Below are 57,671 nucleotides of genomic sequence, written 5' to 3' on the forward strand. Positions count from 1 at the left end.
CATCCGGAGGAAGAAACAGATCACAAAATCGAATCTGATAATAATAAAGAAGACATGATAAAAATTAAAAAGGTTCGTAAGCTTCCACCTTTAAGCAGCAAATATAAACTATACTCGATTCTATTTGGGGTGTTGTTACTTGCAATGGTCTGGAAATTATATGAAACCTCCACAAATACCGCAATGCTTATTGTCTCCAGTATTTTGTCCGTTGCAGTAATTGCCGGAGTTTATGTATATTGGTTTGTTTGGCGTCCGGGAGTTGAACCAATTATTACTGAAAAAGAGGTAAAAGTGAAGAAGAAACCAATGAAACAGGCCCAGTCAAAACAAGTAAAAGAGGCTAATAGAAATGGGAAATCTGAGGCGGAAGAGCTTCAGCCGGTTGAGGCAATTCAGCCAGCAGTAAAGGAAAGTAATTATCAGATAGAAGAGGAACTTAGTTTCGCAAATGCTGAAAGTGCTGCTGCTGTAAACAATGATTATTCCGAAGTTAACAGTTCGGATAGTTATGGAAATCAGTTGAATGATCAAACAATGCTCCTTGATGAGAATGAAATGCTACCGCAAAATAGTGGAGAAAGGGTTAATAATTACCTTGTTATTGAGCGGGAGGGGATAGAAGAGAATATCGAGCTCGATACGGATAATTTTATTATCGGCCGTGCAGAAAAAGGAACAAACTTATGTGAAAAAGGTGTAGGGATATCCAGGTTGCATGTTGAATTTATTAAGCTGTCAGATACCTATGGAATAAAAGATTTAGGTGCTAAGAATGGGACATATATTAACAATGAAAAAATTATTCCATATAAAATCCTTGAACTATCCAATGAAGATACGATTCAGATTGGAAAAACTATCTACATATACAAGGTGTCGTAATGAGTAATATGATTAAAAATGAACATGTCCAGACAGGAAGTTTCAGTGTGAAACCTTCCTCTAAAAAGGCAAATGAGGATTCACTTGCATATTCTGCAAATATCCTGAAATCAGACCAAGGTGCTTATATTTTTATCATTGCTGACGGTATGGGTGGACATTCGATGGGTGATGCTGCAAGCTATTTTGCAGTGAATTATGTACTGAAATGGTGGAGAAGCACTGCATGGATGAACAAAAGATCAGAAGAATTCCTAAAAAACTGTCAGGAAGAGCTTATCGAAGTTTTTCATGAAATTAACCAAAAACTGATCGAAATTGGAAGACTTGAGAACAAAGAAATAGGAACAACCTTAAGTGTGCTTATTCTAATCGGTAATGAATATTTCATCTGTCATATCGGTGATTCAAGAATCTATCGTTATCGGGAAAAAGTACTCACGTTGGAAGAACCAAATGGAGATACGATAGATTTAAATGAAGAGAAATCATTCCTGCAGCTGACTGTTGATCACTCGTTTGCATCCATGCAGGTTGAAAATGGTGTGATGACTGCTGAAGAAGCACAATCTCATGATAAAGCTCATTACTTAACACAATGCATCGGTATAAAGGGAGAGATTGAACCATTTACTGCTTCAGGTAAATTTACAGCTGCAGACTATTTTTTATTATGTACAGATGGTTTTTATAAGCTGTTTACAGAAGAAGAATTGAAAGAACAGTGGAGCATGAAGCTGGAGGAAAAGGTGTCAATAAAGGAAGTAAGCGACCACTTTTATGACTTAGTAAAAAAAGATAGCTTTCACGATGATGTATCCATACTAACTATTAATGTCGCAGAAAGAATAGGGAAGTAGACATGTTTAACAAGCAAGAGGTTATTAATAATAAATATAAAATAATAGACTATCTCACAGAGGGCGGTACTTCATTACTATATGATGTTGAGGTGTCTAGTGGAAAACATGCTATTTTAAAAGTGGCTAAAAATACAAGTACATTATTTAATAACCAAATTGATAATGAGGCAAAGATTCTTGCAGCAGTTAATCATGATCGTCTTCCAAAGCTATTTGATAAATTAACAGTCAATAGACATTATAAAGCAATCGTTATTGAAAAAATAGAAGCAGTGAGCCTATCTGATTTAATAGAAAATGGAAATAAAGTGTTCAGTTGGCAGGAAATTTTGGATATAGCTAAACAGATAATGAATATTATTGATGTATTTCATAAAAACAATCCTTCCATAGTAATAAGGGATATAAAACCATCAAATATATTGATATCAAATAATAATCATGCGTACCTGATTGATTTTGGAGTATCAGCCTCAATAAAGGAAAAGGAGAAGATTTCAGCACTAGGAACAATTGGCTATGCAGCTCCGGAACAATTTGAAAATGGAAAAGTCGACCTTCGATCAGATTTTTTCTCTCTGGGTGCAGTACTATTTTATATGGCAAGCAATGGTGAAAATATTTATACGAGTAATCAAGCTGCAGTGCTTAAGGAGCAAACTCCAAAAGCCTTTGCGGAAATAATTATTAAATTGTCGCAAACAGATCCGGACAAAAGGTATGATAATTCCGATGAGATAGTACATGCTTTTTCTAAGGTAAAACCTAATTTCAAAGAACGATTCAAGGAATTAATATATTCCAATGATTAAGATTAACTTTTACACTGATAAGAGTATAACTTTTATAGGCAGTAAAGGAAATATATCCATATTCCTTTCTGGGGCTCCGATTACTCGCCCCACCGTAATGATTTGCATAAGTGCAACTAAGGCATCGCCCAAAGGCTGGCGAATGCCAAGTTTTCTAAGAAATCAGTATAAGTGCAGGCTTTGCGCTTTCGCCATTAAGGCTTGGCGATAAGCCAAGTTTTCTAAGGAGGTGGTTATGATGGAAGGTCATTATGCACTAAGGCATGGAACTATTAAAGAGAATGATGATGTAATTGTATACGAAATTCCTAAAGCACAAACAGATTTAGTAGAAACAGAACAGCTTGATGAATTGAGAAGAAAGGATTCCTTCTTCTTTGATTTCTGGCGTTATACTGTAGATGAGAAATATATACATATCTATTATAAAAGGGAGAAAAACTATAAATCCTTAAAAAGTATTCCAGTAAGTAATAATGGATTAAAACAAAAAATCGCTACTAATCTACTAATTGTTGAAAAATTAATCGGTACACAATATACAACAATTATTCATCCCGATAATATTTATGTTAATGAAAAAGGTGATGTAAAGTTTGCACATCGAGGCATTCGCTCTGTATTACCGACGGAGGAATTGACTTCACCTCAACTAGTTAAGGAATTGAAACCAATTCTTAAGTCTCTTTTTATGGCATCTAACTTTGCTGATGCAGAAAAAAATGATAAGAATAATAGTAGGGATATATTTATAAATGAAATAAATTCAGCCGCAACAATAAAACAATTACGGGAAATAGTTAATAATCCCAATTTGTTCCATCATAAAACAACAGTACCAACTCAAAAGCCGAAACAAAGTGAAAATCCCAAGAGGAAATATCTTCTTCCTGCGGGTTTCCTGATCGGGGTAGCACTTGGAATGATATTACTTTATATGATAAAGGTTGTTCCATTAACAGAAGCTTCAACTGAGGCAACAGGTCAGCAAAATGAAAAACAAGAGGTGCTGACAAATGAAAACAAAGAATTACAATCTATGCTTGATGATAACCGCAAAATGATGCATGCATACCGATCTGCAGTTATCGGAGACTCGGAAGAAGCTATTTCTATTTTTGAAGATGTAGAAAATCTGGATGAAAGTGCAAAGCGGACACTAATTGAACAATATATTAATTTGAATACTGTTGAAAGTTTAAAAAAAGCGGGTAAAATGAGTGAAGCCTATCATGTAAAAGTTGTCGAGGGCTTAAGAGGGATAAACAGTGAAGAAGCGGGGCAGGCAATTCTTCAAATTAGTTCTGATGATCCGGTGGTTAAGATTGAGCAGGCATGGATCAATGGAGAACATAAAAATGTAATAGAACTGTCTAAAGGGATAGCGGAAAATAATCGGGCGAAGTTTCTTGCAGCTAAGAGTTATATTGAATTGGATAATCATCAGGAAGCAATGAAGCTGGGAAAGGAACTTGAAAATAAAGACATTCAAGTGGCCAGCCTGGAAGTACAAAAAAATAAAATTAATGCGAATGATGATATGGAAGATGATGAAAAAGAAGAGGCTATTAAGAAATTGGATGAAGAGATAAAGAATATAAAAGGGTAGTTTTATCCACTCTTGTATCATTGAATGAAATATGTGTTGTAACCTATTATTACCATACAGCACATTTTTCTTTTAAATAGGTAAATCTAACATTTCAATCTTTCTACATTTTTATGAGCTTTATATCGTAAGCTGTTACTAATAAACAGCTTTTTTATTTTTCTTATTTAAATTATGTTGCTATAATAAGGTAATTGCAGGGAGGGATCACATTATGAGCGATTATGACAAACACTCACGCTTAAACAAATTTGAAAAACGCAGAAAAAACACAAAAGGTATTTCTATTTTGCTTATAATTGCTGGTATTCTAATCATCGTATTACTGGGAATCTGGTTATTTGGCGGGGGAAATGAAGAAGAAGAAAATGCAGAGCAGCCTGATAGCATCTCAGAAGATATCGTAATAAATGATGATAACGAAAATAATAATACAGAAGATGAGTCGTCATCAGATGAGGGGAATTCCGATTCCGAAAATACAGATGAGTCAGCAGATGAAACAGAAGAAGACTCAAATGATGATCAAAATTCGGATGAAGAAAGCAATCAGGATAATAATGAAGATATAGAAGCGGAAGAAGTGGAACCATCAGACGATAATGTGTCAAGAGCGTATACAGGCAACTGGGAACCAATAGGTACAGAACAGGAAGGCCCGCATACAACGACATACGAAGAGGGTACTGCAGATCGTAAAGAATTGAAGCAAGCAGCAAGTCTCGCAACTGGCTTAGCTGAGGATGACATGATTGAATGGTGGTATGAAAACGGTGGAGATCAAAAAGTGATTGCAACTGTTTCCAATAATGCACAAACAGAAACTTACCGCGTTTATTTATCCTGGATTGATGAAGAAGGCTGGAAGCCAACCAAAGTGGAAGAACTGATTGAAAATGATAGAAAAAATCAATAAATGGTGAATAATAATTGGAGGAATCAGTATGACAATCGGAATCATTGGGGCAATGGATGAAGAAGTAGCATTACTGCAGGAAAATATGACAGAAAAAGAAGAATCAACTGTTGCTAATTGCTTGTTTGTAAAAGGCAAACTTCATGGCAGGAATGTTGTATTATTGAAATCTGGCATCGGAAAAGTAAATGCAGCCATGGCTACTACCATTTTGCATGAAAGATTTTCTCCAACACATGTAATCAATACAGGATCTGCCGGAGGCTTTGCTCAAAACCTGGAAGTCGGGGATGTAGTTATATCAAACCAGGTGGTTCATCATGATGTAGATGTAACTGCATTTGACTATGAATATGGGCAAGTTCCCGGAATGCCGGCAATGTTCACTGCTGATTCAGAATTGGTTTTAAAAGCTGTATCAGCAGTGAATGAAATAAATTTACAATATGAAGAAGGAATAATAGCAACAGGAGATTCATTTATGGAAGATCCGGAGCGTGTGGCCTTTGTTAATGAAAAATTTCCAGCGATGATTGCTTCAGAAATGGAAGCAGCTGCTGTAGCACAGGTTTGTTATCAATATAATAAACCATTTGTTATTATTCGTGCTCTATCTGATATTGCCGGAAAACAATCTGCTGTTTCCTTCGATGATTTTTTGGAAAAAGCTGCGAAGAATGCTGCCCAATTAATCATGGCTATCATAAAAAAGATGTAAGCTATATACAATATTTACAGGTTGTTCGGTTACTGGAACCTACCTATCATAAGACAATAACAATATAAAAGTGGAAAATGAGCGCTAATGTCTAAAGCATTTGCGCTCATTTTTCTATATTCTTCGTTCTTTCCGGTAATATTCATGAAATACTTTCATTAAAGCTCTTTTTTCTATTCGGGATACATAACTCCTTGATATATTGAGCTTTTTTGCAATCTCCCGCTGCGTCATTTCCTTATAATTATTTAAGCCATAGCGGTAAACAATCACTTCACGTTCCCGGTTATCAAGAATTGTAAAATAATCCTGCATTTTTGCGATTTCCATATTCAATTGAATGTATTCAATTATATTATCATTCTCTGCTTCTAGAATGTCAATTAAACTGATCTCATTACCTTCTTTATCCTGACCAATCGGATCATGCAGGGAAACATCCTTTTTCACCTTTTTTAAAGCACGTAAATGCATGAGTATTTCATTTTCTATACAACGTGCTGCGTATGTCGCAAGCTTTGTTCCTTTATCAACAGAGAAGCTTTCAACTCCTTTAATTAATCCAATGGTGCCAATGGATATTAAATCCTCTACATCTTCCCCAGTATTTTCAAACTTTTTAACGATATGTGCCACTAATCGCAAGTTATGTTCAATCAGTTTATTTCTGGCCTCTTCATTTCCATTTTGCATTTCTTTAATGTATTTTGCTTCTTCATCCGGTGGCAGCGGCTGAGGGAAAGCGTGATTTTTAACATATGAAACAAAAAACAAAGCTTCTTTAATCAGAAGTCCGAGTACAGTTAATATGCCGGACAAGTAAATACACCTCCTCTGGATGTGCGGGTAGGCTTTTGCCTATATAACATCTTTATGAAGGCTTTGCCGGTTTTGTGTCTGTCCATTGTATTATAAAAAAGAAAAGGGTGTCCCAATTTTGATTGGAACACCCACCATTAATGAAAGACTTAAATTTTATTTTGATTGTTGTTTTTTAATTGCATTTTCATATTCGTCATTTCTATTTTTAAGGAATGGTTTAATACCATTGTTGTGAGCAGCTCTGGATATCATATGTGCCGATACCGGTGCCGTTAAAAGAATGAACACAATTGCTAAAAGCAGTTTTCCGCTTACAATGGAATGGGCTGAATATAGATATAAAAAAGCGCCAATCAGTATACAGGCAATACCAAGGGTAGATCCTTTAGTTGCTGCATGCAGTCTTGTATAGACGTCCGGAAAACGAACAATTCCGATAGATGCTGATAGAATAAAAAGTGTACCTACCAGTAAAAAGAGTATAATAATAATATTGATGATAATCTCAATCCAAGTCTCTATCAATTATAACACCCTTTTCCAGATATTTTGCAATTGCAAGTGTTCCAAGGAATCCTAATATCCCGATTAACAAAACGACGTCAGTCAATTTAGTAGTTGCCAGGAAAATAGATAAAATCCCGGCTATTCCCATTAAGTTGATACCTATAGTATCCAGTGCTACCGCTCGATCCGGCTGGGTTGGGCCTTTGATAATCTGATACAGCAACAATATAAGTGATACAGAAATACCGGTAAAGCAAATAATTATAGTGACATTTAGAATGTTCTCTGTAGCTGCAAGCACTTCCGTCATCTTGTCACCTCCATAATAGCTTTTTCAAACGTATTCTTAATAGAGCTAATGGATTCCTCAATATCGTCAATGTCCATTGCATGAATGAAGAGTTGTTTATTGTCATTGGAAACAGCGATAGATAAAGTACCGGGTGTTAAACTAATTAAGTTTGCCAGCAGTGTTATCTCCCAGTTGCTTTTTACTTCGATCGGCAATGCAAATATACCTGGTTCAACCTCAGGATTTGGGGTATAAACCAGTTTAACAATATCGATATTTGAAGATATCAGTTCTTTTATAAATAATAATATCAGACTTATTATCTTGAAGAACTTTTTCAGGTAAAAAGTGCCCGGAATAAATTTGCTTAGAAGGAATAACAAGAGAATCCCCAATAAGTATCCACCAATAAAACCGGGTGCAGAATAAGATTCATTCAAGAACATCCACATAAATGCAATGATTAAATTTATCACAATCTGAAAGGCCATCATTTATTACTCCTTTAATACAGAATCAATATAAATATCCGGATCCAGTAAGTATGCTGCAACAGAATCTACAATCGGATAAAAGTATTCTGCTCCTACCCCTAAAATTACAGAGAGCGCGAGTAAGAATACAATTGGTGTGTATAATCCTTTTGTAGATTTTTTCTTAAACTCACCCATCGTATCTTTATCTCCCCAGAAGCCATTAATGAAGATTTTCATAATGGAATATAAAATCAACAGGCTTGTAAGCAATCCAATAATGACGATTACTACTTCTCCATCTGCAAAAGCACCTTTTAGCAATAACAGTTTTCCAATGAATCCACTGAAGGGTGGGATACCGGCAAGTACAAATGCTGCCACGAACAGCATCCATCCAAGGAAAGGATAATAATGGATCAATCCACCCATCTTCCTGAGATCAGAGGTTCCAGCAACATAGGCAACTACTCCAACTAATAAAAATAACGCTGATTTAATAATCATATCGTGAACCAAATAATATATCGAACCACTTAACGCATCTTGATTTAGAACACCAATACCCAGAATGATAAAACCAATTGCAGGAATAATGTTGTATGCAATAATCAATTTTATATTATTCGTTGAGAGGGCACCAATAACACCAAAAATCATGGATAGACCAGCAATCCAGATAAATAATTCATGTGTTAATTCGATGTTATATACGAATATTAAAGAAAACACTCTTAGAATGGAGTAGATTCCAACCTTTGTTAATAAAGCTCCAAATAATGCAGAAACTACCGGATTTGGGACAACATATGATTTTGGCAGCCAATAATAGAGTGGAAATAATGCAGCCTTTGTAGCAAAGACGAAAAATAGCAGAATTCCAATAGCAGTTAAGATCCCCTGTTGTTCCACCTCTTGAACACGCTCAGCAATATGTGCCATGTTAACTGTTCCTACAACAGCATATAGAAATGCAATTGCTGTAACGAATAACATGGAAGAGAAAAGGTTGATCAATAAGTATTTAAGTGATTCCCTCAACTGAACTTTATCTCCGCCCAATACAATTAATCCATAAGAAGCCATCAAAAGTACCTCAAAGAATACAAACAGGTTAAATAAATCACCTGTAATGAAAGCTCCTGAAACCCCGGTTATTAGAAAGAGAAATAAAGGATAAAAATAAAAGTTTTCTCTTTTTTGTAACCCGGTATGTGGTGCATAAAAAGCACAGGCAACAGCAATTATATTTGTTGTTAACACAAGAATGGCAGCAAGTGAATCAACAACCAAAATGATTCCATATGGTGCAGCCCATCCTCCGGTTTCCAGGATGATTGTTCCATTTTCTAATACATACCAGAAAATGTATCCCGCTACACCTAAACTGATTAATGAAAATAGCTTTGTCAATCCACGGGAAATCGTAACTTTCGAATTAAAGAATATCAGAATGATAGCTGATATTAATGGGATGATAATCGGTAAAACTGCTAAATTACTCATTTTCGCCACCCCTTAATTGTTCCATATTATCTGTATTGTTTTCCTTTGTAGTTCGGTAAGCCAGTACCAGTAGAAGGCTGGTAACCCCAAAACTGATAACAATAGATGTTAGGATTAATGCCTGTGGTAAAGGATCAGTATAATCTGTAACTCCTTCTGTTAACACAGGAGGCTGACCTGTTTTAAGTTTACCCATCGTAAAAATAAATAGATGTGCACCGTGTGATAGTAATGCAGTTCCAATTACAATCCGCAGCAATTGTTTTTGTAAAATGTTGTATATTGCTGTCGCAAATAAAATCCCTGCTAATACAGATATAATTATTTCCATTTATTCCGCCCCCTTCTTCTTTTTGTGTTTAATGAGGCCGATAATGGCGAGTGCTGCAATTCCCAGCACGGCAATTTCAAATAATGTATCCAATCCACGCATGTCGACTAATATGACGTTGACCACATTGTCTCCGCCGCCAAGTGTATAAGATGTTTCCAGGAAGTATTCAGAAATCGAATCAAACCAATTACTGCTGTGTGCAGATATTCCGATAACTGTCATTAGTGCGCCAAAACCAACAGCAATCGTTGCATTCACAAGTTTGGTTCTGGCTGAATCTGTTGATTTCTTTAATTTAGGCAGGTGATAAAAACATAATAAGAATAAAGCAACTGAAATTGTCTCAACGACCAGCTGGGTGAGAGCAATATCAGGAGCTCTATAAATTACGAATAAAATGGCAACACCAAAGCCAACGACTCCCAGTACTAAAATTGCAGCAACATTATGATTCATAAAGACGGTTGCTATTGCTGCAATAATCATAATAAGCACAACCGATAATTCCAGTATTGTAATGTCAGCCAGATTATCGAATTTCATTGTGAATCCATCTGTCAACAGCATAAAACTAAATGTTACGACAAGTGTCGTTCCTAATATAAGTGACATATATGTCTTTAAAGAGCCATTCATATAGTAATTGGTAATATTTGCTGAGTAAGTATCTATTTTCTCCAGTAGTTTGTCATAAACTTTATTGAAGCTTAGTTTTCCAGGTAAAACAGTATATACAGAATTCCATTTTTTTCTTGTTAGAACTAGTAATGTACCAATACCTACTACAGCCAATGACATAAATAATGGCGTTTTAAACCCATGCCAAAAGCTAATCTGTTCAAATTCAACTGCACTATTTACAGCTTCGGCAGCGTGCAGAAGGAATGGCGCATTAACTAAACTCGGGAATAAACCGATTACTACCACGCCTATAACAAGTACGATAGGGGAGATAAGCATTCCAATTGGTGCTTCATGCGGTTTTTTCGGCAATAATTTAAATTGTTTCGGTCCTGTAAATACACCAAAAAAGAAATACATGGAATAAACGAATGTGAAAATGCTTCCTAATACTGCCAAATAAGGTATTGCCTGACTAAGTGCATTTGCTTCCAATCCGAGTGTAGAACCGAAAAATAATTCTTTACTGTAAAAGCCATTTAAAAACGGCAGGGGAACGCCAGCCATTGAAAATGTGCCAAATAAAGCAAGTGTTGCAGTCATCGGCATTAATGTTAGTAACCCGCCGAGCTTTCTTATATCCCTTGTCCCTGTTTCATGATCTATTATTCCTGCAACCATAAACAAACTGCCTTTGAACGTTGCATGGTTTAAAATATGAAAAACAGCAGCAAACACAGCAGCCTGTGTACCAAACCCAAGCATAGCCATAATCATACCTAATTGACTGATCGTTGAGAATGCTAAAATTGCCTTTAAATCCGTCTGTCTGACAGCCATATAGGATCCCCAGCAAAGTGTAATGATACCGACTAAACTTACAATAATAAAGAACCATTCATATGTAGAAAAGATCGGTGAGAATCTTGCAACTAAAAATATGCCCGCTTTAACCATTGTTGCTGAATGAAGGTATGCACTAACCGGTGTAGGTGCTTCCATTGCGTCAGGCAACCAAATATGGAATGGAAATTGAGCAGATTTTGTAAATGCTCCGAGTAAGATAAAGCCAAGGATCAGTGGTAAATAATCACTTGCCAAAATGACATCGGTTTGTGTGATCATTTCCTGAATACTGGTAGTTCCGGTGATGACTGACAGAAGAATAAATCCACCAAACATGCTAAGACCACCAAAGATAGTTATGATCATCGACTTTAATGCACCATATCTGGAGCGCTCTTTAAAATGCCAATACCCAATTAATAAGAAAGAGGAAATGGATGTTAATTCCCAGAATGTATATAAAACAAATATATTATCTGATAATACAACACCAAGCATTGCAGTCATAAACATTAATAAATAAACATAAAAATGACCTAATCTTTCTTGATTATCCAGGTAAAAAATAGAATAAAGAACAACTAGTGCCCCGATCCCGCTTATTAGTAAAACAAATAATAAACTTAATCCATCTAAGTAAAAATCAAAATTAATCCCCAATGAAGGAATCCAGTTAACAGTTTGTCTTATTGGGTTAAAGCCTTCCCCTATAAATTGGATAAAATAAAGAAATATTAAAAAAGGAACGAAGAAAACAAAATAACCAGTATGTATTTTATGTTTTATTTTACTTATGAAAGGAATAAAACAAGCAATAAGAAGTGGAATTAATACTGCGAATATCATCTAATGGGAGTCCTCCTTAAAACAAATATGGAACCTGAATAAATGGGGAAAAGAAAAAGTATACATTAATCCTTTTAGTACTGAGGGACTTGGATTTACGAGTTTTCTTAGCTCATTAAAAATTGAAGTTTCATATTATGTAAAAAAGTATTTTTGTAAATATATTACCATAAAATAGTTTAACATAATATTGAAAGAAGAAAAATAAATAGCCCCTATTATAAAATATATAATGGGGCTTCAGGAGAAAGATAGTAGAGCTATGTTTATAGTTTTTAACCTGACTTTGAACATTTAATTTTATGGGATAAAAATCGTTTATGAATTTCTTCTTCGATGAGTGAAAGAAAATCCGGGCTTAGATTTAATTCATTTGCTTTATAATAGGATTCCAACAATAATTCATCTGACAAATGCTCCATCAATGTGGCCCTCCTAAAAAATCTTTCCAGTTTGAAGTTATTATAAAAATAACATGATTGATAGTGCTGGACAAGACGCAAGTTATCTACAATGGCCTGTAGATAACTTGTGTATAAAACTTTAAAAAATAATGTTTTGACTACTATATCAACTTTGAAATTGTGAGTAAAGTTATCCACAATGAGAAAAATGTAACTATTTGTCGAACGATTTTTGCAAAAGTTATCGGATTTATGCATATTTTTTCTATACAAACTCATATAATTGTTATTTTATGTCATTTTTATTAGCTATTGTTAAAATTAGTACGTATAATTGTTGAATCTTCTTTCCATGGATTTACAATTGCTTTATAATTTAAGGAAGTTATTATAGGATAGGATTATAATGATGTTGTGTACTATGATTATTTGAAAGCAGTAAGTTATTTGAAGGATGGTAATGAGGTGTGATTGTTGTTGAAATTATTTTTACCAAATGAACATGTTAAAAGTGTATTTGATATTCAGCCTGCAATTTTAAAACAAAAAGGAATTAAGGGAATAATAACGGATTTGGATAACACGCTTGTAGCATGGGATGTAAAAGATGCTACACCTGAAGTAATTCAGTGGTTCAAGCTTATGAAGGATAATGATATTAAAGTAACGATTATTTCAAATAATAAACAGGAGCGCGTTAAAATTTTCTCCGAGCCATTGGATACCCCATTTGTATTTAGTGCAAGAAAACCGCTAAGCCGTGCTTTTAAAACAGTAGCTAAACAGATGGAGTTGAAAAAAGAAGAGGTTGTTGTAATTGGGGATCAGCTATTAACAGACGTTCTTGGTGGAAACTTTGCAGGGTTTTATACAATTTTAGTTGTTCCAATTGTACAGACTGATGGTAAAATAACGAAAATAAACCGGAAGATAGAAAGAAGAATTTTAAATTATATGCGCAGAAAAGGAAAGATAAGCTGGGAGGAATAAGATTGGAAAAAATATATTGCCAGGGCTGTGGTGTTCTTATTCAAACATCATCCCGCAAGGAACCTGGGTATACTCCAAAGTCATCACTCGAAAAAGAGGATATACTTTGTCAGAGATGCTTTAGATTGAAACATTATAATGAGATTCAGGATGTATCCATTAAGGATGATGATTTCCTGCAGATGGTAAGCTCGATAAGAAATGCAGATGGTTTAGTGGTGCATGTGATTGATATATTTGACGTAAATGGAAGTCTGATTAAGAGCCTTCCAAGAATAACGGGTAATAATCCAATTGTCCTCGTGGGCAACAAAGTAGATCTATTACCGAAATCAACGAATAAAAATCAACTGATTCAATGGCTGAGATCATCTGCCAAAGAAGCTGGTATAAAGGTGAAAGATGTGTTTTTAATATCCTCCATCAAAGGCCATGGAATGGAAGAACTAACCGAAAGCATGGAAGATTTGAGAAATGATAAGGATGTTTATATTGTCGGTACAACGAATGTCGGTAAGTCTACATTTATTAATCGCTTAATAAAACAGCAAACCGGGCACAGTGATGTAATTACTACATCCTATTTCCCTGGTACCACATTAGGGTTTATTGAAATTCCATTGGATGGTGGAGCTTCTTTAATTGATACACCAGGAATTGTGAATAAGCAGCAGATCGCTCATTATGTCAGTGAACAGGATTTGAAATTGATTTCACCGAACAAGGAGATTAAAGCACGAATTTATCAATTAAATAATCAACAAACATTATTCATTGGAGGTTTAGCACGACTTGATTTTATAAAAGGGGACAGGCAGTCATTTGTTTGTTATTTCTCCAATCAGCTTCCAATTCACCGGACAAAATTGGAGAAAGCGGATGAACTATATAAAAATCAAGTTGGTCAGCTTTTATCACCACCAAACGAAAAAACACTCGAAATTTTACCTGAATTAACAGAAAGTTCATTTCGTATTACGGAAGAAAAAACAGATATTTTATTTCCGGGACTCGGCTGGGTCAGTATTCCAGGGAAAGATATAACGGTCGTTGCACACAGTCCAAAGGAAGTCGCCGTATCTGTCAGGAAGTCATTGCTCTAGGGGGAGAATAAAATGGCCAATCACTTTGCACTTATCGGTTATCCGATTAAACATTCATTGTCACCATGGATACATGAACAATTTTTGAAAAAAACTAATTTAGAGGGGACATATACCATTCATGAGATCCCCCTTACTGATTCCTTTGAAGATCATGTAAAGAAGTTAAAAGAAACCCGAATAAATGGATTTAATGTAACCGTCCCTTATAAACAGGAAATCATTCCGTTTTTGGATGAAATTGATGGAATGGCAAGTAAAATGGGAGCAGTTAATACTGTAGCCAACAAAGACGGGAAATGGATCGGCTATAATACAGATGGAATCGGTTATTTACGGTCATTGGAAAGTAAATTCCCGGCATTGTTTTTAAATATGCAGAAACGTGTTTTAGTGATTGGTGCCGGCGGTGCTGCCAGAGGAATATTTTGTGCACTGGATTCCGCCGGTTTTAAGTATATCGATATTACAAATCGAACGGCCCGGAGTGCTCAGGAAATAGCGGAGCTTAGAAGTTCAGATACAAATACAGCTATTTTGACCTTGAAAGAAGCAGAAGATAATATAAAGGATTATGATGTTATCATCCAAACGACTTCTGTTGGAATGAAACCGACTGTAGATGCGTCGATCATTAACTTGGATCATGTCAGGCAGGACAGCATTGTAAGTGACATTATATACCAACCGATAAAAACAAAACTATTACAACAGGCTGAAACCTCTGGTGCATCGGTTCATTTTGGACATACAATGCTTATATATCAGGCACAATATGCATTTGAAATCTGGACAAACAAAAAATCACCAATCGATGACATGGATTTAAAATTACAACTTATTTTGGAAGGAAGATAATATGTTAACAGGTAAGCAAAAAAGGTTTTTACGCGCAGAAGCAAATAATTTAAAAGCTATATTCCAGGTGGGTAAAGACGGTGTGAACGATAATATGATCACTCAAATAAATGAAGCTTTGGAGAAACGCGAATTAATAAAAGTAAGCATCCTGCAAAATTGTATGGAAGATAAAGAAACAGTTGCAAAGCAGTTAGCTGAAGGGACAGGCGCAGAAATTGCTCAAATTATAGGCAATAACATTGTCCTGTACAAAGAATCAGAGAAGAATAAAACAATTCAATTACCATAAGTGTGGGTAAAAGTGCGTATTGAACATTCACTAAAAAGGAGTTTGTTATGAAACGTGTCGGAATTCTAGGAGGAACATTCGATCCGCCTCATTTAGGGCATTTGATCATTGCTGAAGAAGTTCGTCTGGCGCTAAATTTGGAAGAGGTATGGTTTATTCCCTCCTTTACACCTCCACATAAGGATGAAGCTAGGACAAGTGCAGCGCATCGAATGAATATGCTTCAGATGGCAATAAAGAATAATTCTTCATTTCAAATGAATACAATAGAAATAGAACGTTTAGGGAAATCATATACATTTGATACGATGAAAGCATTACGTAATGAATTTCCTGAAAACGATTTTCACTTTATTATTGGTGCAGATATGGTTGAATATTTGCCGCATTGGAATAAAATTGATGAACTCATAAAGCTTGTTCAGTTTGTTGGCGTTGGACGTCCCGGATATCAATTGAATACCCCTTATCCAATTACAAAGGTTGAAATACCCATGATTGAGATTTCTTCAACAAGTATTAGAAATCGATTAGCCAACAAAGAAACGGTGAACTATTTAATTCCTGAAGATGTGTATGCTTATATTAAGGAGAAACAGTTGTATGAAAATAAATGAAGCAATTGAACATGTAAAACCTCACTTAACCAAGGAACGATTTGAACATACATTAAGAGTTCAAGAAACTGCGGCAAATCTTGCAAAATTATATAATGAATCAAAGGAAAAGACTGAACTTGCGGCAATTTTTCACGATTATGCAAAATATCGTCCATTGGATGAAATGGAAAGATGGATAGTTGAGAGTCGTCTGCCAAAGGATCTGCTGCATTATCATCATGAATTATGGCATGGTCCTGTTGCAGCAATTTTAATTGAAAAAGAATATGGTATAAAAGATAATGACATTCAATGTGCTATTGCCTATCATACGACTGGAAGGGCACATATGGGAAAACTGGAACAGATTATATTTTTAGCTGATTATATTGAACCGGGAAGAAGTTTTCCAGGGGTGGAAGAAGTAAGAGAAATGGCTAAAAAGGATTTAATACATGCGTGCTTAATGGCATCTAGAAATACAATCCAGTTTTTAATGCATAAAAACGCAACAATCTACCCGGATACGTTTCATGCATATAATGATTTAACTCGTATGAATAGACAGTGATATTTTATTTTAAGGAATTTTACTTTATCAAGACAATTTTATGGAGGTAATTTATAGATGGAAAACAAGGAAATTATTCAATTCGTGGCAGAAGCATGTGACGATAAGAGGGCCGAAGATATTGTGGTTCTGGATATGAACGAAGTTTCTCTAGTTGCAGATTATTTTTTGATTTGTCATGGAAGTAATGAACGTCAGGTACAGGCAATCTCGCGAGGTATTAAACAAGCAATGGATGAAAAAGACTTACCTGTTAAGCGAATTGAAGGGTTTGACCAGGCACGATGGATATTGGTAGATCTAGGTGATATTGTTTGTCATATTTTCCATAGGGATGAACGGAGTTATTACAATCTGGAGCGCCTGTGGGGAGATGCAGTACATGTGTCCTTAGAGATAGGTCAGGAAGGGTAATACATGGCTTATAAGCAAATGGCATACCTATATGACAAATTAATGGAAGATGCCCCATACGACCAGTGGATCAATTTCACGTTGGATGTATTTCGAAATTCAGGTGAAAGAATAGAGCGGATTGCTGATCTGGGATGTGGCACCGGAGAAATAACATTAAAATTGGCTAAATCCGGCCATCAGGTAACTGGTGTCGACTACTCTACAGAGATGCTCGCATATGCAGCACATAAGGCTAATCAACAAAAAACAACTGTGCAATGGCTTCAACAGGATTTAAGGGAACTGCAGGGACTTGCTGATTTTGATGCGGTTGTTAGCTTCTGTGATGTCATTAATTATATTACTTCAGAAGACGAATTGAGAAATGTGTTTAAACGAATAGCCGATTCCTTAAAAACAGGCGGATTATTTCTTTTTGATGTTCATTCTATGTTTCATGTCCAGCATCATTTTATTAATCAGACATTTGCAGATGTTACTGAAGAAGCATCCTATATTTGGTTCTGTATTGAAGGAGAAAAGCCTGGGGAAATATTCCATGATTTAACATTTTTTTCCTTGGAAGGAAATAATTATAATAGATTTGACGAATATCATCATCAGCGAACTTATTCAATTGATTTTTATCAGCAGTTATTAATAGAGGCAGGATTTGAAAAACCAAAAGTAGTAGCAGATTTTTCGGCAAAAGAGGAAAGTCTGCATGATCAGGCAGAAAGAATTTTCTTTATAGCAAAAAAAAGGTCGGGATAATATAAAATTCCCGATCTTTATTTTTATTAAAGGAATTTAATGATTGATGTCGAAATATAAGTTAACCCCCTAATTTCTCCGTATTTCCTACTAATTTACGAGGATGTGATTCCCCATTGATTGATTTACTCAAAAAGAGTTCATTTTTTTTGGTGATTGGAGTTTGTATAGTTATTTTTTTGTATGTTACCAGAGATGAAGATATTGGAAAGGGCAATGCTGAGCTTAATTCTGTTGAAGTATCAGCGACGGATACAAGTGAACAAAATGAAACTTTGCAAAATGAGACGAAAGTCATTGTGGATGTGAAGGGAGAAGTAATTAAACCAGGTGTATTTGAAGTTGATCCGAACGTGAGGGTAAATGATGTGATCCAAATTGCTGGAGGGTTTACAGAAAATGCAGATCAATCGCAAGTAAATCTTGCTCAAAAAGTACAGGATGAAATGATTATTTTTATACCAAAAGCTGGCGCCGGAGAAGAAGTGCAGGGAGCAGTTGGCATCTCTAATAGCTCAGGAAAAGTAAGAATCAACTATGCAACTCAAGAGGAAATAGAAAGTATTACAGGTATAGGACCATCTAAAGCACAGGCGATTCTTCAATACAGGGAGGAGCATGGATTATTTAGAACTGTGGAAGATTTGCTTGAGGTATCCGGTATTGGGGAGAAGACACTTGAGGTGCTCAAAGGTGAGATACAGGTTCCATAGGTGCATTGACGAAGTATAAACAGGAAATGTAAACTAGGGATTATACAATTATAAAAGGGGATTAGAGGATGGAAAGAATATCTTGGGACCAATATTTTATGGCGCAAAGTCATTTACTGGCATTGAGAAGTACTTGCACGAGACTTATGGTTGGTGCAACAATCGTACGTGACAAACGAATTATAGCAGGTGGCTATAATGGGAGTGTTTCAGGCAGTGTTCATTGTATTGATGAAGGGTGTTATGTAATTGATGGGCATTGTGTCCGTACAGTTCACGCAGAAGCAAATGCTTTACTGCAGTGTGCCAAATTTGGAGTGCCGACAGAAAATGCTGACATTTATGTTACACATTTTCCCTGCCTGCAGTGCTGTAAGCAGCTTATACAAAGTGGGATAAATACAGTATATTATGCAGAGGATTATAAAAATCATGAATATGCTGTTCAATTATTTGAAGAAGCAGGTGTGAATACAAAGAAAGTGGAATTGAATTATTTAGCTATTGACGAGAATTATCAAGAAAAAACAGATTTTGTGAAAAATCTGCTGGATAAAATGGAATCAGTTTCAACTGATGAAAAGGAACTTGCCTTATTGAAAAATGAAGCAGAAGGGCTATTTAAAATAAAATAAATAGGTGAATGATACAGTGAAAGGATATTGGCATTTTACTGCAATTTCAGTAGCAATTGGATTTTTAAGCCTCTATTTTAATAGCTATTGGGCACTGGGTTCTTTGCTTATATGGTTATTTTATTTATATTACAGTGAACGGTTAGGGAAAGTAACTATCATACTATCCTTAGCCTTTACCCTCTTTTTTATTACTTATATTCCCATCATTGATGATGAAGCCGTTGAAAATTATCCACCGGAAGCTAACCAGCTGACCGGAAGAATTATTGGAAATATAAACGCCACAAGTGAAAAGATAGACTTCATACTACACGATAATTCTTCAGAAACCAAACTGCTTGTCTTTTACTTTCCTGATAAAGAAGAATATAACCCCATAGAAAATCATCCTGATATAAAACATGGTGCAACATGTGTCATTCATGGAAAAATAGAACTTCCCGATCGCAGTAGAAACCCCGGTCAATTTGATTATCGAAATTATTTATTAACAAAAGGAATTACCCACCAGATAATTGTTGACTCACTGGCAGAAGTCCAATGTGAGGGATCTTCATTTTTAAATAGAATTTTTATGACAAGAAAGTTTTTGCTGAAACATGTAGAGAAAAATGTTAGTAAGGAGACTGCTGCCTGGTTAAGTGCTTTGGTTCTCGGAAATGATTCTCTCTTAAATGAGGAGACCGTTGAATTATTTCAGAGATGGAGCTTATCACATATATTGGCAATTTCAGGCTTACATGTTGGTTTGGTAGTTGCTTTTATTTACTTTTTGCTTATAAAACTAAATTTATTTACAAAAGAAAAAGCTGAATGGATAATGATCTTATTTCTTCCGGTCTATGCACTAATTGCGGGAGGAGAACCATCTGTTTGGCGGGCAAGTACAATGGTATTAATTTTTATACTTTTAAGCAAAAGCAAATTAAACTTTAGTGGAACGGATATTTTAAGTATTGTATTCATCCTATTAATCTTTTTTGATAAATATATTGTATATCATGTCGGGTTCCAGTTATCTTTTATTGTTACGTTTGGAATAATTCTGTCAAAAAAGTGGATTTTTACATCAAGTTCTTCACTTCTCCAGGTTTTAAAAATCAGCTTTGTTGCGCAAATGATGATTTTGCCACTACAATTAGCTTATTTTTCTACGTTCCAGCCACTATCTATCCTATTGAATGTGATTATTGTTCCATATTTTTCATTTATTGTTATCCCGCTTATGTTTTTGTTATTGATTTTCTCTCCATTTTCTGTAGTAACATCAGTTTTTGATGCTGTGTTTATACAAGTCCATCAACAAGTTCTTTACTTTGTTGAATGGATTGACAGGGTACTCAATTTTCCTTGGATTATTGGTCCATTACCAGTCTTGCTTGCTCTATTGTATTATTTTTTGTTCTTTATATTTATGAACAAACTTCAAAAGGAACAATTAAAACAGGCCTTTAAATATGGTTTTGGAATAACTGTGTTAATCATGTGTTTTGCAATCCGCCCATACTTATCTCCAGTTGGGACTATAACCATGCTCGATATCGGGCAGGGAGATGCTTTTGTAATGGAACTGCCATATCGTAAAGCCGTAATATTTATTGATGCAGGGGCAAGGTTTACCTTTGAGGATATGGAGCCAACTGATAATGTGTACAAGCAGGTTATTAAACCATATCTCTATTCAAGAGGGATCAGTCATGTTGATGCATTGTTTTTAACACATGAGGATATTGATCATGTTGGCAGTGTATCTTATATGATAGAGGAATTGAACATTGAGAAAATAGTAACGAGTAATATCTATGAGCTGTCAGATGAAACGAAACTATTCTGGAAAAAGAATGATATAGAATTACTGCAAGTGGAAAGAAACGATAATTTAATGATTGGAGATCAATCTATTCATGTATTGGCACCATATAAAAATAACGGCTCTGCAAATGAAAATTCACTTGTACTACACACGAATTTAGGAGGAAAAGACTGGTTGTTTACTGGTGATATAGGAGTAGATGAAGAAAAGGAAATACTGAGGACGTATCCGAATTTAACTGTAGATATCCTCAAAGTTGCTCATCATGGAAGCAATACTTCTACTGACAGGAAATTTGTAAATCAACTTAAACCAGCCTATGGATTAATTTCGGTGGGAGAAACAAATTCATATGGTCATCCGAACCCTGTAGTGATTGAAACACTTCAATCAGGGGAGGTGCATGTATTGCGAACGGATTTGGATGGTGCGGTACAATTTCGATTTAAGAATGGTGATGGATCATTTTATAAATTTTTGCCGTAAGGTGGTGGTAGTTTAGTTTTTTACTTTTTATTTTGAGTTGGTTTAGAGAATAATGCTGTTAGTTGAGAGATAACTGCTTAAAGTTGAGACACAGCAGGTGATAGTTGAGAGATAAACCTAATTAGTTGTCTTATCTCTCAACTTTCTACCTAGTTCTCTCAACTTCCAGCTACATCTCTCAACCCAAGATCCCATGTCAGTCAACTTGAGCTAATTTAAGAGCTAAAAGTGATTGCGCAACACCTGACTACTAGATTACTAATTAATAAAGAATAATGGCACTGCTCATCTTAGCGGAAGAACCTTATTAAGGGGGATTCAGGACATCAGTAAGCTAAAAGGTGTAGACAGTGCCATTCGAATGGGAGTTGGAGATTTCAGAATAATTTATGAAGTCAACGAAAACTAACTGTACATATTTATTATAGACGCCGGTAGCAGAGGAGATATATACAAATAAACCTCATGTATATTATGTTTGAATAATACACATTTCCCCCCATAATAAAAAGAAAATATACTTATACGAGGAGAATGATTATGGAAAAAGTAGGAAGAAATGATCCTTGTCCATGTGGAAGTGGGAAAAAATATAAGAAATGCCATGGTGCATCAAATGTGGTTGAAATCAGTCCAGAACTGTATAATGCCGAATTAGAGCGTCTTCATTCCGGACTTTTCGCTTTTGCAATTGATGAATATCAGTTTGAAATGGAAAAAGTAACCGCTCAATATCTCCAGCCATCACTACAGAATGATGAGGAACGAATGAACTCCTATATGGCGGGATTAACTGCCTGGATTATCTTGTATGAACCAATCATGGATGGTGAAACGATATTTGACCTATTTTATAAAAAACAACAGAAAAAAATCAGACACGAAAGAGTAAGGAAAGCATTTGCAGCATGGTCAGTCCAGGCGCCTTCTGTTTATGAGATTCTTTCAATTACAAAAGAAAAGGCAATATGGTAATTGGGATAGTGATCCCATTTATACAGCAGCATGAATTTTTATTATCAATGATTGAAGTGTTTGATGTAAATGAAGAATTGATTCGGATGGTGGAAGACCTTGGTGATGATGAATTTATTCAGAAAAAGGAAGGAGGAGATAGAGTTGAATGGTCAAATGAAGAAAAACATGTTAAAGGTTCGAAAAATTAGACCAGAATTGGCATATGATCTCAGACATACTATTCTGCGTCCACACCAACCATTTGAAGCATGTATATACGATGCTGATCACGATCACGATGCATTTCATGTTGGCGCATTTTATCAGGATAAGCTGATAGGTATTGCATCCTTTTACCACGAAAATAATCCTGATTTTCCGTTTGAATTACAATATCGTTTAAGAGCGATGGCGACTATGAAGGAATATCGGAAGTTAGGTGCTGGAAGGACAGCGATAAACTTCGCTGAGAATGTCATAAAAGAACAGGGAGCAGTACTTTTATGGTGCAAAGGAAGAACTTCGGTACAAGAATATTATAAAAAATTAGGTTTCGAAACATATGGGGACGTTTTTGATTATCCGCCGATTGGCCCACATATCGTGATGTATAAAAAAATAAAATAAATAGTGGGTCACCATAACTATAGCTTTAAATTTTAAAAGAATTAAGAATCAAGGGAGAATCGGGTAAAACAGTGTGAGCGTGGCGCTGCCAAAGGTTGGCCTTAGGGGAGTTAGGATATCGGACATAACCATAACCTCCCTCACCCCTTATAATTCACCAAAGATTCCATGGATATTCGTTTGGTGGTTTTGATTGTAAATTTATTTCTTCTTTTGTCGTTGGATGCTCAAAAGCAAGCATGTTTGACCATAGCGCAATTTGTTGTCCTGGTTGATTGACTTCCATACCATACTTTTGATCACCATAAAGTGGAAAACCTCTGGAAGAAAGCTGGACACGTATCTGATGTGATCTACCGGTATGGAGGCGGATTGACAGCAGGCTTAAGCCTTTCTTACTTCCAATTACTTCATATTCTAATATTGCTTTCTTCGCATTTTTGTTATTTGGCTTAGCAGTATGAACGATATTGCGCTGACGATCCTTTACCAGATAATCTTCTAATTTATCGCTATTCTTCGATGGGTTGCCCCGTACAACGGCTAGGTATCTTTTTTTGATCGCATTTCTTCGGATAATATCTGAAAGCCGAGATGCTGCTTTTGATGTTTTCGCAAAAACCATAACACCTCCAACCGGCCGGTCCAATCGATGAACAAGTCCAAGATAAACATTGCCGGGTTTTTGATAGCGAATTTTCAAATCTTCTTTTAAGTAAGAGAGTAGATCCAGGTCATTCGTACGATCACCCTGAACGGGTACATTCACTGGCTTTTCTACAAAAAGCAAATGGTTGTCCTCATAAAGAATCGGAACATTCATATGTAAAAACTCCTTTCACAAATCTCGGATGGTTCTTCAATCCAGGGATTATGGGGTAATTCCCAACCTGGTCTCATGATACCTATCTTAGATAATCATAAATAAACATATTTTTCAACCGTAGCTATTACTAATTCACTTCAAACAATTTCTCTTTCTAGCATATCTTGATATTTTTGCTTAAACATTTTCTGCAGAAAAATGGAGTTGACTGCATGTCAATTGTTTTTTGTAGGCATAACGAAAAGGAACTATTTAGAAAAATGTAAAGTAATGAAAAAAAGAAGACGTGAGTGCTATTATCATGCTCACTTTTACAGCCATTTCTTTATAAATAGTCCAACGAAAATTCCAAACACTGCATGGCCAGCTGTCCAGTAGATCCATGCTGCCATATCACTATAAGCCGGTGGTGTCTCGGATAAGGCGCTTAGGAAAAATAAAATGGCACCACCAATTGTATAGATCACTACATAGAGACGTACTTTTTGCTCTAAAGAGAATAGCTTTAAAAAATAGTATAAAACAACGACACTGACGATACAGGTGACAAAATGAAATAGAAGTCCAGCTCCAGTAACAGAATCCCACTTTTTCAATAATGGAATATAATCCATATTATACAGTAAAATGGATGCTGTATTTCCTGTTATTAGCTGAACGATTTTTAAAGAAACTGCCAGTATAGCCCCTGCGGTAATGCCTGTCAGTAACAGTTTACCAAAACTCCTCATTTTCTCACCTGCTTTCATATATATTTTTGATTTTCCCTTTAGATTTTAAAATAAACTGGTTAAAGAAATGGGGCTATCAATGGCGAAAAAATTGAAGACTGGGAAGGTCCCTACTTTGTAAACCGATTGGCATAGCTGCTTGCAACAAATGCCTCTGGTTTAATTTTTGGCTCTAAACCCAATGATTCCATTCTCGAAACCATTTCCTTCACAAAAATATGGGTTTTATTTCTCTTGCCCGAACCGATATCGATATGACCTTCTATGGTAAAAGAAGCACCTTTATAAATATGTGGTAATACAATATCAATTAATAGATTTTTTCTTTCCTCTGTAAACATCGAAACAACCTCTTCCGTTAGAGTCGTTTCAAAAGATATACGTTCATGCAGGTTTGTCATCTTTCTGGGAATAATTACTCTCCTTATACAGGCCCAGGCACCTTTACTTTTTCGCTGGATTACAATTCCCGTGATAAATAATGTGTAATTGGTATGGATCTGAGAGTCTGTTCCAAACATCAAACAATAATTGCCGGTTTCATCCTTCATCATATATTGAGATATATGATGAAACACATCTTCAAAAGACATTTTTCTTTGACTTAGGTTCTGAAATGAAAAAGACAATCCATTATCAGTCGTCATGTAAAAACATATCCTTTCTAATTTTAGCGTAGCAGATTGAAATTATGTTTCTATACTATTCAAAAGTGGGTTGTCTCGGGACAGAAGGACTCAGAACATCGTCCCATATAAAAAGTCAGAGAAGAAATACAATCAATGTTCTTGCTAATTTTATGTCAGGATAAAATTTAGCTGAAATTAAAAAGAGACTGTGTCACCTCACAGTAGGGTGACACAGTCTCTTTTTTATACTTTTAATTATAATTTGGGTATTATTGACCAATTACGCTAATTGCAGCACCTATAGCAAAAATTAAGACAAAGAAAATGAGTGAGAAACTAAAGCCTTTAATAGAGTCAACTACGTCATTATTTTTTGCCTGCGGATCTTTTTCAAATTCGTTCACATTTACCCCTCCTATGTCATCATTAGTATAAATTAGATTCTAAAAAAAATCTACATATGTTTAAAATTTGTCACAGATATTATTCTTATCCATTTTTAGCAAGACTTAACATCAATACTTTTACGACCTCAGGTTAATCTATAAGTAACACAAATTTCGTTTAATGTATAGTTTCCGGAGCTATAACTTAAACGTTTATATAGATGCTGGAGGGAAATAATGCGTTAGTTTCCCTCCAATTTCCCTTGCTATTCCCGAACTTACGTTTTAATATTGGTATATAGAAGTGGTGGGGGGCTGGACGTGAGTTATTTAGAAGTATTGCAACAAGTTAAAAAAAAGCGAATTGCACCAGTATATTTTATTTATGGAACTGAAAGTTACTTTATACAAAATTTAAAGGATGAAATCACAAAAGAAGTACTAATGGATGATTACGATAATTTATCTGTTTATGATCTAAATGAGACTCCGATTCAGGAAGTTGTTACAGATGTTGAAACTTACCCTTTTTTTGGTGGGAAAAAGTTAATCATTGCTGATAATCCGGGTTTCCTGAAAGCCAAACCGGAAAAAGTGCCTTTTGAACATGATTTGGATTCCTTACAGCTTTATTTAGAATCACCTGTTGATTACGCTGTACTTGTTATAATTGCACCATATGAGAAAATTGATGAACGGAAAAAAATAAGTAAGCTGTTAAAAAAGAATGCTGTCGTTGCACTTTGTCATCCTATTAAAGATTACGAATTATCAAAGTGGATCAAAAACCTGGCAGATCAGTTAAACATTACAATAGCCGATGAAGCTTTTGAGATTTTCGAAACTGAACTCTCCACAAATCTAAAGCTTCTAGAAAACGAGCTAACAAAGATGGCTATGTATGCAGGTGAGAGCGGAGTAATTACAAAAGAGATTGCTGAGGATTTAATTGCACGTACATCAAATAGTTCATCATTACGACTTGTAGATGCAGTGATTGATCGTAACTTACATAGAGCGATTTCCATATACAAAGATCTCGAGAAAATGAAAGAAGAGCCGATAGCATTAATTGGTTTGCTTGCATTTCAATTTCGTACAATACTACGGGTAAAGATTTTAAAATTAAAGGGGTACACTCAGTCGCAAATGCAAAAACAGATTGGGGCACATCCCTATGTTATTAAGATAGCTCTAAATCGGGAAAAACAGTTTACAGTAAATAAATTGCAGGATATTATTGATAAATTAGCCAATGCTGATACAACGATGAAACAGGGCGGGATGGAAAAAGGATTAGCATTTGAATTATTATTATATGATTTAATACAGTAAAAAAGCGATTCCTTTAAGGGATCGCTTTTTTAGTGGCTTTTATTATTATGCACCAAGATTATTTACTTTTTTAGCAAGATGAGATTTTTGACGATCTCCATTGTTTTTGTGAATGATTCCTTTTTGAACAGCTTTGTCAATATGCTTCATAGTTGTTTGCAAAGCGGCTTTAGCATTTTCAGCGTCATTTGCTTCAACTAGTTTTTCAACACGTTTAATATGTGTACGCATATCTGATTTTTGAGACTGGTTGTTAGCGCGTTTATTATTATTTGTTTCTACACGTTTAATTGCAGATTTGATATTAGCCATTATTTCACCTCCTATATTAGTTAAAAAATGGTAAATAGAAATTGATTATCCTCATTTTAAGCAGGTGTTTTTGCCTGTTTGCACTTAGATAGTGGACAAGAGACATTTTACCAAAGGAACGACTTGTTTTCAATGATTTATTACTAAATAGCCGTTTTTGTATGTTTTTGGTTCATTTGTAAATTCTATTATTAAAGATCGTGTTCAAAAGGAGGATAAAAAGGACCGAGAAATTCGAGGCGGCGCAGCTTTGAGCACCGGAACGTATGCAATTAATACGTGAGGAGCGGAAAAGCAAGCCAACGAAGAAGTTCGATGTGTCATCTTTACCGGACTTTTTGAACATTCACTTAAAGATCGCATTACTAAGGATAGCCTGAAAGGATGATAAATAATGGAAGATATGGAAAAAGTGTATCAAGTTAGAACGGATTTAGCAATAGAGGCACGGGATATGTATGTAGAGACGGAAGAAAAAAAAGAAGAGAAAAAAGAAATAAAGGGTGTCACAATAAAAGAACGTAATGAAGATAATATAAAAATATCTTATGTGGATATCGATGAAGAAGGGGCAAAATTATTAGGAAAAAAAGTGGGTTCATACGTTACGATCTATGCTGATGGTGTAAAAAAACAGGATACCGCCAGACAGGAAGCGGCAGCCAAGATATTAGCGAAGGAATTAGAGCAGTTAATAGTTAAAAATAATGTTCCGACAGATGGAACAGGGTTAATTGTCGGGCTTGGAAATTGGAATGTTACTCCTGATGCGCTAGGGCCAATGGCTGCTGAGAAAGTTCTTGTTACGAGTCATCTATTTAAACTGGAACATGAATCAGTTTCTGAAGGATATCGCCCCGTAGCAGCTGTAACCCCTGGTGTAATGGGGGTAACAGGAATGGAAACAAGTGATATTATATTTGGTATCGTAGAAAAATTCCAGCCTGATTTCGTAATTGCAATTGATGCACTTGCCTCTAGATCAATTGAACGTATAAATGAAACCATACAACTATCTGATTCTGGAATCCACCCAGGTTCAGGTGTAGGAAACAAACGGAAGGAATTGAGTCAGGATACGCTAGGGGTGCCGGTAATGGCTATAGGAGTTCCAACCGTAGTCGATGCAGTAACCATTACCAGTGATACAATCGATTTTCTTTTAAAGCATTTTGGCCGTGAAATGAGCGAGAAGGATGATCCTTCCAAATCGTTGGCACCGGCTAGTTTATCATTTGGGGATAAAAATTTCTCGGAGGCTGATTTGCCGGATGAGGAAAAAAGAAATACATTTCTTGGAATAGTTGGAAATCTATCAGAGAACGAAAAAAGACAGTTAATTTCCGAAGTATTAACACCAATTGGCCATAATTTAATGGTAACACCAAAAGAAGTTGATGGATTCATGATAGACATGGCAAATGTCATCGCAAATGGAGTAAATGCTGCACTGCATGAAAACGTTGATGTAGATAATTTAGCATCCTACACAAGGTAGAGTCTTTTAAATCTCTACCAATTATTTTTTAAAAATAAGATTTTGTTCTAGTTCCTGAAGTTATGACATAGATTTTAACTAATAAGACATGACTTCAGGAAGGGTGGAACAATGCTGCTAAGGAATATGCAGGGAAAAAAGCGAATAGGGCCGTTCTATAAAAAAAGTGCGATTTATATTATTAGTATGATTATTTTATTTTTGTTGATTGGAATACTAACAACGATAAAACCTGCATATCGTTTTTCCTCGGATACGATTGCAGCGTGGACCAGTGATATAGACAGCTCTATATTTTTATATTTACTAGGCATGGAAAACAAAGCATTTGAATATGCTTATCCGGAAGATAATGCTTTACCGGATTTGTCCAATACCCTATTTCAAATAGCGACAAGTATAAAACCGAATGATCCCAGAAGTTTGTTAGGAAATGAATTACCTGGTTTTTCTATTTTTGACAGCCGTATTCTAATTGCTGGTGAAGGGACAAACTACACGAACCTGCCATTTGAATCTTCCCCGCCATTGGAAGAAGTTTTAAAGGAGAGAGAAGCAGTTGTAAAGGAAGAGCCTGACAAGGAGGAGACGGTCGGGGAGGAAAATCTGGAGATTGCACAAACGACTGGAGAACGGGATGTAGTTTTTATATACAATACACATAATCGGGAATCATTTTTGCCACATTTACCTGGTGTATCAGATCCTAATTCAGCACATCATAAGGAAGTTAATATAACCAATGTAAGTGATCGGCTTGAAAAATCCTTGGAGGCAAACGGGATTGGAACAAATGTTGATGACACAGATGTTATGAACATACTTAACGAAAAAGGCTGGCTTTTTGGGCAGGCATATAAAGCTTCAAGAGACGTGGTAAAAGAAGCATTTAACGCAAATAAAAATATTCAATTTGTATTTGATTTACATCGTGATTCGGTATCCAGAGAACATACAACAAAAGAAATTAATGGTGAATCCTATGCCAAAATTATGATTGTAGTAGGTCTTGAGCATCCAGAGCATGAAAAGAATTTGAAGTTAGCATCAGAATTACATGACTTGATGCAAGAAAAATATCCTGGTTTAAGCAGAGGTGTTTATCCTAAACAAGGTCCAGGAATGGATGGTGTCTATAATCAGGATTTGTCCGAAAATTCACTCGTGCTTGAATTTGGCGGGGTAGAAAACAACCTAGAAGAGCTGTATCGGTCAGCCGATGCTTTTGCAGATGTATTTAGCGAATTGTATTGGGATGCAGAGAAAGTAGATGCTAATCCATAGTGGGAGGTATGTGACATGGTTCGCTCTTTTATTGTTTTACTATTATTCGCCCTCTTTTTTTTAACCGGAATGCTGTATGGAATGGACAAGGAAAATAATACAGCGACAGATGATTCAGTAGAGACTATAGAGTCAGTCGATAGTGTGAAAAATGAAGAGAAACAAATAGAAATAGTCGAAGTAGATGGTGAGCCAGTACAGGCAGAAGAAGTTATAGTTAATTCGAATAAACCGGAATTAGATGATCAACCCATTCATATTACAGAAAAAACCGCTTCATTTTTAGAGGCAGGTGTAAAAGGGTTTTATGAAGTAGTTGTACAAATTCTCCATCAGATTTCACAATTATTTTTCTAAAAGGAATATGAAATTATAGGATCCTAATTCATAATAAAATTAGGGTCCTTTTTGTTTATTTATTGAATATCCCCCGTTCTATTGCTATAATCATCCTAGTTATTACAGGTGAAATTTGAAGCTTTTATCCATATGAGGTAAAAGACATGTAGGAGTGAACATCATTTATGGTGAAAAAACAAAGGAATGTACGTAACTTTTCGATTATTGCTCATATCGATCATGGAAAGTCTACATTGGCTGACCGGATTTTAGAAAATACCAAAGCATTGACACAGCGTGAAATGAAAGAACAATTTCTGGATGCAATGGATTTGGAACGTGAACGTGGTATTACAATTAAACTGAATGCAGTTCAGCTTTTTTATACGAGTAAAAGTGGCGAGGAGTTTACTTTTCATTTAATCGACACACCGGGCCATGTTGATTTTACATACGAAGTATCACGAAGCCTTGCAGCTTGCGAGGGTGCAATTTTAGTAGTTGATGCAGCACAGGGAATTGAAGCACAGACCTTAGCAAATGTTTATCTTGCAATGGATAATGAATTGGAAATCATTCCTGTTATTAATAAAATTGACCTACCAAGTGCGGATCCTGAACGTGTTAAGAAAGAATTGGAAGATGTTATTGGTATTGACGGGGATGATGTAATTTTAGCCTCTGCAAAGTCAAATATTGGGATTGAAGAAATTCTGGAACGTATAACTGAAGTGATTCCTGAACCTGAGGGTAATGCAGATGAGCCATTAAAAGCGCTTATTTTTGATTCCCTATATGATTCGTATCGTGGCGTTATTGCTTATGTTTGTATTAAGGAGGGATCCCTCAAGGTTGGCGATAAAATTAAAATGATGGCAACAGGGAAAGAATTTGAAGTTAATGAAGTGGGTGTCTTTACACCAAAACCTGTTGGAAAAGAAGAGCTTACTGTCGGAGACGTTGGCTATTTGACTGCTTCCATTAAAAATGTAGGGGACACGGAAGTAGGGGATACAGTCACACATTCAGGTCGACCTGCAGCAGAAGCTCTCCCGGGTTATCGACGTTTAAATCCAATGGTGTTCTGTGGTTTGTACCCAATTGATTCCAATAGTTACAATGATTTAAGAGAAGCACTGGAGCGATTGGAATTAAATGATTCTTCCTTGCAGTATGAACCGGAAACATCACAAGCATTAGGTTTCGGTTTCCGCTGTGGTTTTCTGGGATTATTGCATATGGAAATTATTCAAGAACGGATTGAACGTGAATTTAACATTGATTTGATTACTACTGCTCCGAGTGTAATTTATGAAGTGGAACAGACGGACGGAGAAATATTAACGATTGATAATCCTTCGACTATGCCTGATCCACAAAAAATCAGTGAAATAAAAGAACCTTATGTTAAAGCGACCATCATGGTGCCGAATGACTATGTTGGTGCAGTTATGGAAATCTCACAAAAGAAACGCGGACAATTTATTGACATGGAATATTTGGATGATATCCGTGTAAATGTTATTTATAATATCCCATTATCTGAAATTGTTTACGACTTTTTTGATCAATTGAAATCACAAACCAAAGGCTATGCTTCATTTGATTATGAAATAATTGGCTATAGACCATCAAATCTTGTGAAAATGGATATATTGCTTAATGCAGAGACGATCGATGCATTGTCCTTTATTGTTCATCAGGATTTTGCGTATGAGCGTGGAAAGCAGATTGTTGGAAAACTAAAAAAGTTAATTCCAAAACAACAATTTGAAGTACCGGTTCAAGCTGCGATTGGAAACAAAATTGTTTCAAGATCAACGATAAAGGCAGTTCGAAAAGATGTTACTGCCAAACTATACGGTGGAGACATTTCACGTAAACGTAAATTGCTGGAAAAACAAAAAGAAGGAAAAAAGCGCATGAAAATGGTTGGTTCTGTAGAAGTACCACAGGAAGCGTTCATGGCTATATTAGAAATGGATGAAGATTAAATAAGAACATGACTTTAGGGGGTACTTAAATGCGATCATGCTGAATAGTTCTCCCCTTTTCTTATTCTTCGGCATTCTATAAGGGGTGAATGAACTTGGTGCAATCTGTATATATTCACATACCGTTTTGTCAGCAAATCTGTCATTACTGTGATTTTGTGAAGTTTTTTTATAATGAAAAATTAGCAACACAATACATTGAAGCTTTAGCAAATGAAATGAAAATGAATATCCCAGGATCCAAAAACCAAATGAAAACAATCTATATTGGTGGAGGTACACCAACTGCATTAAACATAGAGCAACTCAGGTCTTTATTGGAAATAATTAATAAGAAGTTTGATATTGCAAAATGTGAGGAATTTACTATAGAAGTAAACCCAGGTGATCTAGGGAAAGATAAAATTAACCTTCTGAAAGCATTTGGGGTTAGCAGGATATCATTTGGTGTTCAGGTTATGGATGACCAAATGCTCAAGGATTTAGGAAGATTGCATAAAGTCAGTGACGTATATAAAACTGTCGATCAACTGCAGCAGTATGGATTTACAAATATAAGCCTTGATTTAATCTATGCATTGCCAAATCAGACAGTTGAACAATTTCAAAAGTCGCTAAATGAAGCGATGACTTTTGATCTTCCGCATTACTCAACCTATGCATTGCAAATAGAGCCTAAAACTGTATTTTTTCAGCGGCATAAAAAGGGAGTATTGCCTCGACCTGCCGAGGAGGAAGAGGTTCAAATGTATGAGATTTTAAAAGAAACAATGAAAAGAGCCAAGGTTGACCAGTATGAAATTAGTAATTTTGCAAAACCAGGCTATGAGAGCAAGCATAACCGAACATATTGGAGCAATGAATATTATTACGGGTTTGGAGCAGGTGCACATGGCTATCTACCAGGAAAACGCATTGGCAATATTCGCCCATTACCAGCTTATATTAAACAGGCTTTGAATGACGGTAAACCTATTCTACAAGTAGAAAAGGTTGGCATGAAAGAACAGATTGAGGAAGAAATGTTTTTAGGAATGCGTATGGTTAAAGGAATTAATAAATCTGATTTTAAGAAGAAGTTTGGATTTTCACTGAATGAACTGTACAAACAACCCATAAAAGACTTTGTAAGAACAGGTCTGCTGATTGATACTCAGAAAGATCTTCGTTTAACAAATCAGGGGATGTTACTAGCAAATCGGGTATTTGAAAAATTCCTGTTAGATGACGATTTTCAAGAAAAGTATCCCGATTTAGTACAAGTTTATTGACAAAAAAAATAGGATTTGATAATTTATATAATAGCATTAGCACTCGCAACTGTTGAGTGCTAACAGAGGTGAACATCATGTTAACAGAAAGGCAATTATTAATTTTGCAGGTCATTATTGATGATTTCATCGAAACAGCCCATCCTGTTGGCTCTCGTGCTATTTCAAAAAATGGTAATGTTCCATATAGTGCTGCTACAATCAGAAATGAAATGGCAGACCTTGAAGATATGGGTTTCTTAGAGAAAACACATTCATCTTCAGGACGGATTCCTTCTGAAAAGGGCTATCGATATTATGTCGATCATTTAATTGCACCAATTACATTAAAAAAAGATGTAAATATTATTAAGAACATTATCCAGGATGGTTTTTTTGAGTTTGAACAGGTTGTTCAAATGTCAGCTGAAGTGTTGTCAAAACTGACAAATTATACTTCCATCATTCTGGGACCGGAATTATATGAAACCAAATTGAAGCAAATACAGCTTATAACATTATCAGATCATACAGCTGTTGCCATTTTGGTTACAAATACCGGACATGTTGAACATCGCTCGTTTTCTATTCCTCCTGATATCAAGCCGTCAGATCTGGAGAAAATGGTGAACATTTTAAATGAACGGTTAAATGGTGTCCCGATTGTGCGGCTGCCTGAGATGTTTAGAACTGAAATTGCTGCATTAATGAAAAGATATATCAATGATTTTGAAAAATCCTATGATTACTTAAAAGCAGTATTTTTTAATGAAAATCCTGTGAAGCTGTATATTGGCGGTAAATCAAATATACTAATGCAGCCGGAGTTCAATGATGTCGATAAGATCCGTTCATTTTATTCCATGATGGAGAGAGAAGACGAAATAGCGAACCTGTTAAAAGGTTCCGAGAGTGGCATAAAAGTAACGATTGGCCATGAAAATGAAGTAGAGGCAATTAAGGATTTCAGTTTAATTACTGCATCTTATCATTTAGGTGAAGGTCAAATGGGCACAATTGCACTACTTGGTCCAACGAGAATGGAGTATAGAAAAGTTATCTCATTATTAAAAGGTTTATCTAATGAAATGACAGATGCTCTATATTTATGGTACAAAAATAATGAATAGAAATAAGTAATTTATAACAGATGTGAGTGTGGTAGGATCATCTCTTACCACACCTTTGGAATGCAGTTTATTACGATTGCTATTCGAGACAAAAGTCTAATTTGGTATGATAACGGAGGTGGCACAAAATGGAAAAACAAGAGAAAGATATGTTTACTGAAGAAGAATCGAAATCCAATGATGAATCTGAAGTTATTGAAGTGATTGATTCAGAAGAAAATGAAACGAATGTTTCCGAAGATAGTGAGCCTGAAACACTTCAAAAGGATTATCAATCCCTGCAACAGGAAAAAGATGAGATGTCTCAGCGACTGCTTCGCCTGCAAGCAGAATTTGATAATTTTAAAAAGCGTTCGCAAAAAGAGAAGGATGCGGATCGTAAATATAAATCCCAGGATCTCGTAAATGAACTCTTACCAGCAATTGATAATTTTGAAAGAGCATTGCAGGTTGAAGTAACTGAAGCAACGTCAAGCCTGATTGAAGGTATTACTATGGTATACCGTCAACTGCAGGATGCATTGAAATCTCAGGACGTTGAAGTAATAGAATCAGAAGGCAAAGAGTTTGATCCAAATCTGCATCATGCAGTAATGCAAGTTGAAGATGGGGAAATGGACTCAAATATTGTTGTAGAAGAATTACAAAAAGGGTATATGCTGAAAGACCGTGTTATTCGACCAGCAATGGTTAAAGTAAATAAATAAATGTGTAAGTAGTTAAGGAGGAAAAGGATTAATGAGTAAAATTATTGGAATTGACTTAGGAACAACAAACTCTTGTGTATCGGTAATGGAAGGTGGGGAAGCGGTTGTTATCCCTAACCCTGAAGGTAACCGCACGACACCATCTGTTGTAGCATTTAAAAACGGTGAAAGACAAGTAGGGGAAGTAGCAAAGCGTCAAGCGATTACGAACCCAAATACAATTCAATCCGTTAAACGTCATATGGGAACAGATTATAAAGTTAAAATTGAGGATACAGAGTATACGCCACAGGAAGTTTCAGCAATTATCCTGCAGCATATCAAATCCTATGCTGAAGATTATATTGGTGAAAAAGTAGAAAAAGCTGTTATTACAGTTCCTGCTTATTTCAACGATTCAGAGCGTCAGGCTACAAAAGATGCTGGTAAAATAGCTGGACTTGAAGTTGAACGTATTATTAACGAACCAACAGCTGCTGCACTGGCATACGGTATCGATAAAGATGACCAGGATCAAACTATTCTTGTATTTGACCTTGGTGGCGGTACATTTGATGTATCTATTCTGGATATTGGTGACGGAACATTTGAAGTTATTTCAACTGCTGGTGATAATCGCCTTGGTGGAGATGACTTTGATGAAGTTGTTATTGACTATATGGTTAAAGAATTCAAAAAAGAAAATGGCATAGACTTATCCAAAGATAAAATGGCGACACAACGACTAAAAGATGCTGCAGAAAAAGCAAAAAAAGATCTTTCTGGTGTATCCCAAACACAAATTTCCTTACCATTTATTACAGCAGGTGAAGCTGGACCATTGCATATGGAAATGAATTTAACCCGTGCGAAGTTTGAAGAATTATCTTCAGAATTGGTTGAACGTACAATGATCCCAACCCGTAAAGCATTGTCAGATGCTGAACTATCAACAAATGAAATTGATAAAGTAATTCTGGTTGGGGGATCAACACGTATTCCGGCTGTTCAGGAAGCAATTAAACGTGAGACAGGTCAGGATCCTTCCAAAGGTGTTAACCCTGACGAAGTTGTTGCATTAGGTGCAGCAATTCAAGGTGGAGTACTTCAAGGTGATGTAAAAGACGTTGTGTTATTAGACGTTACGCCACTTTCATTGGGTATTGAAACAATGGGATCTGTTTCCACTAAGTTAATTGAACGTAACACTACGATTCCGACTAGTCATTCACAGGTATTCTCAACAGCTGCAGATAATCAAACAGCTGTGGACATTCATGTACTTCAAGGGGAACGTGAAATGGCAGCAGATAATAAAACGCTAGGCCGTTTTCAATTAGCAGATATTCCACCAGCACCTAGAGGTATACCACAAATTGAAGTATCATTTGATATTGATGCAAATGGTATTGTAAATGTGCGTGCAAAAGATATGGGTACAAATAAAGAACAATCCATTACAATTAAATCATCTTCAGGTCTTTCCGATGACGAGGTGGATCGTATGGTAAAAGAAGCTGAAGAAAATGCAGAAGACGATAAAAAACGTCGTGAAGAAGTTGAACTTCGCAATGAAGCAGATCAGCTGATTTTCACTACAGATAAAACAATTAAAGATCTGGGTGAGAAAGTCTCTGATGAAGAAAAAGAAAAAGCAGAAGCAGCTAAAGAAGAATTAAAAACTGCAATCGAATCAGATGACCTGGATCAAATTAAAGAAAAGAAAGAAGCATTGGAAGAACAGGTACAACAGTTGTCTGTTAAAATGTATGAACAAATGCAACAGGAAGCCCAAGCTGAACAGGGAAATGAAGAAGAACAAGCTGGGGACGATGTTGTTGATGCAGATTATAAAGAAGTAGATGACGAAGAAGAAGATAAAAAATAATAGATTAAAACCATTAGTCAAAGTCAGGAACCCCTTGGCTTTGGCTTTTTTTTCGGATAGAGATTAACGAACATTTGCCACTGTGGCTGTTATGATGATAAGATAAAACGTATTCAAGTAGTGGATCGGGAGAGTGATTTTCAAGTGAGCAAGCGAGATTTTTATGATGTACTTGGAGTTGGCAAGGATGCTCCTAAAGAAGATATAAAAAAGGCGTACCGTAAATTAGCACGAAAATATCATCCGGATGTTAATAAAGAGGAAGATGCAGGAGATAAATTTAAAGAGGCTAAAGAGGCTTACGAAGTTTTAAGTAATGAACAAAAACGTTCGCAATATGACCAATTTGGACATGCGGGAGCCGGGGGTCAAGGATTTGGTGGCTTTGGCGGAGGTGCACAGGACTTCGGTGGCTTTGGTGATATTTTTGATATGTTTTTTGGTGGCGGTGGTGGCCGCAGACATGACCCAAATGCTCCACAGCAAGGTGCAGACCTTCAATATACAATGGTCCTGGATTTTGAGGAAGCAATTTTTGGAAAAGAAACAGATATTAGCATTCCAAAAGATGAAGAATGTGATACATGTCATGGTTCAGGTGCTAAGCCGGGAACCAAAACAAAAACTTGTTCCCATTGTAATGGGGCTGGACAGCTAAATCAGGAACAGAATACGCCATTTGGCAGAGTCGTTAACCGTAGAGTATGCCATCACTGTAATGGCTCCGGGAAAATAATTCCGGAGAAATGTAATACTTGTGGCGGAAAAGGGAAAGTGAAAAAACATAGACAGATTCATATTACTCTTCCAGCTGGTATAGATGAAGGACAGCAAATTCGCGTTTCCGGTAAAGGTGAACCAGGGGTAAATGGCGGTCCACCAGGAGATTTATATGTAGTGGTTCAAGTTAGGGGCCATGACTTTTTTGAACGAGATGGAGATCATATTTTCTGTGAAATTCCATTGAACTATACACAGGCTGCATTAGGTGATGAAGTAGAAGTGCCAACTGTCCATGGTAAAGTTATGTTGAAAATCCCTGCAGGAACTCAATCTGGCAAAACCTTCCGTTTGAAAGGGAAAGGTGCTCCAAATGTTCGTGGCTATGGACATGGTGATCAGCATATTATCGTAAAACTAGTCACACCTACAAAATTAACGGAACGACAAAAAGAATTACTCCGCGAATTTAATGAAATTGGTGGTAATGAATCAACAAATGAGCAAGACAGTTCTATATTTCAACGATTTAAAAATGCTTTTAAAAACGATTGACGATGTTGCATAGCAACATCGTTTACATAGGGAAGCTAAAGCTGTCCGGCTCAAGCAGACGAAAAGCATGAGCAATAATTTCTCATAAATGGAATGGGTGGATCAATATGAAATGGTCAGAGCTTTGTATTCATACGACAAATGAGGCGATTGAACCAATTTCTAACATTTTACATGAAACTGGTGCAAGTGGTCTTGTTATTGAAGACCCTTTGGATTTAGTAAAAGAACGAGGGAATAATTTTGGTGAAATCTATGAGTTAGATGTGGATGACTATCCAAAAGAGGGTGTATTTATTAAAGCATACCTTCCTGTAAACAGTTTTTTAAGTGAAACGATTGAAGCAATTAAACAGGCGATAAATAATTTAATATTATACGATATTGATATTGGCAAAAATAATGTATCACTTAGTGAAGTTCATGAAGAAGATTGGGCAACTGCATGGAAAAAATATTATAAGCCTGTCAAGATATCGAAGAAAATAACGATTACACCTACATGGGAAGACTACACACCAGTTTCCAGTGATGAAATTATTATTGAACTTGATCCGGGAATGGCTTTTGGAACTGGCACACATCCTACAACGGTTCTAAGTATACAGGCATTGGAACGGTTCCTTGAAAAAAATGATATCGTTCTGGATGTAGGTTGTGGTTCCGGCGTATTAAGTATTGCATCTGCCATGCTGGGTGCAGGTGAAGTCCATGCATACGATTTAGATGATATTGCGGTTAAAAGTACGAAGTCGAATGCTGAGCTAAATAAATTAGGGAACTATATTATAACAAAACAAAATAATTTGCTTGACCAAGTAAATGAAAACGCAAATATTATCGTATCAAATATACTAGCTGAAATCATAGTTCAGTTTGTTGAAGATGCCTGGAATAATCTTGAATATGGCGGTCTATTCATTACATCCGGAATTATTCAAAATAAGAAACAGTTGGTTAAGGATAGGTTACAGCAGCAAGGGTTTGAAATTTTGGAAGTAAATGAAATGGAAGATTGGATTTCAATCGTAGCGAAAAAGATTTAAGGATGGTGCGATGTGCAACGATATTTTGTTCCTGAATCAGCGTGGAATGGGAATATAGTTACCATTAAAGATGATGATGCTCATCACATACATAGAGTAATGCGTTTTAAAGAGGGAGATCAGGTTATTTGCAACCATCCGGATGGAAGTGCTGCGATCTGTAACTTAATTGCTGTTGGATCAGATGAAGTGCGTTTGGAAGTAGAGGATTGGCTGAATGAATCTGTGGAACTCCCAATTGAAGTAACTATTGCGCAAGGACTTCCAAAGGGCGATAAACTTGATTTAATATTACAAAAAGGAACGGAACTTGGTGCATCTTCCTTTATTCCTTTTCAGGCTGAAAGATCTGTAGTTGTATGGGATAATAAAAAGATAGAAAAAAAGATGAAGCGCTTCTCTAAAATTGTGAAAGAGGCAAGCGAACAAAGTCATCGAAATAAAGTACCTGAAATAAAATCGCCGATGACAATGTCAGCTTTACTTAAGGAAAGTCAAAAATACGATGTAAAGATTTTTGCATATGAAGAGGAAGCTAAAATAGTTGATTTTCAATCCTTTGGTACACTGTTAAATAAGCTAAAAAAAGACCAAAGTCTATTTGTCTGTATTGGTCCTGAAGGTGGTTTTTCACCTAAGGAAGCAGAGACTTTAAGGGATAATAATTTCTATCCTGTTCGTCTGGGCCCGAGAATATTGAGAACAGAAACAGCGGCTTTATATGCTTTAGCAAGTATTTCCTACCATTTTGAAGAATTGAGGTGTAATTAATGCCAACAGTAGCATTTCATACATTAGGATGTAAGGTAAATCATTATGAAACAGAAGGTATTTGGCGGATGTTTATGGATAATGGCTATGAACGCGTGGATTTTGACCATGATTCTGACGTTTATGTCATCAATACATGTACGGTAACAAATACTGGAGATAAAAAAAGCAGACAGACCATACGTCGTGCAATTAGAAAAAACCCGGAAGCAATTGTCTGTGTAACAGGCTGCTATGCACAAACCTCTCCTGGAGAAATTATGGAAATCCCCGGAGTAGATGTGGTGGTTGGAACCCAGGATCGTAAAAATATGCTGAAATATATTGATGAACATCAAAAAACCAGAGAGCCAATTAATGGTGTGACAAATATAATGAAAAACCGTGTATTTGAGGAAATGGATGTTCCTGAATTTACGGATCGTACCAGAGCTTCATTGAAAATACAGGAGGGCTGTAATAACTTCTGTACATTTTGTATCATTCCATGGTCTAGAGGGTTACTGCGCTCACGAGATCCGGAAAATGTTGTAATGCAGGCACAGAAACTTGTTGATGCAGGTTATAAAGAAATTGTGCTTACAGGGATCCATACAGCTGGATACGGTGAAGACATGAATGACTATAACTTTGCAATGCTTCTAAACGACCTGGAAACAAAAGTAAATGGGCTAAAGCGCATTCGTATTTCCTCCATCGAGGCAAGTCAAATAACGGATGAAGTCATTGATGTCCTTGACAAGTCCGAAAAAATAGTCCGTCATCTGCATATTCCTTTGCAATCCGGATCTGATACCGTACTCGCAAGAATGCGCAGAAAATACTCAAGCGAATTTTACAAAGAAAAATTGCAAAAGATTCGGGGGGCACTGCCTGGATTGGCAATCACTTCTGATGTAATTGTTGGATTTCCAGGAGAAACGGATGAGGAATTTAAGCAAACCTATAATTTTATAAAAGAAGTTGGTTACTCAGAACTTCATGTATTTCCATTTTCCAGACGTACTGGAACACCTGCAGCGCGTATGAGTGATCAAGTGGATGAAGATCTTAAAAATGAACGAGTACATCAATTAATCGAGTTGTCAGATCAATTAGCAAAGGAATATGCTTCTACTTATGAAAATGAAGTTTTAGAAGTGATTCCTGAAGAACGGGTTCATGATGAAAATCACCCTGAATTATTAATCGGCTATACTGATAACTATATGAAAGTACAGTTTGAAGGAACTCCTGACATGATTGGGAAAATTGTCCGGGTGAAAATAACAAAATCCGGCTACCCATTTAATGAAGGTTCTTTTGTAAGAATTATGGATACAGCGACACATGCACATGCCAAAGCAAATTAAAAGATAGACCCAGTCATTGACCGGGTCTATCTTTTTGCTCTTTACAATAGCTGCAAAATCATTTAGTATATATAAATGGGCAAATTACTTACTTAGGTAAATAATTAAGGAGTAACTCAGAATATGACATTTTATAAAGAAAACCTTGTACATCTTATAAACCAAAAATATCGTTTTTTAAACAAAGAGCTAAATGAAGCATTAAATGAATTCGGATTATACCATTCTCAATGGACGATCATTTATTCCCTGTACAAAAAGGGGGCAATGACACAGACTGCTATTTGGCAGTATTTAAATGTTGAAGCACCTACGGTTACCAGGACCGTAAAAAAATTAGAGGAAAATGGGTGGGTTGCGAGAATAAAGGGTGAGGATAAACGGCAAAACATCATAAATCTGACCAGCAAATCCCATATGAAAATTCATGCTATAAAAAACAGAATAGAATCATTTGAAAACGAAGCACTAAAAGGTTTATCAAAGCATGAGCAAGAGAATTTAAAAAATTTACTTCAAAAAATAGGCCCTGAGGAGAGAACTGATCAAGATGAATAATACTTTTGAAAAACGGCCAGTTTGGACCAAGGATTTTATAGGTATCTCTGTAACACACCTTATAATCTTCCTTATTTTTTATACGCTACTCACCACATTGCCAATCTATGTCATCCAGTCTTTGGGAGGAAACGAAGCACAGGGTGGCTTATTAGTTACAGTCATGCTGCTTGCAGCGATATTGGTAAGACCTATATCCGGCAGAATCTTAGAAGTGTTAGGCAAGAAAAATACACTAATGATTACTGTAGTAGCTTTTGCGATTACTACATTTTTTTATTTGGTCTTCGATCAATATAATTCCTTATTAATTTTACGTTTTATTCATGGTCTGTCCTTTGGAATTGCGACTACAGCAACCGGAGCTATTGCAGCGGACACAATACCGGGTGAACGTAAAGGTGAGGGACTTGGTTATTTTGCTATGGCTACTAATGTAGCTATGGTAATTGGGCCTTTTATAGGATTAACCATGCTGCAAATTACTACGTTTAAAATGCTTTTTGTTGTTCTAAGTATATTAATCCTATTTGCGGTTGTTTGTGCGTTGATTGTTAAAGTACCAAAAATGCCAAAGGAAAATAAAAATAATGTAAAAAGAAAGATGACCATTCATGATATTTTTGAATTAAAGGCATTGCCAATAGCTAGTATTGCCGGGTTAATTTCATTTGCTTATGCCGGAATACTTTCATTTATTTCTGTTTATGCCAATGCATTGGATCTTGCATCTGTTGCAAGCTATTTCTTTGTTGTATTTGCATTTGTAATGATTATTACAAGACCTTCGTTCGGGCGGGCATTTGATAGCAGGGGACCCAGTTTTATAATTATTCCGAGCCTTATTGCCTTTGCAATTGGACTGGTAATACTTAGCTTCACACAAACTGCGCTTGTTCTGCTCTTAGCAGCTGCTATAATTGGTTTAGGGTATGGTTCATTACTGCCCAGCTTCCAAACGATGGCAGTACAATCAACAGATGAGCACAGGAGTGGTCATGCAACAGCAACATTCTTTACTATGTATGATATTGGAATTGCATCAGGAACCTATGTTTTAGGTATCATTGTAACGTATGTGAGCTTTCGTTCGATCTATATAATTTGTGCAGCAATAATTTTGGTCGTGTTATTACTGTTCAGTTTATATCAGTTAAATAGTAAAAAAGGAGAAAGGGAAATTAATTAGATTATAATTAGATTTTTCCTTTCCGCCATGCTATGATGGCTTAAGAGGTACGTACAACCAAACATGAAAGGAAGATTAAAGTGAGTAAAAATTTAGCAAAGTATATTGATCATACACAATTAAAACCTGATACAACAAAAGAAAAAATCCAGCAAATTGTTGAGGAAGCGAAGGAATATGAATTTGCTTCTGTTTGCGTTAACCCATATTGGGTATCTTTTTGCTATGATTATTTAAAGGATACTACAGTAAAAGTTTGCACTGTTATAGGCTTTCCATTAGGTGCAACATCAACAGAGTCAAAAGTCTTTGAAACAAAAAAATCTATCCAAGATGGAGCTACAGAAGTAGACATGGTAATAAATGTAGGGGAATTAAAATCGGGCAATGTTCAGGCTGTTAAAGCGGATATAGAAGCTGTTGTAAATGCTGCTAAAGATAAAGCTCTTACAAAAGTTATTATTGAAACATCATTGTTATCTGAAGATGAAAAAGTACGTGCCTGTAAATTAGCAAAAGAAGCAGGTGCAGATTACGTTAAGACATCTACAGGATTTTCCGGTGGTGGTGCAACGGTTGAGGATATTAAATTAATGCGCCAGACTGTTGGAAGTGAAATGGGTGTAAAAGCTTCCGGAGGTGTTCGTGATCTTGAAACAACCAAGGCAATGATCGATGTAGGTGCAACCAGAATTGGTGCAAGTGCGGGTATCGACATTATTAAAGGAAATCAAGGAACTTCTGATTATTAAAAAAATACAGACGAGAACATTGCTACAATAAACTATTTAATATCATATAATTTTAAAATTAAATAATAATATGTTGACCAATAAGTAGTATTATATTATACTTTAAAAAGGCATGATACTTATTTGTATATGCTAGTATAATTTTGTTTTTTGCTTCGGAGGGAGGGAAATTAGCATGTCAAATACAACTCGCGTTCGTAAAAACGAGTCTCTTGAGGATGCTCTTCGTCGCTTCAAGCGTAGTGTGTCAAAAAGTGGTACACTTCAGGAATATCGTAAGCGTGAACACTATGAAAAACCAAGTGTAAGACGTAAGAAGAAATCTGAAGCTGCTAGAAAGCGTAAATTCTAAAGAGGACTGATAAGCATGGCATTACTTGAACAGCTGAATCAGGATATGAAGCAAGCGATGAAGAAGAAAGATAAAGAAACATTAAGTGTTATCCGTATGGTTAAAGCTTCATTGCAGAATGAATCGATAAAGCTTGGAAAAGATGCACTTTCAGAGGACGAAGAATTAACAATTTTGTCCAGAGAGTTAAAACAAAGAAAAGATTCCCTCCATGAATTTAAATCAGCTGGACGCGATGATCTTGTTGAAAAACTTGAAACTGAAATCAATATTTTACAGGAATATATGCCAAAACAGCTTACAAACGATGAGCTGGAGGCAATTGTTCAGAGTACGATTCAGGAAGTTAATGCTACATCCAAGAAAGATATTGGTAAAGTAATGAGTGCTGTTATGCCAAAAGTAAAAGGTAAGGCGGATGGTTCTCAAATAAACAAACTCGTACAAAAACATTTAAATTAATTTTCAAGAAACCAGGCTTTCGCCATTTCTAAATGGCGAAAGCCTTAGTTTATCGGAAACTATTTTGCGGGTGCAAATGCTTCTAAGTATTACTTATGTGCTTACTGATTTCATGAAAAAAATATCAGTGTATTTAAAAGAACCTTGTCATAGTATGACAGGGTTCTTTTGTTGTGATATTATTTAGGTAACTATGTTGTTTGCCCGAAAAAAGTGAAACCAATTGCCGGCATATTTCGTATACAATATAAGTACCGAAAGTGAGGTGAAAAATTTTGCCAGGTAAACGTAAACGAATGACAGTATACATAATTTTATTGCTTTCATTAATTTCTGCTATTTTTAACACTGCGGATCCAATTCAAGCAAAAAATGGCGGTGGTAAATCAGTTTACTTTATACCAATTGAGAAAGAAGTTGAGCGTGGACTGCAGGCATTCCTGGCCCGTACAACTCAGGAAGCAATTGAAGAAGGGGCAGACCACATTGTTTTTGAAATTGACACACCAGGCGGGAGAGTGGATTCTGCGGGTCAAATTGGTGGGATTATCCAGGATTTAGATATACCTACAACATCTTTTATCGTTAATCAGGCCTTATCAGCTGGTTCTTATATTGCCTTATTTTCAGATACGATATATATGAAACCACATGCAACGATGGGAGCAAGCGGTGTTATAAATCAAGATGGTACCGCTGCAGATAAAAAAGCACAATCAGCATGGCTTGAAGCAATGCGTAGTGCGGCCGAATCACAAGGAAGAGATCCTTTGTATGCAGCAGCAATGGCAGACATGGAGATTGATCTTCCTGAATACGGTGCTCCTGAAGGGAAATTTCTAACACTCGGACCTAGTGATGCTGTGGAGGTTGGATATTCAAAAGGAATTGTAGATGACCGTGTGGAGTTATTACATGAGTTAGGTTTATCAAATGCTACAGTTGTTGAAAAGGAAACGACTTTTGCTGAAGAGCTTGCCAGATTTTTAACAAATCCTGTTGTTATACCAATCCTATTATCTTTAGCTAGTTTGGGGTTAATTGTGGAATTATATTCACCAGGCTTTGGAATACCTGGAATAATGGGCTTGGTCTCACTCCTGTTATTTTTCTATGGGCATATCGTTGCAGGATTAGCTGGCATGGAGGCTGTAATACTACTTATTATAGGGATTGTTTTAATAATAGCCGAGTTTTTTGTACCTGGTGGAATTGTTGGTCTGCTCGGTGTTGGGGCTGTAATTGGATCCTTATTTATGTCGGGTTATGATCTTGGGCATATGTCAATGAGTATTGGAATTGCTTTTATAGTTGCGTTGGCTGCTGCAGTCATTCTATTCAAACGAATCGGGATGGACAAAGGAGTTTTTCGCCATATTATTTTAAAAGATCAAACAACAACTGAATTGGGCTATGTATCTTCTGTGAATCGATTGGAATTAATTGGACTGGAAGGTATTGCTGCTACACCACTGAGGCCATCCGGAACAGCAGTATTCGATGATGAGCGTTTAGACGTTGTATCTGAAGGTGGATTTATTGAAGCCAATAAAAATATTAAAGTTGTGAAGGTAGAAGGGGTTCGTATTGTTGTTAGAGAAATCTAATATATATTAAATTTAAAATATACAGGAGGAATTATGTATGGAGTTAGCAGAACTTATGCCGTTTATAATAGTTGCGGTAATATTGATCGTTTTAGCAGTTTTATTCACATTTATTCCAGTAGCATTATGGATTAGTGCACTGGCGGCTGGTGTTAAGGTTGGTATCTTTACATTAATTGGGATGCGTCTACGCCGAGTTGTACCAAATCGAGTAATTAATCCATTGATCAAAGCACATAAGGCTGGATTGAATGTTACAACAAACCAGCTGGAAAGCCACTATTTAGCAGGTGGTAATGTAGACAGGGTAGTAAATGCATTAATCGCTGCACATAGAGCAAATATCGACTTACCATTCGAACGGGGTGCTGCGATTGATTTAGCAGGTCGTGACGTGCTTGAAGCAGTACAAATGAGCGTTAACCCTGAAGTTATTGAAACACCTTTTATCGCAGGTATAGCGATGGATGGGATCGAAGTAAAGGCAAAAGCTAGAATTACTGTACGAGCGAACATCGATCGACTTGTCGGTGGTGCTGGTGAAGAAACAATAATTGCTCGTGTGGGTGAAGGTGTTGTTAGTACAATTGGTAGTTCTAATACACATGCGAAAGTATTAGAAAACCCTGATTCTATTTCCCAGACAGTATTGAGTAAAGGGCTTGATTCAGGTACTGCTTTTGAAATTCTCTCAATCGATATTGCAGACGTGGATATCGGTAAAAATATTGGTGCAATCCTGCAAACAGACCAAGCGGAAGCGGATAAAAATATCGCACAGGCTAAAGCAGAAGAACGTCGTGCAATGGCTGTTGCACAAGAACAGGAAATGCTTGCACGAGTACAGGAAATGCGTGCGAAAGTTGTGGAAGCAGAGGCGGATGTACCACTTGCACTTGCAGAAGCATTAAGATCAGGCAACTTAGGTGTTATGGATTATATGAATTATAAGAATATCGATGCAGACACTGATATGCGTGATACTATTGGCAAATTGTCAAAAGAAAATAATGATGAAAATGACAATAACTAATACCATGTCTAATTATAAAGGAGGGGTTTGATGGAAGGACTTTTTGGACTCTTTGAAGCACTTGCCAGCAACTTCTTTATTGTTATCATAATAATCGCTGGGATTATCGGTTTTTTCAGGGATAATTCAGCGAAGCAAAAAGAAAAGCAGCAAAGAAAGCCAAATAATGTTCCTAGACCAACTGCTACTCCTTCTGGTGGCAATAAACCAAGACAAAGGGTTTATAATGACAATCAGACCGATAAAAAGGTTTATACGACATCGATTGAGGAACAGCAGAATGCTCAAATGGAACAATTGGCAAATCGTTATAAAACGAGTGCAAACCGAGCAATGAATAAACTTCCTCATGATGCTATCATAGGAGATACATTGCGTGAACCCGATAAAGGGGAGCTGTCACAAAGTCAGGAAAGTTTAAAAAGACAAATTGGCAGTAACTTAAATAAAAAAGGTTTAGTCAATGGCATTATTATGTCTGAGGTTCTCGGACCACCCAGAGCTTCAAAACCATATCGTAGTGTTATTGGACAGCGAAGGAAATAGATTAAATTAAAATACGTTCAAAAGGAGGATAAAAAGGACCGAGAAGTTCGAGGCGGCGTAGTTTCGAGTAACGGAATGTATGCATTTAGATACATGAGTAGCGGAGAAACAAGCCAACGAAGAAATTCGATGTGTCATTTTTACCGGACTTTTTGAACATCTGATTAAAGCCATCAACAGGTAAGCTGATAAAGCTTCCCATGTTGGTGGCTTTTTTTGGTTCTTATATATTCCCTGCTTTCATAAATATGTATGTGAGAGGGGGCTGCATAAATGAGAAAGTTTCATCAACGATTTAAACCCTGGTTAATAAAATATCTTGCACTTCCTTCTGATGTAATACTGGAACTTCCGAGAATAACGATCATTGGACAACTACATGTTTATATTGAAAACCATCAGGGGCTGGAAAAATATTCGGATAGCGAACTAAAATTAAAGACAAATAAAGGATATATAGAAATTATAGGTTCTTCCTTTGTCTTAAAAATGATGCTGCCAGAGGAAATCTTATTGGAAGGAACGATTCAGGAAGTGAAATTCACCCCTGACCAATGAAGGAGGAGACCATGAGGGATACACAAGGTTCTTATTTTACCGGATATGTAACAATTCTAATAAAAGGAGACAGGCCGGAACTTTTTTTTCAAAAATGCATGGATAAAGGAATCACCGTATGGAATGTAAGAAAGCTTGCTGATGATCAATGTGAAGGCAATATAAAACTATACGATATTAAACAAATAAAAGAACTAAGACGTGGGACAAATTATAAAATTAATTTTACAAAGAGAAAAGGATATCCATTTTTGTTCCGTCGTTTTATTAGAAAAAAACAAGTATTAATTGGCCTTTTATTGAGTTTATTGTTAATTATTTTTTTATCCAATATTATTTGGGAAGTTAAGATATCAGGTGTTCCAAAGGATATCGAAGAAAAGATCAGTAAACAGCTGGATAGCTATGGTATTCATCCGGGTTCGTGGATTTTTTCGCTTGACTCCCCGAATGCTATTCAGCAAAAGTTGGTGGAAGATGTTCCTGAACTATTATGGGTTGGTGTAGAGCAAAAAGGGACAACCTTTTTTCTGGAAGGTGTAGAAAAAATAATAGTAAAAGAAGAAGAAATAAAAGGACCCCGTAACTTAATTGCTACTAAAAAAGGTATTATTAAGAAAATGTATGTTTCAAAGGGTCTTCCCAAAGTAGAGGTAAATGATTATGTAAAGCTTGGTGATGTACTTGTTTCTGGAATAATAAATGGTTCGGAAGAGGAAGACGAGACTGATAAAAAAGCTAAGAAATTGGAATTGGTTGCTGCTGAAGGTGAAATTACTGCCACAACATGGTATGAAGTAACTGTAACAGTTCCTTTAAAGGGGGTTCATGAGGAATTAACAGGTAATCAGGAAAAGAAGTATTATTTACGCTTTGGTGAATTCAGGCTGCCTGTTTGGGGATTCAATTCCCCGGAATATGACCATATTCACCGGGAAATTAATGAAGAAAATTTAAAACTTTTCAATTGGAATTTACCAGTTAAAATAGGTGAGTCTATCTTAAGTGAAAAATCAACTACTGAAATGAATAGATCAAAAGAGGAAGCTGTTCAAGTTGGGATAAGTCAGGCGAAAAGTGAACTAAAATTGCAATTAGGTCCAAAAGCACAAATTATCTCTGAAAAAGTTTTGCAAGAAACTACTGACAATGGTAAAGTTAAATTGAACTTATATATTAATGTAGAGGAAGACATTGCTGAAGCACAACCAATAAATCAAGGAGATTGATTATGTCAGGAAACCTAACAGAAATAGACCTGCAATTAACAAGTCCAAATGAAGCACTGGCTTTGTTTGGTACAAATGATAAATATCTAAAACAAATTGAAGAACAGCTGCATGTTTCTATCGTAACACGGGGAGAGCAGGTTAGTGTATCAGGGACAGATAAAGATATATTATTGGTACAGGAGATTCTACTGACACTTTTATCGGTTATTAGAAAAGGACTAACAATTTCGGAACGCGATGTTGTTTATGCTGTTGATCTTGCTAAAGATGGTAAAATCAAACAATTTGAAACACTTTTTGAAGATGAAATAACGAAAAATGCAAAAGGAAAATCAATTCGCGTCAAAACGTTGGGACAAAAAGGTTATGTTTCTGCAATCAAGTCAAATGACCTTGTATTTGGGATAGGCCCTGCGGGTACCGGTAAAACATATTTAGCAGTAGTAATGGCTATACATGCTTTGAAAAACGGCTATATAAAGCGAATAATTTTAACAAGGCCTGCAGTGGAAGCCGGAGAAAGTCTGGGATTTTTACCTGGTGATTTAAAGGAGAAAGTGGATCCTTATTTACGTCCATTATATGATGCCCTGCACGATGTTCTGGGTGCGGAACACACCATGCGCCTAATTGAAAGAGAGACCATAGAAATTGCCCCACTCGCATATATGCGAGGCAGAACCCTTGATGATGCATTTGTCATTTTGGATGAGGCACAAAATACTACACCGGAACAGATGAAGATGTTTCTAACACGGCTGGGATTTGGATCAAAAATGGTTATAACTGGTGATATCACTCAAATAGATTTACCTAAAGGGACGAAATCAGGTTTGCATGTTGCAGGTCAGCTATTGAATACAGTAAAAGGTATTTCATTTATACATCTGGATGAAACAGATGTTGTCAGGCATCCATTGGTACAACGGATCATTGCTGCATATGAAAAGAACAATTAGAAATTGCACTAGAAGTAAGACCCTTTAAAAACCGGGTCTTATTTCTATATCATGTTCTATAATGGGGTGGAACGTATGAAAAAGAAAAAACTATTTAATGTAAAATTACCATTCTATATGAAAAATAAATACATTTATATTTTATTGCCAGTAACTATTTTAGCTGTTTTTTTCTTTTTTGTTACGTTAAATAATGTACATACTGAAACTTATGAATTAGAGCGTTTTAATAGTGCCAAAGAAACAATTCATTCCCCTATAACGATTGAAAACGAACAGGAAACAGAACGAAAGACAAGAGAAACTGTACAATCTGTAGAGGACAGATATAATATTTCCAATGAAATTACAGATGAACGTGTGGCGTACATAAATGAAATATTTGATGCTATAGCAAAATTAGAAGAAGAAAACACAAATAATGAAGAATCCGGTGATGATAACACCGCTGAGCCCTTATCGAATCAGGAAAAAGTTCAGCAATTAAAACAAATACTATCCCCGGAAATAACTGAACAGTTAAATGACGGAGTATTAGCACAATTAATTGAAGTACCCAGCAGTGAACGGGAAAAAGGAAGGACATTATTTATTTCCTCATTAGAGGATACGCTTGAAAATGGAGTCCGAATTGAAAATATCCAAAGCGCTGTCTCAACGATGCAGCAAAATATAAAATATTCAACTATGGACAGTAATTTAAAGGAATCATTAACAAAACTAAGTGAATTTGCTGTAATTGAGAATTCATTCTTTGATATTGATAAAACCAATACAGCACGAAAAGATGCTGCTAGCAGTGTTGAACCTGTAATGATCAGAGCTGGTGAAGTTATTGTCAGGGAAGGGCAAATAATTACAAATGAAATATATGAGAAATTAAATTTGGTTGGTTTACTGAATAAAGAACGAAACTTTTTTCCTATCATAGGTTTATCTTTATTAATCATTTTGATTTGTGGCGTAATTGCCTATGAAATGTTTAGACTTAATAAAATAGGTCAACTGGATAAAGGAAAAATAGGATCTATATTTTTTATTAGTTTTATTGTTATATTATTAATGAAAATAGTCAGTTTGTATTCAACAACAGGAAATCAGTTATTCTATGTTGTTCCTGTTGCTACAGGGGTATTATTGGTGAAATTATTAATACATGAACGTACAGCTATTTTGCTTGCCGGTTTATATGCTGTTTTGGGAAGTATTATATTTAATAGTCAAATACCCGGTTCCTTGAATGTTGAAGCAGGTACTTATTTCTTTTTCTCACAACTTGCCGGGGTTATATTCCTAATGAATGTAAAAGATCGCTTTGCCATCTTAAAAGCAGGTTTTGGGATGATGGCTATTAATATTATTACTGTACTATTATTTGTATTTCTATCTTTTGAAAAATATGCGATAACTGATCTTTTTATTCAGGCAGGTTTTGGTGCTGCTTCTGCTTTTCTTTCAGCAGTGCTGACACTTGGTTTATTACCATTTTTTGAGACAAGCTTAGGGATCCTATCTGATATTAAATTGCTGCAATTATCCAGCCCAAATCAACCATTGCTGAAAAAGCTTTTAACTGAGGCACCGGGGACGTATCATCATTCCATAATGGTTGCCAACATAAGTGAAACTGCATGTGAGGCAGTTGGGGCAAATGGTTTACTTGCCAGGGTTGGTGCATATTATCATGATATAGGCAAAACTGTACGACCCCATTATTTTATTGAAAATCAATTGTCGATAAATAATCCGCATGATGAGATACCACCAGGACAAAGTGCGGAGATCATTATTAACCATCCGTATGACGGGGCCAAAATGTTAAAGGAACATCGATTACCAAAAGAGATCATAGACATTGCCAAACAGCATCATGGAACAACATTGCTGAAATATTTCTATTATAAAGAAAAAGAAACAAATAAGCATGTCAATGAAGAAAACTACAGATATCCAGGGCCGAAGCCACAGTCAAAAGAAGCTGCTATCATTTGTATATCTGATTCAGTAGAGGCTGCGGTAAGGTCTTTGAAAGAACCTACGAAAGAAAAAATTGAAGAAATCGTATCTTCTATTGTGAATGATCGGATGATGGATGGACAATTGGATGAAAGTCCATTAACATTAAAGGAACTTAAAATTGTTCATCGTACGATTTGTGATACGCTAAAAGGTATATTTCATTCAAGAATACAGTATCCAATGAAGGAGGCGAAATAAAATGCATATTGATTTTCATGATAAAACGAAATCCGTACCTACAGACTATATTGATTTATTACAACGGTTAATTCTTTTTGCTGCAGAGAAAGAGGGTGTTTCAAAAGAGGCAGAGGTGTCTGTCAACTTTGTCGATGATAATGAAATACAGGAGTTAAATCGAAACTATCGTCAAAAGGATATGCCAACAGATGTTATTTCTTTTGCCTTACAGGAATCTGTCGAAGGGGAATTAGATATTATTGGTGAAGATATACCGCTAGCCCTAGGAGATATCGTAATATCTGTTGATAAGGCGAAAGAACAGGCGGAAGAATATAATCATTCTTTCGAAAGGGAATTAGGATTTCTAACCGTTCATGGTTTCCTTCATTTATTAGGGTATGATCATATGAAACAAGAAGATGAAGAAAAAATGTTTAAAAGACAAGAACAGATATTAGGTGAATTTGGAATTGAAAGGTAAAAAAAGATCGATAGGCTTTTCTTTCGCCTGGAATGGCATTAAAACAGCTGTAAAAACAGAGAGAAATTTTAAAAGTCATATACTGGCTGCAATCTTTGTTTGTATATCAGGTCTTTTCTTTCAATTGTCAAAAATAGAATGGGTTGTTATTTTATTAGTAATTGGACTGGTATTAGTTACAGAATTAATAAATACAGCAATAGAAAAAATGATCGATTATCTTAAGCCTGATATACATCCATCAGCAAAGGCCATAAAAGATATAGCCGCTGGCGCAGTGTTAATTGCAGCAATTACTGCTGTCCTAATAGGGCTAATTATTTTCATACCAAAAATATATACGTTATTTTAAAAAAACTTGTATGATCTTGAATCGTTCAGTTCCGATTGAGAATCATACCGGTAGCATATCAATTAGCAGACCAAATCACTAAGTGATTTGGTCTCGCTCTCCTACAGGTGCTTCCTATTCTATCCTACAGACGCTTCCTCTCTTTCACGGAAGTTATAGTTACAGATGCGATTTCCAATGTTAATTAACATTTTCACCACACTATTAGAACTACTAACTATTATCCGATGACTTTTCCTTTTGATTCTTTTCATAAGATTTATTTTCTTTTTATCTTCGTATTAGATGGAAAATGCGACGTAACTTTAGTGTGATTTCCTCTCACCCTTTAGAAGATGGGTGCTAATTCAGCGCTGCGGAAATACACTACGCTTTCCGTGGGCGGCTGGTGAGCCTCCTCGTGCTACGCACTCGGGGGTCTCACCTATGCCTTTCCTCCCACAGGAGTCTCCGTGTATTTCCTTCGCTGGTGTGTGCATTGTATCTCTATATGCTTTATTCGAGCATAGCCATACACTTTTAAGATGGTTGATTGGAGTGTAGGGCAGTCGACTCCTGCTCAGAAAAGCACGAATCTGAAGACCCCACAGCGGTGATCTTCCGCGAGGAGGCTGAAGCCGTGCCCTAAGGTCCGCAACGGTCCGCAGCGGAAAATAACCAAGCGCATACGTCGCATTTTACATCTTTTGTGGCAAAACAATTAATCTTTTCGGTGGGGCGAGTTTGCACATTCCAAATCATTTTTAGAAAACAGCCTTATTTTTTGAATAAAAGGAATAATTTTGAAGGAAAAAATAAGATTTTAGAGATTATTAAAGAAGAAGAGAAACTTTTAAAAGGTTTTGTCGATTATGTGAAAGTTGGTTCTATTTGTAGTATTATATAGAAAAGCGAAACGGACTTGCTGAAGTTGCGAAAAGTATAAGCAAGAGATCCGAAGCTTAATTTTAAAAAAATCAACAGTATATGGATACCGTCATGGAGGATACAGCATGGAAAATAATTATAAATCCGGATTTATTGCAATTATTGGAAGACCAAATGTTGGAAAGTCTACATTTATGAATAGAGTTATCGGACAAAAAATTGCCATTATGAGTGATAAGCCGCAGACTACCAGAAATAAAATACAGGGAGTTTTAACTGAAGAAGATGCACAAATGGTTTTTATAGATACACCGGGAATTCATAAACCGAAGCATCGTTTAGGTGATTTTATGGTGAAAATAGCTGAAAACACACTTAATGAAGTAGATGCCGTTATTTTTATGATTAATGCAAAAGAAGGTTATGGAAAAGGTGATCAATATATCCTGGATCGCTTACAGCAAGTTAAACGTCCAGTATTTTTAGTTATCAATAAAATAGATCTAATTCATCCTGATGACTTATTTCCGTTAATCGAACAGTATAAAGATAAATATAATTATGAGGAAGTAATTCCAGTATCAGCACTTGAAGGAAATAATGTGTCACGCCTACTTGATATATTAAAAACTCATTTACCTGAGGGACCACAATATTACCCAGCAGATCAAGTTACAGATCATCCTGAACGCTTTGTGATCAGTGAGCTGATAAGGGAAAAAGTTTTACAGTTAACAAGAGAAGAAGTACCGCATTCAATAGCCGTAGTACTTGAAAATATAGAAGAAAGAGATTCAAATGCGATGTTTATTCAGGCAACCATTATAACTGAAAGAAAAACGCAAAAAGGAATCTTAATCGGAAAACAGGGGAGCATGCTGAAAAATATTGGTAAAAGTGCACGGAAAGATATCGAAACATTACTAGGTACGAAAGTATACCTGGAACTATGGGTGAAGGTGAAAAAAGACTGGCGTAATAGGCAAAGTAATTTGCATGAACTTGGATTTCGCAGTGATGAATATTAAACATGGAAAATTTTAATACTAATTGTTTTGGGTGGATCTGGTCATTCTAAATAATAGTTAACATTTTCAAACACAGCGAAAATTGCGTAGCAGTTCATTTATATTGTACTTTCAGATTTATTATTTCATTACAATAAAAGAAAGGTGGGGTTTCTTGTGATCGACATAACCTGGAAAGTATTCAGTCAAACGGGAAACATTGAAACCTATTTATTAATGAAAGAGTTGGAAAATGAACCGAATCCAGAGGAGCCAGGGTCTATTGTAAGTGAAGAATTAACATCACTGGATACAAAATAATATTAGAAAACTTAGCTTATCGCCAAGCCTTAATGGCGAAAGCCTTAGTTGCACTTATACTGATTTCCTAAAAAAAGTTATACTCTCCTATCAGTATAAGATTGTTCAAACACGCATTTTAATAATAAAATATGTACAATCGCTTTTTTACGGGGAAAAGGTCAGGTTGAAGAAAAATTATGCAATCTGACAGATAAGAAAGGTGAAGCTGTGTGCTTGAAAAAATTAACGGGATTATTATAAAAACGAAGGATTACGGAGAAACACATAAGATCGTTACAATCTTTAGTAAAAAACTTGGAAAATTCACAGCGTTGGCAAGAGGTGCAAAAAAACCAAAAAGCAGAATGGCTGCTGTAACGCAGCCATTTATATATGGTGAATTCTTTGCCTATGTAAATAGTGGATTAAGCACGATTCAGCAAGGTGAAGTTATCCATTCATTTCGCGGGATTCGTGAAGATATTATAAAAACTGCTTATACTGCATACATTACCGAACTGACAGATAAACTAATTGATTCAAAAAGTCCAGATATTTATTTGTATGATCAGTTATATCAAACAATGTCCTGGATTTCTGACAATGAAGATGCGGATATACCAATAATCATGTACGAATTAAAATTATTCAAAAAAGGTGGATTTGCTCCAACTGTGGACAGATGTACGAAATGTGGAAGTAAAGAGGCTCCATTTGCTTTTTCCATTGCAGAAGGCGGATTACTATGTAACCGATGCAGAAATATTGATAATGATGCGATTGGATTACCAAATGCTATAGTGAAATTATTATATGTATTTGTAAATATTGAATTGGATCGTGTTGGTTCTATCTCAGTAAAACCGGAAAACAAATTATTAATGCGGCAAATTCTGGATGCCTATTATGATCAATACGGCGGATTTTATTTAAAATCAAGAAAGTTTCTGAATCAATTGGATTTATTAAAATAAGTCTGTGATTGACAAGGCAGTACAATATGCAGTATTATTTGTACATATTACTTAATGTAAACAACTTCTTATATAATTTTTATTGCTGAGATGGAGAATAGTACTTATTGCTTTTATTTTAAGCGAGTCCGGGTTGGTGTAAGCTGGATAGTAAAACAATAAGGAATGGCACTCTTGAGCAATTGGTATAAAGTGGCTCTATAATGAGCAAATAGGGTGGAACCGCGGGCTACA

The 57,671-nt window shown here is 35.9% G+C and carries 63 protein-coding genes and 1 other annotated feature (2 of these 64 cut by a window edge); of the genes, 50 read left to right on the forward strand and 13 right to left on the reverse strand.

From position 1 onward, the window contains the following. The 6 genes from CIL05_RS13445 to mtnN all read left to right on the forward strand — a co-directional run. Positions 1–885, forward strand: the 3' portion of a protein-coding gene (locus CIL05_RS13445; protein WP_095656066.1) for a DUF6382 domain-containing protein. Its footprint begins 594 nt before the window's first position; only the last 885 of its 1,479 coding nucleotides appear in the window; its start codon lies off the left edge, out of view; the stop codon is at positions 883–885. Then, the gene (locus CIL05_RS13450; RefSeq protein WP_095656067.1) at positions 885–1,745 is read left to right on the forward strand and encodes a PP2C family protein-serine/threonine phosphatase; all 861 of its coding nucleotides are present in this window, start codon (positions 885–887) and stop codon (positions 1,743–1,745) included. Before CIL05_RS13445 ends, CIL05_RS13450 begins: the two co-directional genes overlap by 1 nt. 2 nt (positions 1,746–1,747) lie before the next feature. Beyond that, on the forward strand, positions 1,748–2,560 hold the full coding sequence (locus CIL05_RS13455; RefSeq protein ID WP_095656068.1) for a serine/threonine-protein kinase: 813 nt from the start codon (positions 1,748–1,750) through the stop codon (positions 2,558–2,560). 235 nt (positions 2,561–2,795) lie between these two features. Then, positions 2,796–4,169 carry a type VII secretion protein EssB/YukC gene (locus CIL05_RS13460; RefSeq protein WP_095656069.1) on the forward strand — a complete coding sequence of 458 codons (1,374 nt, stop codon included), beginning with the start codon at positions 2,796–2,798 and terminating at the stop codon, positions 4,167–4,169. 214 nt (positions 4,170–4,383) lie between these two features. Continuing rightward, positions 4,384–5,085: a YrrS family protein gene (locus CIL05_RS13465; RefSeq protein WP_095656070.1), complete on the forward strand. Its 702-nt coding sequence runs from the start codon at positions 4,384–4,386 to the stop codon at positions 5,083–5,085. 28 nt (positions 5,086–5,113) lie between these two features. Beyond that, the gene (gene mtnN, locus CIL05_RS13470; protein WP_095656071.1) at positions 5,114–5,803 is read left to right on the forward strand and encodes a 5'-methylthioadenosine/S-adenosylhomocysteine nucleosidase; all 690 of its coding nucleotides are present in this window, start codon (positions 5,114–5,116) and stop codon (positions 5,801–5,803) included. Positions 5,804–5,917: 114 nt separating this feature from the next. Here mtnN and sigK read toward each other — a convergent pair whose 3' ends face one another. The 8 genes from sigK to CIL05_RS13510 form a co-directional block, all read right to left on the reverse strand. After that, on the reverse strand, positions 5,918–6,622 hold the full coding sequence (gene sigK / locus CIL05_RS13475; RefSeq protein WP_095656072.1) for an RNA polymerase sporulation sigma factor SigK: 705 nt from the start codon (positions 6,620–6,622) through the stop codon (positions 5,918–5,920). 156 nt (positions 6,623–6,778) lie between these two features. Then, on the reverse strand, positions 6,779–7,150 hold the full coding sequence (gene mnhG, locus CIL05_RS13480; protein ID WP_095656073.1) for a monovalent cation/H(+) antiporter subunit G: 372 nt from the start codon (positions 7,148–7,150) through the stop codon (positions 6,779–6,781). Continuing rightward, positions 7,131–7,442, reverse strand: a complete 312-nt coding sequence (locus CIL05_RS13485; RefSeq protein ID WP_095656074.1) for a Na(+)/H(+) antiporter subunit F1 — start codon at positions 7,440–7,442, stop codon at positions 7,131–7,133. Before CIL05_RS13485 ends, mnhG begins: the two co-directional genes overlap by 20 nt. Beyond that, positions 7,439–7,915: a Na+/H+ antiporter subunit E gene (locus tag CIL05_RS13490; protein WP_095656075.1), complete on the reverse strand. Its 477-nt coding sequence runs from the start codon at positions 7,913–7,915 to the stop codon at positions 7,439–7,441. Before CIL05_RS13490 ends, CIL05_RS13485 begins: the two co-directional genes overlap by 4 nt. A 6-nt stretch (positions 7,916–7,921) precedes the next feature. After that, positions 7,922–9,403 carry a Na+/H+ antiporter subunit D gene (locus CIL05_RS13495; protein ID WP_095656076.1) on the reverse strand — a complete coding sequence of 494 codons (1,482 nt, stop codon included), beginning with the start codon at positions 9,401–9,403 and terminating at the stop codon, positions 7,922–7,924. Next, entirely contained in the window at positions 9,396–9,734 is a 339-nt protein-coding gene (locus CIL05_RS13500; protein ID WP_095656077.1) for a Na(+)/H(+) antiporter subunit C, read from the reverse strand. The genes CIL05_RS13495 and CIL05_RS13500 overlap by 8 nt, the downstream gene beginning before the upstream one ends. Continuing rightward, positions 9,735–12,050, reverse strand: a complete 2,316-nt coding sequence (locus CIL05_RS13505) for a Na+/H+ antiporter subunit A (protein ID WP_095656078.1) — start codon at positions 12,048–12,050, stop codon at positions 9,735–9,737. A gap of 275 nt (positions 12,051–12,325) precedes the next feature. Then, on the reverse strand, positions 12,326–12,472 hold the full coding sequence (locus CIL05_RS13510) for a sporulation histidine kinase inhibitor Sda (RefSeq protein ID WP_095656079.1): 147 nt from the start codon (positions 12,470–12,472) through the stop codon (positions 12,326–12,328). Positions 12,473–12,928: 456 nt separating this feature from the next. On the opposite strand from CIL05_RS13510, the gene CIL05_RS13515 reads away from it, so the two are divergent. The 14 genes from CIL05_RS13515 to CIL05_RS13580 all read left to right on the forward strand — a co-directional run bounded on the left by CIL05_RS13515 (position 12,929) and on the right by CIL05_RS13580 (position 23,271). Beyond that, a complete protein-coding gene (locus CIL05_RS13515) occupies positions 12,929–13,444 on the forward strand; it encodes a YqeG family HAD IIIA-type phosphatase (protein ID WP_095656080.1) in 516 nt (171 codons plus the stop codon). 2 nt (positions 13,445–13,446) lie between these two features. Continuing rightward, the gene (gene yqeH, locus CIL05_RS13520; protein ID WP_095656081.1) at positions 13,447–14,547 is read left to right on the forward strand and encodes a ribosome biogenesis GTPase YqeH; all 1,101 of its coding nucleotides are present in this window, start codon (positions 13,447–13,449) and stop codon (positions 14,545–14,547) included. A 12-nt stretch (positions 14,548–14,559) separates the two neighbouring features. After that, positions 14,560–15,405 carry a shikimate dehydrogenase gene (gene aroE, locus CIL05_RS13525; RefSeq protein WP_095656082.1) on the forward strand — a complete coding sequence of 282 codons (846 nt, stop codon included), beginning with the start codon at positions 14,560–14,562 and terminating at the stop codon, positions 15,403–15,405. A gap of 1 nt (position 15,406) precedes the next feature. Further along, positions 15,407–15,697: a ribosome assembly RNA-binding protein YhbY gene (gene yhbY, locus CIL05_RS13530; RefSeq protein ID WP_095656083.1), complete on the forward strand. Its 291-nt coding sequence runs from the start codon at positions 15,407–15,409 to the stop codon at positions 15,695–15,697. A 47-nt stretch (positions 15,698–15,744) separates the two neighbouring features. Further along, positions 15,745–16,314 (forward strand): nicotinate-nucleotide adenylyltransferase, encoded by a 570-nt coding sequence (locus tag CIL05_RS13535; RefSeq protein WP_095656084.1) that lies wholly within the window; start codon positions 15,745–15,747, stop codon positions 16,312–16,314. Then, positions 16,301–16,867, forward strand: coding sequence for a bis(5'-nucleosyl)-tetraphosphatase (symmetrical) YqeK (yqeK, locus tag CIL05_RS13540; RefSeq protein WP_095656085.1), 567 nt, complete (start codon positions 16,301–16,303; stop codon positions 16,865–16,867). The genes CIL05_RS13535 and yqeK overlap by 14 nt, the downstream gene beginning before the upstream one ends. Positions 16,868–16,924: 57 nt before the next feature. Next, a complete protein-coding gene (gene rsfS, locus CIL05_RS13545) occupies positions 16,925–17,281 on the forward strand; it encodes a ribosome silencing factor (RefSeq protein WP_095656086.1) in 357 nt (118 codons plus the stop codon). Between the two features lie 3 nt (positions 17,282–17,284). After that, entirely contained in the window at positions 17,285–18,037 is a 753-nt protein-coding gene (locus CIL05_RS13550) for a class I SAM-dependent DNA methyltransferase (protein ID WP_095656087.1), read from the forward strand. Positions 18,038–18,153: 116 nt separating this feature from the next. After that, positions 18,154–18,750, forward strand: a complete 597-nt coding sequence (locus CIL05_RS13555; RefSeq protein ID WP_095656088.1) for a helix-hairpin-helix domain-containing protein — start codon at positions 18,154–18,156, stop codon at positions 18,748–18,750. A gap of 68 nt (positions 18,751–18,818) precedes the next feature. Then, positions 18,819–19,385, forward strand: coding sequence for a ComE operon protein 2 (locus tag CIL05_RS13560; protein ID WP_095656089.1), 567 nt, complete (start codon positions 18,819–18,821; stop codon positions 19,383–19,385). A 16-nt stretch (positions 19,386–19,401) separates the two neighbouring features. Then, positions 19,402–21,687: a DNA internalization-related competence protein ComEC/Rec2 gene (locus CIL05_RS13565; protein ID WP_095656090.1), complete on the forward strand. Its 2,286-nt coding sequence runs from the start codon at positions 19,402–19,404 to the stop codon at positions 21,685–21,687. Positions 21,688–22,227: 540 nt separating this feature from the next. Then, complete coding sequence (locus CIL05_RS13570; protein WP_165769130.1) at positions 22,228–22,662, forward strand: YecA family protein; 435 nt, start codon at positions 22,228–22,230, stop codon at positions 22,660–22,662. After that, positions 22,656–22,853 (forward strand): hypothetical protein, encoded by a 198-nt coding sequence (locus CIL05_RS13575; RefSeq protein ID WP_095656092.1) that lies wholly within the window; start codon positions 22,656–22,658, stop codon positions 22,851–22,853. The genes CIL05_RS13570 and CIL05_RS13575 overlap by 7 nt, the downstream gene beginning before the upstream one ends. Further along, positions 22,807–23,271 carry a GNAT family N-acetyltransferase gene (locus CIL05_RS13580; RefSeq protein WP_240510196.1) on the forward strand — a complete coding sequence of 155 codons (465 nt, stop codon included), beginning with the start codon at positions 22,807–22,809 and terminating at the stop codon, positions 23,269–23,271. The genes CIL05_RS13575 and CIL05_RS13580 overlap by 47 nt, the downstream gene beginning before the upstream one ends. Positions 23,272–23,425: 154 nt before the next feature. On the opposite strand, the gene CIL05_RS13585 is transcribed toward CIL05_RS13580, so the two are convergent. The 4 genes from CIL05_RS13585 to CIL05_RS13600 all read right to left on the reverse strand — a co-directional run bounded on the left by CIL05_RS13585 (position 23,426) and on the right by CIL05_RS13600 (position 25,861). Then, positions 23,426–24,094 carry an RluA family pseudouridine synthase gene (locus tag CIL05_RS13585; protein ID WP_095656094.1) on the reverse strand — a complete coding sequence of 223 codons (669 nt, stop codon included), beginning with the start codon at positions 24,092–24,094 and terminating at the stop codon, positions 23,426–23,428. A gap of 314 nt (positions 24,095–24,408) precedes the next feature. Next, positions 24,409–24,828, reverse strand: a complete 420-nt coding sequence (locus CIL05_RS13590) for a hypothetical protein (RefSeq protein WP_095656095.1) — start codon at positions 24,826–24,828, stop codon at positions 24,409–24,411. Between the two features lie 110 nt (positions 24,829–24,938). Beyond that, complete coding sequence (locus CIL05_RS13595; protein ID WP_095656096.1) at positions 24,939–25,475, reverse strand: ribonuclease H-like YkuK family protein; 537 nt, start codon at positions 25,473–25,475, stop codon at positions 24,939–24,941. Between the two features lie 251 nt (positions 25,476–25,726). Then, complete coding sequence (locus CIL05_RS13600) at positions 25,727–25,861, reverse strand: YqzM family protein (protein ID WP_095656097.1); 135 nt, start codon at positions 25,859–25,861, stop codon at positions 25,727–25,729. Positions 25,862–26,164: 303 nt separating this feature from the next. On the opposite strand from CIL05_RS13600, the gene holA reads away from it, so the two are divergent. After that, a complete protein-coding gene (gene holA / locus CIL05_RS13605) occupies positions 26,165–27,178 on the forward strand; it encodes a DNA polymerase III subunit delta (RefSeq protein WP_095656098.1) in 1,014 nt (337 codons plus the stop codon). Positions 27,179–27,223: 45 nt separating this feature from the next. Here holA and rpsT read toward each other — a convergent pair whose 3' ends face one another. After that, positions 27,224–27,490, reverse strand: coding sequence for a 30S ribosomal protein S20 (gene rpsT, locus CIL05_RS13610; RefSeq protein WP_095656099.1), 267 nt, complete (start codon positions 27,488–27,490; stop codon positions 27,224–27,226). Positions 27,491–27,884: 394 nt separating this feature from the next. Here rpsT and gpr point away from each other — a divergent pair, with 394 nt between their 5' ends. The 29 genes from gpr to recO all read left to right on the forward strand — a co-directional run bounded on the left by gpr (position 27,885) and on the right by recO (position 57,437). Further along, complete coding sequence (gene gpr, locus CIL05_RS13615; RefSeq protein ID WP_095656100.1) at positions 27,885–28,988, forward strand: GPR endopeptidase; 1,104 nt, start codon at positions 27,885–27,887, stop codon at positions 28,986–28,988. Between the two features lie 111 nt (positions 28,989–29,099). Continuing rightward, on the forward strand, positions 29,100–30,272 hold the full coding sequence (gene spoIIP / locus CIL05_RS13620) for a stage II sporulation protein P (RefSeq protein WP_095656101.1): 1,173 nt from the start codon (positions 29,100–29,102) through the stop codon (positions 30,270–30,272). Between the two features lie 15 nt (positions 30,273–30,287). Beyond that, positions 30,288–30,629, forward strand: a complete 342-nt coding sequence (locus tag CIL05_RS13625; RefSeq protein ID WP_095656102.1) for a hypothetical protein — start codon at positions 30,288–30,290, stop codon at positions 30,627–30,629. A 167-nt stretch (positions 30,630–30,796) separates the two neighbouring features. After that, entirely contained in the window at positions 30,797–32,605 is a 1,809-nt protein-coding gene (gene lepA / locus CIL05_RS13630) for a translation elongation factor 4 (RefSeq protein WP_095656103.1), read from the forward strand. A gap of 89 nt (positions 32,606–32,694) precedes the next feature. After that, on the forward strand, positions 32,695–33,876 hold the full coding sequence (hemW, locus tag CIL05_RS13635) for a radical SAM family heme chaperone HemW (protein WP_095656104.1): 1,182 nt from the start codon (positions 32,695–32,697) through the stop codon (positions 33,874–33,876). A 77-nt stretch (positions 33,877–33,953) separates the two neighbouring features. Continuing rightward, positions 33,954–34,985, forward strand: a complete 1,032-nt coding sequence (hrcA, locus tag CIL05_RS13640) for a heat-inducible transcriptional repressor HrcA (RefSeq protein ID WP_095656105.1) — start codon at positions 33,954–33,956, stop codon at positions 34,983–34,985. Between the two features lie 128 nt (positions 34,986–35,113). Beyond that, the gene (grpE, locus tag CIL05_RS13645) at positions 35,114–35,692 is read left to right on the forward strand and encodes a nucleotide exchange factor GrpE (protein WP_095656106.1); all 579 of its coding nucleotides are present in this window, start codon (positions 35,114–35,116) and stop codon (positions 35,690–35,692) included. A gap of 31 nt (positions 35,693–35,723) precedes the next feature. Beyond that, the gene (gene dnaK / locus CIL05_RS13650; protein ID WP_095656107.1) at positions 35,724–37,559 is read left to right on the forward strand and encodes a molecular chaperone DnaK; all 1,836 of its coding nucleotides are present in this window, start codon (positions 35,724–35,726) and stop codon (positions 37,557–37,559) included. Between the two features lie 144 nt (positions 37,560–37,703). Beyond that, on the forward strand, positions 37,704–38,834 hold the full coding sequence (gene dnaJ, locus CIL05_RS13655) for a molecular chaperone DnaJ (RefSeq protein ID WP_095656108.1): 1,131 nt from the start codon (positions 37,704–37,706) through the stop codon (positions 38,832–38,834). 107 nt (positions 38,835–38,941) lie between these two features. Continuing rightward, the gene (gene prmA / locus CIL05_RS13660) at positions 38,942–39,880 is read left to right on the forward strand and encodes a 50S ribosomal protein L11 methyltransferase (protein WP_095656109.1); all 939 of its coding nucleotides are present in this window, start codon (positions 38,942–38,944) and stop codon (positions 39,878–39,880) included. A gap of 12 nt (positions 39,881–39,892) precedes the next feature. Beyond that, positions 39,893–40,651, forward strand: a complete 759-nt coding sequence (locus tag CIL05_RS13665; RefSeq protein WP_095656110.1) for a 16S rRNA (uracil(1498)-N(3))-methyltransferase — start codon at positions 39,893–39,895, stop codon at positions 40,649–40,651. Further along, on the forward strand, positions 40,651–42,003 hold the full coding sequence (gene mtaB, locus CIL05_RS13670; protein ID WP_095656111.1) for a tRNA (N(6)-L-threonylcarbamoyladenosine(37)-C(2))-methylthiotransferase MtaB: 1,353 nt from the start codon (positions 40,651–40,653) through the stop codon (positions 42,001–42,003). The genes CIL05_RS13665 and mtaB overlap by 1 nt, the downstream gene beginning before the upstream one ends. A gap of 123 nt (positions 42,004–42,126) precedes the next feature. Continuing rightward, positions 42,127–42,561 (forward strand): MarR family winged helix-turn-helix transcriptional regulator, encoded by a 435-nt coding sequence (locus CIL05_RS13675; protein ID WP_095656112.1) that lies wholly within the window; start codon positions 42,127–42,129, stop codon positions 42,559–42,561. Further along, the gene (locus tag CIL05_RS13680) at positions 42,554–43,750 is read left to right on the forward strand and encodes an MFS transporter (RefSeq protein ID WP_095656113.1); all 1,197 of its coding nucleotides are present in this window, start codon (positions 42,554–42,556) and stop codon (positions 43,748–43,750) included. The genes CIL05_RS13675 and CIL05_RS13680 overlap by 8 nt, the downstream gene beginning before the upstream one ends. Before the next feature lie 80 nt (positions 43,751–43,830). Further along, complete coding sequence (deoC, locus tag CIL05_RS13685) at positions 43,831–44,502, forward strand: deoxyribose-phosphate aldolase (protein ID WP_095656114.1); 672 nt, start codon at positions 43,831–43,833, stop codon at positions 44,500–44,502. Between the two features lie 175 nt (positions 44,503–44,677). Continuing rightward, the gene (gene rpsU, locus CIL05_RS13690) at positions 44,678–44,854 is read left to right on the forward strand and encodes a 30S ribosomal protein S21 (RefSeq protein ID WP_019377991.1); all 177 of its coding nucleotides are present in this window, start codon (positions 44,678–44,680) and stop codon (positions 44,852–44,854) included. 15 nt (positions 44,855–44,869) lie between these two features. Further along, the gene (locus CIL05_RS13695; protein ID WP_095656115.1) at positions 44,870–45,316 is read left to right on the forward strand and encodes a GatB/YqeY domain-containing protein; all 447 of its coding nucleotides are present in this window, start codon (positions 44,870–44,872) and stop codon (positions 45,314–45,316) included. A gap of 275 nt (positions 45,317–45,591) precedes the next feature. Next, positions 45,592–46,923: an NfeD family protein gene (locus tag CIL05_RS13700; protein ID WP_240510197.1), complete on the forward strand. Its 1,332-nt coding sequence runs from the start codon at positions 45,592–45,594 to the stop codon at positions 46,921–46,923. Between the two features lie 37 nt (positions 46,924–46,960). Next, on the forward strand, positions 46,961–47,956 hold the full coding sequence (floA, locus tag CIL05_RS13705; protein WP_095656116.1) for a flotillin-like protein FloA: 996 nt from the start codon (positions 46,961–46,963) through the stop codon (positions 47,954–47,956). Between the two features lie 30 nt (positions 47,957–47,986). Further along, the gene (locus CIL05_RS13710; RefSeq protein ID WP_095656117.1) at positions 47,987–48,502 is read left to right on the forward strand and encodes a YqfB family membrane protein; all 516 of its coding nucleotides are present in this window, start codon (positions 47,987–47,989) and stop codon (positions 48,500–48,502) included. Between the two features lie 273 nt (positions 48,503–48,775). Continuing rightward, on the forward strand, positions 48,776–49,060 hold the full coding sequence (yqfC, locus tag CIL05_RS13715) for a sporulation protein YqfC (RefSeq protein ID WP_095656118.1): 285 nt from the start codon (positions 48,776–48,778) through the stop codon (positions 49,058–49,060). A gap of 11 nt (positions 49,061–49,071) precedes the next feature. Further along, a complete protein-coding gene (yqfD, locus tag CIL05_RS13720) occupies positions 49,072–50,289 on the forward strand; it encodes a sporulation protein YqfD (RefSeq protein ID WP_095656119.1) in 1,218 nt (405 codons plus the stop codon). Positions 50,290–50,291: 2 nt separating this feature from the next. Continuing rightward, positions 50,292–51,251, forward strand: coding sequence for a PhoH family protein (locus CIL05_RS13725; protein WP_095656120.1), 960 nt, complete (start codon positions 50,292–50,294; stop codon positions 51,249–51,251). A gap of 75 nt (positions 51,252–51,326) precedes the next feature. Further along, a complete protein-coding gene (locus CIL05_RS13730; RefSeq protein WP_095656121.1) occupies positions 51,327–53,468 on the forward strand; it encodes an HD family phosphohydrolase in 2,142 nt (713 codons plus the stop codon). A gap of 1 nt (position 53,469) precedes the next feature. Continuing rightward, positions 53,470–53,934: an rRNA maturation RNase YbeY gene (ybeY, locus tag CIL05_RS13735; protein WP_095656122.1), complete on the forward strand. Its 465-nt coding sequence runs from the start codon at positions 53,470–53,472 to the stop codon at positions 53,932–53,934. Then, on the forward strand, positions 53,924–54,286 hold the full coding sequence (locus CIL05_RS13740; protein ID WP_240510198.1) for a diacylglycerol kinase family protein: 363 nt from the start codon (positions 53,924–53,926) through the stop codon (positions 54,284–54,286). The genes ybeY and CIL05_RS13740 overlap by 11 nt, the downstream gene beginning before the upstream one ends. A 992-nt stretch (positions 54,287–55,278) precedes the next feature. Further along, positions 55,279–56,181, forward strand: coding sequence for a GTPase Era (gene era, locus CIL05_RS13745; RefSeq protein WP_095656124.1), 903 nt, complete (start codon positions 55,279–55,281; stop codon positions 56,179–56,181). Positions 56,182–56,337: 156 nt separating this feature from the next. Continuing rightward, positions 56,338–56,481 (forward strand): YqzL family protein, encoded by a 144-nt coding sequence (locus CIL05_RS13750; protein ID WP_095656125.1) that lies wholly within the window; start codon positions 56,338–56,340, stop codon positions 56,479–56,481. A gap of 212 nt (positions 56,482–56,693) precedes the next feature. Beyond that, positions 56,694–57,437: a DNA repair protein RecO gene (gene recO, locus CIL05_RS13755; protein ID WP_095656126.1), complete on the forward strand. Its 744-nt coding sequence runs from the start codon at positions 56,694–56,696 to the stop codon at positions 57,435–57,437. Between the two features lie 78 nt (positions 57,438–57,515). Then, positions 57,516–57,671: a binding site (T-box leader), on the forward strand; it runs 13 nt beyond the window's last position.

The sequence above is a fragment of the Virgibacillus profundi genome (assembly GCF_002287375.1).
GTDB lineage: Bacteria > Bacillota > Bacilli > Bacillales > Amphibacillaceae > Virgibacillus_K > Virgibacillus_K profundi.

What these genes read in the sequence shown, in the direction of transcription:
- prmA (WP_095656109.1), top strand. Translation starts at nt 38,942, where the DNA reads ATGAAATGGTCAGAGCTTTGTATTCATACGACAAATGAGGCGATTGAA.
- hemW (WP_095656104.1), top strand. Translation starts at nt 32,695, where the DNA reads ATGAACTTGGTGCAATCTGTATATATTCACATACCGTTTTGTCAGCAA.
- yhbY (WP_095656083.1), top strand. Translation starts at nt 15,407, where the DNA reads ATGTTAACAGGTAAGCAAAAAAGGTTTTTACGCGCAGAAGCAAATAAT.
- CIL05_RS13730 (WP_095656121.1), top strand. Translation starts at nt 51,327, where the DNA reads ATGAAAAAGAAAAAACTATTTAATGTAAAATTACCATTCTATATGAAA.
- CIL05_RS13495 (WP_095656076.1), bottom strand. Translation starts at nt 9,403, where the DNA reads ATGAGTAATTTAGCAGTTTTACCGATTATCATCCCATTAATATCAGCT.
- grpE (WP_095656106.1), top strand. Translation starts at nt 35,114, where the DNA reads ATGGAAAAACAAGAGAAAGATATGTTTACTGAAGAAGAATCGAAATCC.
- era (WP_095656124.1), top strand. Translation starts at nt 55,279, where the DNA reads ATGGAAAATAATTATAAATCCGGATTTATTGCAATTATTGGAAGACCA.
- rpsU (WP_019377991.1), top strand. Translation starts at nt 44,678, where the DNA reads ATGTCAAATACAACTCGCGTTCGTAAAAACGAGTCTCTTGAGGATGCT.
- CIL05_RS13550 (WP_095656087.1), top strand. Translation starts at nt 17,285, where the DNA reads ATGGCTTATAAGCAAATGGCATACCTATATGACAAATTAATGGAAGAT.
- CIL05_RS13570 (WP_165769130.1), top strand. Translation starts at nt 22,228, where the DNA reads ATGGAAAAAGTAGGAAGAAATGATCCTTGTCCATGTGGAAGTGGGAAA.
- CIL05_RS13455 (WP_095656068.1), top strand. Translation starts at nt 1,748, where the DNA reads ATGTTTAACAAGCAAGAGGTTATTAATAATAAATATAAAATAATAGAC.
- mtnN (WP_095656071.1), top strand. Translation starts at nt 5,114, where the DNA reads ATGACAATCGGAATCATTGGGGCAATGGATGAAGAAGTAGCATTACTG.
- CIL05_RS13725 (WP_095656120.1), top strand. Translation starts at nt 50,292, where the DNA reads ATGTCAGGAAACCTAACAGAAATAGACCTGCAATTAACAAGTCCAAAT.
- lepA (WP_095656103.1), top strand. Translation starts at nt 30,797, where the DNA reads ATGGTGAAAAAACAAAGGAATGTACGTAACTTTTCGATTATTGCTCAT.
- CIL05_RS13595 (WP_095656096.1), bottom strand. Translation starts at nt 25,475, where the DNA reads ATGACGACTGATAATGGATTGTCTTTTTCATTTCAGAACCTAAGTCAA.
- aroE (WP_095656082.1), top strand. Translation starts at nt 14,560, where the DNA reads ATGGCCAATCACTTTGCACTTATCGGTTATCCGATTAAACATTCATTG.
- rsfS (WP_095656086.1), top strand. Translation starts at nt 16,925, where the DNA reads ATGGAAAACAAGGAAATTATTCAATTCGTGGCAGAAGCATGTGACGAT.
- CIL05_RS13490 (WP_095656075.1), bottom strand. Translation starts at nt 7,915, where the DNA reads ATGGCCTTTCAGATTGTGATAAATTTAATCATTGCATTTATGTGGATG.
- CIL05_RS13485 (WP_095656074.1), bottom strand. Translation starts at nt 7,442, where the DNA reads ATGACGGAAGTGCTTGCAGCTACAGAGAACATTCTAAATGTCACTATA.
- mtaB (WP_095656111.1), top strand. Translation starts at nt 40,651, where the DNA reads ATGCCAACAGTAGCATTTCATACATTAGGATGTAAGGTAAATCATTAT.
- CIL05_RS13465 (WP_095656070.1), top strand. Translation starts at nt 4,384, where the DNA reads ATGAGCGATTATGACAAACACTCACGCTTAAACAAATTTGAAAAACGC.
- CIL05_RS13505 (WP_095656078.1), bottom strand. Translation starts at nt 12,050, where the DNA reads ATGATATTCGCAGTATTAATTCCACTTCTTATTGCTTGTTTTATTCCT.
- yqeK (WP_095656085.1), top strand. Translation starts at nt 16,301, where the DNA reads ATGAAAATAAATGAAGCAATTGAACATGTAAAACCTCACTTAACCAAG.
- CIL05_RS13500 (WP_095656077.1), bottom strand. Translation starts at nt 9,734, where the DNA reads ATGGAAATAATTATATCTGTATTAGCAGGGATTTTATTTGCGACAGCA.
- rpsT (WP_095656099.1), bottom strand. Translation starts at nt 27,490, where the DNA reads ATGGCTAATATCAAATCTGCAATTAAACGTGTAGAAACAAATAATAAT.
- CIL05_RS13450 (WP_095656067.1), top strand. Translation starts at nt 885, where the DNA reads ATGAGTAATATGATTAAAAATGAACATGTCCAGACAGGAAGTTTCAGT.
- CIL05_RS13695 (WP_095656115.1), top strand. Translation starts at nt 44,870, where the DNA reads ATGGCATTACTTGAACAGCTGAATCAGGATATGAAGCAAGCGATGAAG.
- CIL05_RS13560 (WP_095656089.1), top strand. Translation starts at nt 18,819, where the DNA reads ATGGAAAGAATATCTTGGGACCAATATTTTATGGCGCAAAGTCATTTA.
- gpr (WP_095656100.1), top strand. Translation starts at nt 27,885, where the DNA reads ATGGAAGATATGGAAAAAGTGTATCAAGTTAGAACGGATTTAGCAATA.
- hrcA (WP_095656105.1), top strand. Translation starts at nt 33,954, where the DNA reads ATGTTAACAGAAAGGCAATTATTAATTTTGCAGGTCATTATTGATGAT.
- CIL05_RS13575 (WP_095656092.1), top strand. Translation starts at nt 22,656, where the DNA reads ATGGTAATTGGGATAGTGATCCCATTTATACAGCAGCATGAATTTTTA.
- CIL05_RS13460 (WP_095656069.1), top strand. Translation starts at nt 2,796, where the DNA reads ATGATGGAAGGTCATTATGCACTAAGGCATGGAACTATTAAAGAGAAT.
- CIL05_RS13675 (WP_095656112.1), top strand. Translation starts at nt 42,127, where the DNA reads ATGACATTTTATAAAGAAAACCTTGTACATCTTATAAACCAAAAATAT.
- yqfC (WP_095656118.1), top strand. Translation starts at nt 48,776, where the DNA reads ATGAGAAAGTTTCATCAACGATTTAAACCCTGGTTAATAAAATATCTT.
- CIL05_RS13710 (WP_095656117.1), top strand. Translation starts at nt 47,987, where the DNA reads ATGGAAGGACTTTTTGGACTCTTTGAAGCACTTGCCAGCAACTTCTTT.
- CIL05_RS13680 (WP_095656113.1), top strand. Translation starts at nt 42,554, where the DNA reads ATGAATAATACTTTTGAAAAACGGCCAGTTTGGACCAAGGATTTTATA.
- CIL05_RS13590 (WP_095656095.1), bottom strand. Translation starts at nt 24,828, where the DNA reads ATGAGGAGTTTTGGTAAACTGTTACTGACAGGCATTACCGCAGGGGCT.
- floA (WP_095656116.1), top strand. Translation starts at nt 46,961, where the DNA reads ATGGAGTTAGCAGAACTTATGCCGTTTATAATAGTTGCGGTAATATTG.
- ybeY (WP_095656122.1), top strand. Translation starts at nt 53,470, where the DNA reads ATGCATATTGATTTTCATGATAAAACGAAATCCGTACCTACAGACTAT.
- CIL05_RS13510 (WP_095656079.1), bottom strand. Translation starts at nt 12,472, where the DNA reads ATGGAGCATTTGTCAGATGAATTATTGTTGGAATCCTATTATAAAGCA.
- CIL05_RS13625 (WP_095656102.1), top strand. Translation starts at nt 30,288, where the DNA reads ATGGTTCGCTCTTTTATTGTTTTACTATTATTCGCCCTCTTTTTTTTA.
- CIL05_RS13585 (WP_095656094.1), bottom strand. Translation starts at nt 24,094, where the DNA reads ATGAATGTTCCGATTCTTTATGAGGACAACCATTTGCTTTTTGTAGAA.
- dnaK (WP_095656107.1), top strand. Translation starts at nt 35,724, where the DNA reads ATGAGTAAAATTATTGGAATTGACTTAGGAACAACAAACTCTTGTGTA.
- spoIIP (WP_095656101.1), top strand. Translation starts at nt 29,100, where the DNA reads ATGCTGCTAAGGAATATGCAGGGAAAAAAGCGAATAGGGCCGTTCTAT.
- CIL05_RS13535 (WP_095656084.1), top strand. Translation starts at nt 15,745, where the DNA reads ATGAAACGTGTCGGAATTCTAGGAGGAACATTCGATCCGCCTCATTTA.
- yqfD (WP_095656119.1), top strand. Translation starts at nt 49,072, where the DNA reads ATGAGGGATACACAAGGTTCTTATTTTACCGGATATGTAACAATTCTA.